45 protein-coding genes and 12 pseudogenes are annotated in these 53,686 nt (G+C 44.6%); 25 read left to right on the top strand and 32 right to left on the bottom strand.

Features of this window, described 5'->3' with window-relative positions:
* Both VTH8203_RS04095 and VTH8203_RS04090 read left to right on the top strand, forming a co-directional pair.
* Positions 1 to 189, top strand: a 189-nt coding sequence (locus VTH8203_RS04095; RefSeq protein ID WP_279627164.1) for a transposase, incomplete at its 5' end; no start/stop codon positions are given.
* A gap of 12 nt (positions 190 to 201) precedes the next feature.
* Positions 202 to 1,071: pseudogene (locus VTH8203_RS04090) on the top strand (CobW family GTP-binding protein); the annotation flags it as partial.
* Positions 1,072 to 1,143: 72 nt separating this feature from the next.
* On the opposite strand, the gene VTH8203_RS04085 reads toward VTH8203_RS04090, so the two are convergent.
* Both VTH8203_RS04085 and VTH8203_RS04080 read right to left on the bottom strand, forming a co-directional pair.
* On the bottom strand, positions 1,144 to 2,838 hold the full coding sequence (locus VTH8203_RS04085) for a phospho-sugar mutase (RefSeq protein ID WP_096992506.1): 1,695 nt from the start codon (positions 2,836 to 2,838) through the stop codon (positions 1,144 to 1,146).
* Positions 2,839 to 3,032: 194 nt separating this feature from the next.
* Positions 3,033 to 3,179, bottom strand: a pseudogene (locus VTH8203_RS04080) (ABC transporter ATP-binding protein); the annotation flags it as partial.
* On the opposite strand from VTH8203_RS04080, the pseudogene VTH8203_RS04075 reads away from it, so the two are divergent.
* From VTH8203_RS04075 to VTH8203_RS04065, 3 genes and pseudogenes are all read left to right on the top strand, one after another.
* Positions 3,177 to 3,308 (top strand): annotated as a pseudogene (locus tag VTH8203_RS04075) (alkene reductase); the annotation flags it as partial. The pseudogenes VTH8203_RS04080 and VTH8203_RS04075 sit on opposite strands and share 3 nt — an antisense overlap.
* Positions 3,309 to 3,503: 195 nt before the next feature.
* Positions 3,504 to 3,785: a D-fructose-6-phosphate amidotransferase gene (locus VTH8203_RS04070; protein ID WP_096992505.1), complete on the top strand. Its 282-nt coding sequence runs from the start codon at positions 3,504 to 3,506 to the stop codon at positions 3,783 to 3,785.
* 673 nt (positions 3,786 to 4,458) lie between these two features.
* A pseudogene (locus tag VTH8203_RS04065) lies at positions 4,459 to 5,177 on the top strand (oxidoreductase); the annotation flags it as partial.
* Between the two features lie 52 nt (positions 5,178 to 5,229).
* Here the strand turns inward: VTH8203_RS04065 and VTH8203_RS04060 are convergent.
* The 3 genes and pseudogenes from VTH8203_RS04060 to VTH8203_RS04050 all read right to left on the bottom strand — a co-directional run.
* A pseudogene (locus VTH8203_RS04060) lies at positions 5,230 to 6,129 on the bottom strand (EamA family transporter).
* Positions 6,130 to 6,194: 65 nt separating this feature from the next.
* Positions 6,195 to 6,899: a phosphonate utilization transcriptional regulator PhnR gene (gene phnR, locus VTH8203_RS04055; protein WP_096992504.1), complete on the bottom strand. Its 705-nt coding sequence runs from the start codon at positions 6,897 to 6,899 to the stop codon at positions 6,195 to 6,197.
* Positions 6,900 to 6,926: 27 nt separating this feature from the next.
* Positions 6,927 to 7,286: pseudogene (locus VTH8203_RS04050) on the bottom strand (putative 2-aminoethylphosphonate ABC transporter permease subunit); the annotation flags it as partial.
* Positions 7,287 to 7,290: 4 nt separating this feature from the next.
* Between VTH8203_RS04050 and VTH8203_RS04045 the strand changes: the two are divergent.
* Positions 7,291 to 7,578: pseudogene (locus tag VTH8203_RS04045) on the top strand (aminotransferase class III-fold pyridoxal phosphate-dependent enzyme); the annotation flags it as partial.
* Positions 7,571 to 8,388 (top strand): annotated as a pseudogene (gene phnX, locus VTH8203_RS04040) (phosphonoacetaldehyde hydrolase). The pseudogenes VTH8203_RS04045 and phnX, both read left to right, overlap by 8 nt.
* A 94-nt stretch (positions 8,389 to 8,482) precedes the next feature.
* On the opposite strand, the pseudogene VTH8203_RS04035 reads toward phnX, so the two are convergent.
* The 4 genes and pseudogenes from VTH8203_RS04035 to VTH8203_RS04020 form a co-directional block, all read right to left on the bottom strand.
* A pseudogene (locus VTH8203_RS04035) lies at positions 8,483 to 8,722 on the bottom strand (UTRA domain-containing protein); the annotation flags it as partial.
* Between the two features lie 466 nt (positions 8,723 to 9,188).
* Positions 9,189 to 9,845, bottom strand: coding sequence for an HAD family hydrolase (locus tag VTH8203_RS04030; protein ID WP_096992503.1), 657 nt, complete (start codon positions 9,843 to 9,845; stop codon positions 9,189 to 9,191).
* A 108-nt stretch (positions 9,846 to 9,953) separates the two neighbouring features.
* Positions 9,954 to 10,628, bottom strand: a pseudogene (locus VTH8203_RS04025) (hypothetical protein).
* 30 nt (positions 10,629 to 10,658) lie between these two features.
* A complete protein-coding gene (locus VTH8203_RS04020; protein ID WP_096992502.1) occupies positions 10,659 to 11,123 on the bottom strand; it encodes a c-type cytochrome in 465 nt (154 codons plus the stop codon).
* 120 nt (positions 11,124 to 11,243) lie between these two features.
* On the opposite strand from VTH8203_RS04020, the gene VTH8203_RS04015 reads away from it, so the two are divergent.
* From VTH8203_RS04015 to VTH8203_RS04005, 3 genes are all read left to right on the top strand, one after another.
* Positions 11,244 to 11,882 (top strand): cytochrome b/b6 domain-containing protein, encoded by a 639-nt coding sequence (locus VTH8203_RS04015; protein ID WP_096992501.1) that lies wholly within the window; start codon positions 11,244 to 11,246, stop codon positions 11,880 to 11,882.
* A gap of 2 nt (positions 11,883 to 11,884) precedes the next feature.
* Positions 11,885 to 12,313 (top strand): MarR family winged helix-turn-helix transcriptional regulator, encoded by a 429-nt coding sequence (locus VTH8203_RS04010; protein ID WP_096992500.1) that lies wholly within the window; start codon positions 11,885 to 11,887, stop codon positions 12,311 to 12,313.
* A 198-nt stretch (positions 12,314 to 12,511) separates the two neighbouring features.
* On the top strand, positions 12,512 to 12,802 hold the full coding sequence (locus VTH8203_RS04005; RefSeq protein WP_096992499.1) for a putative quinol monooxygenase: 291 nt from the start codon (positions 12,512 to 12,514) through the stop codon (positions 12,800 to 12,802).
* Between the two features lie 79 nt (positions 12,803 to 12,881).
* Here the strand turns inward: VTH8203_RS04005 and VTH8203_RS24415 are convergent, their stop codons facing one another.
* Together VTH8203_RS24415 and VTH8203_RS04000 are read right to left on the bottom strand one after the other, a co-directional pair.
* Positions 12,882 to 13,052 carry a hypothetical protein gene (locus VTH8203_RS24415; RefSeq protein WP_158296045.1) on the bottom strand — a complete coding sequence of 57 codons (171 nt, stop codon included), beginning with the start codon at positions 13,050 to 13,052 and terminating at the stop codon, positions 12,882 to 12,884.
* A 204-nt stretch (positions 13,053 to 13,256) separates the two neighbouring features.
* A complete protein-coding gene (locus tag VTH8203_RS04000) occupies positions 13,257 to 13,685 on the bottom strand; it encodes a VOC family protein (RefSeq protein ID WP_096992498.1) in 429 nt (142 codons plus the stop codon).
* Positions 13,686 to 13,904: 219 nt separating this feature from the next.
* Between VTH8203_RS04000 and VTH8203_RS03995 the strand changes: the two genes are divergently transcribed.
* Both VTH8203_RS03995 and VTH8203_RS03990 read left to right on the top strand, forming a co-directional pair.
* On the top strand, positions 13,905 to 14,444 hold the full coding sequence (locus tag VTH8203_RS03995) for a porin family protein (RefSeq protein WP_096992497.1): 540 nt from the start codon (positions 13,905 to 13,907) through the stop codon (positions 14,442 to 14,444).
* Between the two features lie 97 nt (positions 14,445 to 14,541).
* A complete protein-coding gene (locus VTH8203_RS03990; RefSeq protein WP_158296044.1) occupies positions 14,542 to 15,546 on the top strand; it encodes a LysR family transcriptional regulator in 1,005 nt (334 codons plus the stop codon).
* On the opposite strand, the gene VTH8203_RS03985 is transcribed toward VTH8203_RS03990, so the two are convergent.
* Positions 15,521 to 16,120 (bottom strand): TetR/AcrR family transcriptional regulator, encoded by a 600-nt coding sequence (locus tag VTH8203_RS03985; RefSeq protein WP_244181143.1) that lies wholly within the window; start codon positions 16,118 to 16,120, stop codon positions 15,521 to 15,523. The two genes, VTH8203_RS03990 and VTH8203_RS03985, sit on opposite strands and share 26 nt — an antisense overlap.
* A gap of 113 nt (positions 16,121 to 16,233) precedes the next feature.
* On the opposite strand from VTH8203_RS03985, the gene VTH8203_RS03980 reads away from it, so the two are divergent.
* The 3 genes from VTH8203_RS03980 (at position 16,234) to VTH8203_RS03970 (ending at position 22,202) form a co-directional block, all read left to right on the top strand.
* A complete protein-coding gene (locus VTH8203_RS03980; RefSeq protein WP_096992494.1) occupies positions 16,234 to 17,313 on the top strand; it encodes an efflux RND transporter periplasmic adaptor subunit in 1,080 nt (359 codons plus the stop codon).
* An 8-nt stretch (positions 17,314 to 17,321) separates the two neighbouring features.
* Complete coding sequence (locus tag VTH8203_RS03975; protein ID WP_096992493.1) at positions 17,322 to 20,402, top strand: efflux RND transporter permease subunit; 3,081 nt, start codon at positions 17,322 to 17,324, stop codon at positions 20,400 to 20,402.
* 315 nt (positions 20,403 to 20,717) lie between these two features.
* Positions 20,718 to 22,202 carry a peptide MFS transporter gene (locus VTH8203_RS03970; protein WP_096992492.1) on the top strand — a complete coding sequence of 495 codons (1,485 nt, stop codon included), beginning with the start codon at positions 20,718 to 20,720 and terminating at the stop codon, positions 22,200 to 22,202.
* Positions 22,203 to 22,352: 150 nt separating this feature from the next.
* Here the strand turns inward: VTH8203_RS03970 and VTH8203_RS03965 are convergent, their stop codons facing one another.
* The 5 genes from VTH8203_RS03965 to yjjG all read right to left on the bottom strand — a co-directional run bounded on the left by VTH8203_RS03965 (position 22,353) and on the right by yjjG (position 27,839).
* Positions 22,353 to 24,509 carry a c-type cytochrome gene (locus VTH8203_RS03965; protein ID WP_096992491.1) on the bottom strand — a complete coding sequence of 719 codons (2,157 nt, stop codon included), beginning with the start codon at positions 24,507 to 24,509 and terminating at the stop codon, positions 22,353 to 22,355.
* Positions 24,506 to 25,117, bottom strand: coding sequence for a cytochrome-c oxidase, cbb3-type subunit II (gene ccoO, locus VTH8203_RS03960; protein ID WP_096992490.1), 612 nt, complete (start codon positions 25,115 to 25,117; stop codon positions 24,506 to 24,508). Before ccoO ends, VTH8203_RS03965 begins: the two co-directional genes overlap by 4 nt.
* A 1-nt stretch (position 25,118) precedes the next feature.
* Positions 25,119 to 26,528, bottom strand: a complete 1,410-nt coding sequence (ccoN, locus tag VTH8203_RS03955) for a cytochrome-c oxidase, cbb3-type subunit I (RefSeq protein WP_096992489.1) — start codon at positions 26,526 to 26,528, stop codon at positions 25,119 to 25,121.
* An 11-nt stretch (positions 26,529 to 26,539) separates the two neighbouring features.
* On the bottom strand, positions 26,540 to 26,884 hold the full coding sequence (locus tag VTH8203_RS03950) for a c-type cytochrome (protein WP_096992488.1): 345 nt from the start codon (positions 26,882 to 26,884) through the stop codon (positions 26,540 to 26,542).
* A 280-nt stretch (positions 26,885 to 27,164) separates the two neighbouring features.
* Positions 27,165 to 27,839, bottom strand: a complete 675-nt coding sequence (gene yjjG, locus VTH8203_RS03945) for a pyrimidine 5'-nucleotidase (protein ID WP_096992487.1) — start codon at positions 27,837 to 27,839, stop codon at positions 27,165 to 27,167.
* A 190-nt stretch (positions 27,840 to 28,029) separates the two neighbouring features.
* Here yjjG and VTH8203_RS24950 point away from each other — a divergent pair, with 190 nt between their 5' ends.
* The gene (locus tag VTH8203_RS24950; protein WP_096992510.1) at positions 28,030 to 28,209 is read left to right on the top strand and encodes a hypothetical protein; all 180 of its coding nucleotides are present in this window, start codon (positions 28,030 to 28,032) and stop codon (positions 28,207 to 28,209) included.
* A gap of 13 nt (positions 28,210 to 28,222) precedes the next feature.
* Complete coding sequence (locus tag VTH8203_RS03935; RefSeq protein ID WP_096992486.1) at positions 28,223 to 29,431, top strand: MFS transporter; 1,209 nt, start codon at positions 28,223 to 28,225, stop codon at positions 29,429 to 29,431.
* A 139-nt stretch (positions 29,432 to 29,570) separates the two neighbouring features.
* Here the strand turns inward: VTH8203_RS03935 and pstB are convergent, their stop codons facing one another.
* From pstB to VTH8203_RS03910, 5 genes are all read right to left on the bottom strand, one after another.
* Complete coding sequence (pstB, locus tag VTH8203_RS03930) at positions 29,571 to 30,320, bottom strand: phosphate ABC transporter ATP-binding protein PstB (RefSeq protein WP_096992509.1); 750 nt, start codon at positions 30,318 to 30,320, stop codon at positions 29,571 to 29,573.
* A gap of 99 nt (positions 30,321 to 30,419) precedes the next feature.
* Positions 30,420 to 31,283, bottom strand: a complete 864-nt coding sequence (pstA, locus tag VTH8203_RS03925) for a phosphate ABC transporter permease PstA (RefSeq protein ID WP_096992485.1) — start codon at positions 31,281 to 31,283, stop codon at positions 30,420 to 30,422.
* Positions 31,284 to 31,288: 5 nt separating this feature from the next.
* On the bottom strand, positions 31,289 to 32,227 hold the full coding sequence (gene pstC / locus VTH8203_RS03920) for a phosphate ABC transporter permease subunit PstC (RefSeq protein WP_096992484.1): 939 nt from the start codon (positions 32,225 to 32,227) through the stop codon (positions 31,289 to 31,291).
* Positions 32,228 to 32,323: 96 nt separating this feature from the next.
* Positions 32,324 to 33,145 carry a phosphate ABC transporter substrate-binding protein gene (locus VTH8203_RS03915; protein WP_096992483.1) on the bottom strand — a complete coding sequence of 274 codons (822 nt, stop codon included), beginning with the start codon at positions 33,143 to 33,145 and terminating at the stop codon, positions 32,324 to 32,326.
* A gap of 293 nt (positions 33,146 to 33,438) precedes the next feature.
* On the bottom strand, positions 33,439 to 34,767 hold the full coding sequence (locus tag VTH8203_RS03910; protein ID WP_096992508.1) for a DEAD/DEAH box helicase: 1,329 nt from the start codon (positions 34,765 to 34,767) through the stop codon (positions 33,439 to 33,441).
* A 416-nt stretch (positions 34,768 to 35,183) separates the two neighbouring features.
* On the opposite strand from VTH8203_RS03910, the gene VTH8203_RS03905 reads away from it, so the two are divergent.
* A complete protein-coding gene (locus VTH8203_RS03905; RefSeq protein WP_096992482.1) occupies positions 35,184 to 35,432 on the top strand; it encodes an Lpp/OprI family alanine-zipper lipoprotein in 249 nt (82 codons plus the stop codon).
* 68 nt (positions 35,433 to 35,500) lie between these two features.
* Here the strand turns inward: VTH8203_RS03905 and VTH8203_RS03900 are convergent, their stop codons facing one another.
* The 4 genes from VTH8203_RS03900 to VTH8203_RS03885 are packed head-to-tail and all read right to left on the bottom strand — an operon-like array spanning position 35,501 to position 39,558.
* Positions 35,501 to 36,412 carry a L,D-transpeptidase family protein gene (locus VTH8203_RS03900; protein WP_096992481.1) on the bottom strand — a complete coding sequence of 304 codons (912 nt, stop codon included), beginning with the start codon at positions 36,410 to 36,412 and terminating at the stop codon, positions 35,501 to 35,503.
* Positions 36,412 to 37,815, bottom strand: coding sequence for a deoxyribodipyrimidine photo-lyase (gene phrB / locus VTH8203_RS03895; RefSeq protein ID WP_096992480.1), 1,404 nt, complete (start codon positions 37,813 to 37,815; stop codon positions 36,412 to 36,414). Before phrB ends, VTH8203_RS03900 begins: the two co-directional genes overlap by 1 nt.
* Entirely contained in the window at positions 37,812 to 38,618 is an 807-nt protein-coding gene (locus tag VTH8203_RS03890) for a MerR family transcriptional regulator (RefSeq protein WP_158296043.1), read from the bottom strand. The genes phrB and VTH8203_RS03890 overlap by 4 nt, the downstream gene beginning before the upstream one ends.
* The gene (locus VTH8203_RS03885; RefSeq protein WP_096992478.1) at positions 38,608 to 39,558 is read right to left on the bottom strand and encodes a YbgA family protein; all 951 of its coding nucleotides are present in this window, start codon (positions 39,556 to 39,558) and stop codon (positions 38,608 to 38,610) included. The genes VTH8203_RS03890 and VTH8203_RS03885 overlap by 11 nt, the downstream gene beginning before the upstream one ends.
* Positions 39,559 to 39,882: 324 nt before the next feature.
* On the opposite strand from VTH8203_RS03885, the gene deoD reads away from it, so the two are divergent.
* Positions 39,883 to 40,593 carry a purine-nucleoside phosphorylase gene (gene deoD, locus VTH8203_RS03880; RefSeq protein ID WP_096992477.1) on the top strand — a complete coding sequence of 237 codons (711 nt, stop codon included), beginning with the start codon at positions 39,883 to 39,885 and terminating at the stop codon, positions 40,591 to 40,593.
* A 77-nt stretch (positions 40,594 to 40,670) separates the two neighbouring features.
* Positions 40,671 to 42,143, top strand: coding sequence for a lactate dehydrogenase (locus tag VTH8203_RS03875; RefSeq protein ID WP_096992507.1), 1,473 nt, complete (start codon positions 40,671 to 40,673; stop codon positions 42,141 to 42,143).
* A gap of 38 nt (positions 42,144 to 42,181) precedes the next feature.
* On the opposite strand, the gene VTH8203_RS03870 is transcribed toward VTH8203_RS03875, so the two are convergent.
* Positions 42,182 to 43,072 carry a DMT family transporter gene (locus tag VTH8203_RS03870; protein WP_096992476.1) on the bottom strand — a complete coding sequence of 297 codons (891 nt, stop codon included), beginning with the start codon at positions 43,070 to 43,072 and terminating at the stop codon, positions 42,182 to 42,184.
* Between the two features lie 113 nt (positions 43,073 to 43,185).
* Here VTH8203_RS03870 and VTH8203_RS03865 point away from each other — a divergent pair, with 113 nt between their 5' ends.
* The 3 genes and pseudogenes from VTH8203_RS03865 to VTH8203_RS03855 form a co-directional block, all read left to right on the top strand.
* Positions 43,186 to 43,560: a DUF3302 domain-containing protein gene (locus tag VTH8203_RS03865; protein ID WP_096992475.1), complete on the top strand. Its 375-nt coding sequence runs from the start codon at positions 43,186 to 43,188 to the stop codon at positions 43,558 to 43,560.
* Between the two features lie 3 nt (positions 43,561 to 43,563).
* Positions 43,564 to 44,694: an HlyD family secretion protein gene (locus VTH8203_RS03860; protein WP_096992474.1), complete on the top strand. Its 1,131-nt coding sequence runs from the start codon at positions 43,564 to 43,566 to the stop codon at positions 44,692 to 44,694.
* Between the two features lie 146 nt (positions 44,695 to 44,840).
* Positions 44,841 to 45,290, top strand: a pseudogene (locus tag VTH8203_RS03855) (trimethylamine-N-oxide reductase TorA); the annotation flags it as partial.
* A 158-nt stretch (positions 45,291 to 45,448) separates the two neighbouring features.
* On the opposite strand, the gene pdxY reads toward VTH8203_RS03855, so the two are convergent.
* A complete protein-coding gene (gene pdxY / locus VTH8203_RS03850) occupies positions 45,449 to 46,306 on the bottom strand; it encodes a pyridoxal kinase PdxY (protein WP_096992473.1) in 858 nt (285 codons plus the stop codon).
* Positions 46,307 to 46,524: 218 nt separating this feature from the next.
* Between pdxY and VTH8203_RS03845 the strand changes: the two genes are divergently transcribed.
* Together VTH8203_RS03845 and gltS are read left to right on the top strand one after the other, a co-directional pair.
* Positions 46,525 to 47,799, top strand: coding sequence for a mechanosensitive ion channel family protein (locus VTH8203_RS03845; protein ID WP_096992472.1), 1,275 nt, complete (start codon positions 46,525 to 46,527; stop codon positions 47,797 to 47,799).
* A 391-nt stretch (positions 47,800 to 48,190) separates the two neighbouring features.
* A pseudogene (gltS, locus tag VTH8203_RS03840) lies at positions 48,191 to 49,417 on the top strand (sodium/glutamate symporter).
* 68 nt (positions 49,418 to 49,485) lie between these two features.
* Here the strand turns inward: gltS and VTH8203_RS03835 are convergent.
* The 4 genes from VTH8203_RS03835 to VTH8203_RS03820 form a co-directional block, all read right to left on the bottom strand.
* Positions 49,486 to 50,028: a glutathione peroxidase gene (locus VTH8203_RS03835; protein WP_244181140.1), complete on the bottom strand. Its 543-nt coding sequence runs from the start codon at positions 50,026 to 50,028 to the stop codon at positions 49,486 to 49,488.
* 457 nt (positions 50,029 to 50,485) lie between these two features.
* Positions 50,486 to 51,409 (bottom strand): DnaJ C-terminal domain-containing protein, encoded by a 924-nt coding sequence (locus VTH8203_RS03830; protein WP_096992470.1) that lies wholly within the window; start codon positions 51,407 to 51,409, stop codon positions 50,486 to 50,488.
* Positions 51,410 to 51,552: 143 nt separating this feature from the next.
* Entirely contained in the window at positions 51,553 to 53,448 is a 1,896-nt protein-coding gene (gene dnaK / locus VTH8203_RS03825; RefSeq protein ID WP_096992469.1) for a molecular chaperone DnaK, read from the bottom strand.
* Between the two features lie 45 nt (positions 53,449 to 53,493).
* Positions 53,494 to 53,686 (bottom strand): transposase (locus VTH8203_RS03820; RefSeq protein ID WP_167385784.1); only part of this gene is annotated, 193 nt, incomplete at its 5' end.

Raw genomic sequence — 53,686 nt, 5'->3', positions numbered from 1 at the left:
AGGTTCATTATTGAAACGATTAATGACCAATTAAAGAATATATCTCAAATAGAGCACTCAAGGCATCGCAGCTTACATGGTTTTATGTTGAATTTACTTGGCGGACTAATCGCTTACTGTCTGAAACCAGAAAAGCCATCACTCAACATCACAAACACTGAAAAGACAGGATTGATGGCGATGGCTTAAACCGATCTCAGGTTAGTTAACGAGTTCGGAGAAATTGGCGTTGATGGTAGCTTAGTTGGCGGTCAATACGGTGAAAGCCAAAGCGTCTTTATCCGCGAAGTTCCCGGGGGTGTATGTGCTGTGCGGCTGGATTGCCCATGCAAATTGCACTAAATCAACTGCTTTCTGAGGCAAAACCCGATCGCTTACTGATGGAACCCACTGGTCTTGGTCATCCCAAAGAAGTGTTGGAAATACTCTCTACCAAGCACTATCGTCAGGTACTGTCATTACAAAAGAATGTCACCCTAGTCGATGCTCGCCGCTTGGCAGACCGTCGCTATACAGACCACGATACCTTTAACCAACAGATCGCCATCGCCGATACTGTCGTGGGCAATAAGATCGACCTATATGATGAGGGCGATGCCGATAAGCTGTCTGCTTATGTTGCTAAGATAGGTCGTCCGGATACTAAGATTATCTTCGCGGATCATGGTGTTATTCCTTTTAAGGAATTCGAAGGAAACACCACCATTCATCAACAGCCGACTCATCACCATCATCATAGTCATAACAAACCGCTTGTCTCTGAAATCCCCCTCCCAGAGACAGGAATTCTCAGAGCAATCAATGAGGGGGAAGGCTTTCAAAGTGTGGATGGCGGTTCTCTGCCAATAAAGTCTTCGACCGTAAGAAACTGATCATCTTATTGGTCGAACTCGATGTCGAACGAATGAAAGCCGTTTTATCACTCAAGATGGTGTTTTTGGCTACAACCTTACGTCCGATGGCCTATCAGAAATGCCACTCGATGATTGCATTGAAAGCCGTATTGAGCTGATAGCAGATACCATAGACTGCGACTTTGAAGTGCAGATACTCGATTGTCTTCAAGGATGAATCCATTTTTCGAGCTGTCACAACAAAAAAGAGCGGCTTGTAGGCCGCTCTCTACTACTGCATTATTAATAGTTACAGACTTTTCTGATGCGCTTCAATCAGTGCCAACATATTAACTTGTGCAGCTTGATTCGCTTGGGCATAGTCCATCTCTACCGGGAAGTCGCTGATGACCTCATAGTAGCATTTAAGTTTCGGTTCGGTCCCCGATGGACGTACAATGACTCGCGATTGATCTTCAAGCAGATAAATCAACACATCACTAGCGGGCAAGTCGATGGTTTCTGTTGACCCATCGGCGAATTGTCGAATCGATGAATTAAGATCTTCGATCACTTCAATGCGTTTACCAGCTATCTCTGTCGGTGGGTTACGACGAAGCTTCTCACCAATAGGCGGCGATTTAGGATCCAACGCAATACTGCGCTGAGCATTAAAGTAGAAACCATGTTGACGATACAGTTCTTCAAGCTTATCCCATAGCGTTTTACCTTGCGCTTTGAGCTTGCCGGTTAATTGTGCAAACGCCACAAGTGCAGAGAGTCCATCTTTATCCCACACTTTATTGCCAACCGTATACCCTAGTGCTTCCTCATAAGCGAACAGGAATGGATGGGCCGCGCTTTCTTGGGTCATTGCAACATTAGTTAACCATTTAAATCCAGTTAACGTTTGGTAATACTCAGCACCATAAGCCTTGGCAATACTGCTCAGTAGGCGCGATGAAACTATGGTATTCCCCACTAGTGAATTCGGTTGTCCTGCCAACAGGTAGTCCCCAAATAGTGACCCTACTTGGTCTCCCGTCAACATTTGATACTCACCGTCAGGACGTTTAACTGCAACTGCAAAACGATCAGCATCTGGATCGTTGGCACAAGCAATATCTGCACCTACAGACTTGCCGAGTGCCATCACCATATCCATTGCTCCAGCTTCTTCTGGATTTGGGAAGTTAACGGTTGGGAACGTACCGTCCGGTTCTCGCTGCTCAGCTACACTCGCCACTTGGTTAAAGCCTGCATCTGCTAACAGTGTTTCTGCCATATCAGCACCGACACCATGCATCGCAGTATAAACAATGGAAATATCCGTATCGCTATCCGGCGTTAGCAGCTCACTTTGATTGATGGTTTTGCGATAGGTTTGATAGTAGTCCTCTTCTAACCAAACCAATAGACCCTGTTGTTTCGCTTGGTCTAATGGCAACAACGTTAGAGGTTGAGTCGTAGCGTCGTCAATCTTTGCTGCAATGCCAGAATCATGAGGAGGAATGATCTGCGCCCCGTTTTCCCAATAAACTTTAAATCCATTGTATTCTGGTGGATTGTGACTGGCTGTCACTACAACGGCTGCCGCCGCATTCAGTTCACGAACACCAAAGGCAACGATCGGCGTTGCTGCAACTTTATAGGTCAAGTACACCTTAATACCTAGCGCGGTCAGAACGGACGCGGTATCGTGAGCAAACTGCTTGGAATCAGGGCGACCATCATAGCCAATGACGACACCTCGCGATGTGGCATCGTTAATTTGCTGGAGAAGATAATGACCCAATCCGGTCGCGGTTTCTTGAATGACCAAACGATTCATACGATTTGGACCCGCCCCTACTTTGCCGCGTAAGCCTGCGGTTCCAAATGCAAGACGAGATCCAAATCGGTCTTTTAACTCTCGCTCGTCATTCGATTCCACCAGCTGTCGTAGTTCTTGTTGAGTGATTGGATCAGGATCGCGTGCTAACCATTGAGTAATTTGTTCAGTCATAATGATGTTTCCTTAATTGAGGCAACCTGATCAAAGAGGGATATATTTCAGGTTCTCAGTGTCTATTTAAGAATAGTAAATGACTCTCAATACCATTAAAGAGAGGGCAACCGATAAAATGAACTTCAATTTGATAACAAGCTAGAGCGATCATGGCAGGTAAGCCAGCACCTACCTACCAATAGATATGGTGACTATGCCTCTTCAGGCTCTAAATCGAACGATGCATCAATCAGCTTTTGAGTATAGTCGCTCTTTGGATGATGGAAGATCTCATCGGTAGTGCCTTGCTCCATAATTTCGCCTTTTTGCATTACCAGTACACGATCCGATAGGACTTTGGTCGTCCATTTGTGTCTAATCCAGAGTTGGTCTTTCGCTTACCGCACGGCAAGCCTCTGGCAGAATTAGATGGCACAACTCTGTTTGGTGGTGATGAAAAAGGGTACACTGACTACCCTAAAATGTAATACATCTAAGGCTCACCCATAGGGTGGGCCACTCTTTTTTTGTAAGTAAATTCCTACAGTTACGGTAATTTTCTCTTTGCAAATCCGGTATTAGCTCCTTGCAAACCGTTCATTTGCACAAAATATGACCTCGCTCAAAAATATATGCATTGTTAGGAGTATGTTAAAAGCGATCATATTTCAGGAGTGAAAAACATGACTGCTTCAAAAATGTTCATAAGGGATTTTCTGGGATTACTGTTAATCATCTGTACCGTGCTCGCAGGATTGAGCATTCTGCTTTGCCTACTTGCAGTATTTGCTTACGCCAACCATGATACGGGGCTTGCTTCCGATTTCTTCCATGAACCTTTTTATCTCCTTGCTTTCTTTGTCCCACCCTACTTCATTGCAAGGTACATCAATCGTGCAGAGACTGTCGCTGCCGTTGAGCAATACCTATTGATGAAGAGTAAAAGTGAGCAACTACCGCACTGACGTGTTTTAAGGGTAATCCTCAATTTATCGTTGACCATTACCCTTGCTCAACTGCTCTCACTTCATAACATCAAGACCTTTCCTATGGACAATTCACACGTCCCTTTTTGTGCTTTTCTCTGTCCTCTTCGCTTTTTCCTTCACGCTATATCCATCCACAGATACAATATGTGATGATCCCTAACGTAATCTTAGTTTCAGTAAAACACCAAAAACCGCGATATCTTGAGGTTACATTAATGTCACTAACGCCCGCTCATCTTGCATTTATCGCATCCGCGTTAGCGGGTTCTAACCTAAGAAAAGAACACTTACGTTACCTTGAGTCGTTGCATCAACAACCAAGAATAAACATAACCAATTGTTATTAAAAAACTTCCATGATTATAATCTTCGTCTACAAGCCAGAATTAGTTGCTGTTGCCCCAGAAACACTTAATGCAATAAACACATAAACAACTCTTAAACATATGCATTTTATACATAATTAGAATGCAAACCTTTCATTTTACTCATAAAAATTATCCATAGTATTTTTGGGTGTAAATCATCCGGTGATGTTTTTCTTATATGAAACATCCCTTGACAGCAGCCCTTTGTCGTTATGCTTGGTGCGTTCGTCTCTTGAGGAATCTTTCATATAAGAATTAATCAGTATGAGGAATATTAACTAATGACAAAGTTAATCGAAGAAATAACGCTTGGCTGTCTCAGACCACGCTTAAAAACCGCATTGTCATGGCACCAATGACCATTCAATCGGCTTTTTTTGACGGTGGAGTAACACAAGAAATGGTCGATTACTATGCCTCTCGTTCGGGAGATGCAGGGGCCATTATCGTGGAAAGCGCATTTGTCGAAAACTATGGCCGTGCATTCCCTGGAGCTTTGGGTATCAACCACGACAGTAAAATTGCTGGTCTAAAAACATTAGCAACGGCAATCAAAGCAAAAGGTTCAAAGGCTATTTTACAAATTTATCATGCGGGACGCATGGCAAATGGCGAATTTAATGGTGGCCACCAACCGATCTCTGCCAGTCCTGTTGCCGCTTTACGCGATAACGCAGAAACCCCGCTCGAGATGACCGAAGAGCAAATTATTGGCATGATCGACCATTTTGGTGACGCGGTGAATCGTGCCATTCTTGCAGGCTTTGACGGTGTCGAAATCCATGGTGCCAACACTTACCTTATCCAACAGTTCTTCTCTCCACACTCCAACCGACGCACTGATAAATGGGGTGGCGATATTGAAAAATGCACCACATTCCCGCTCGCTATTTTAGACAAGGCGAAACAGGTTGCTAACTCTCACCAAATGCCTGAGTTCATCATCGGCTACCGTTTCTCTCCTGAAGAGATTGAAGAGCCGGGAATCCGTTTTGAGGAGATCAACTTGGGTCTTTCGATAGGACGCCCTATGACCTGACAACTCTACGCCATTAAGTCAAAGCAACCACCAGCCCAATCAGTACAAGCGTCACTCCAATGCCTCGAGTATACAGCCACTTCTCATTGAGGAACCAAATGCCCATTAGTAGCCCAAAAACGATACTCACCTGCCGCATCGCCACCACGTAACTGACGTTATCAACCATAGTCATGGCATACAACACTATCCCATAGGTCAACCCCATCATGACCCCAGCGATAGAGGAGCGGTAACGATGCTACCAAGTTAGCGCTAACTCATTGCGTTTATTGGTCGCCAATAGCCAAGCGATCAAAATTAACGCAATCGCAGCAAACTGCACACCCAGATAGAAAACGGCTAACTGAACTTTAGTTAATCCGCTAGTTTCAAGCTGTAGCCATGTCAGTGCTTGTTTGTCGATGATGGAGTAGATCGTGGTACCTATCGCAGCAATACACGACCAGAGCACACCTAAATTTAGATAGGAGCCAAGTCTTAAGTCTTTGAAGTGACGCATGGGAATCAACAAACAACCCAGTGTTAAGACCACAAAGCCAATCCATGCGTTAATAGACAGAGATTGCCCTATAAATACCGTTCCAATTCCAACCATCAATACGGGTAAGGCGCGCGCGATAGGGTAAATCACCCCAATGTCACCCATATCATAAGCCTTAATTAAGCCAATCAGATAGATGGCCTGGCCGATCCCACTTAGCGTAACCAATAGCCAAAAGTAACCGTCAAGGCTGTTAAAGCCAAGCACCGAAATACACCAGACTAAATAGGGGAACAGTAAGATAAGCGGAGCAATGGACGCGCCTAAAGTAAACGAATAGCCAGAGCCAGTATTCGATTTTCCAAGAATATTCCATCCCGCGTGGAGCAGTGCAGAAAAAATAACGAGAACAGCCGCATAGAGAGTCAAAGTGGGTACCAACAAACATAAAAGTCATCCCTATCGAGAAATCAAAAGGGATGAGTTACTTGCTATTAATCGAGCTGGGCAATAGATTCGATATTGATGGCATCGTGTCGCCAGTATTCAATATCACAGTCAATCAGTTCGCCATGTTGATTGTAGTTGATGCGCTCAACCATCATCGCCGGAGTGCCAGACGTTGCACGTAATGCTTGCGCGATGTCGCCAAGAAGCGAAGTCGTGCTAACTCGGTATTTCACCTTACTGTAGGTGACACCATACTCGTCACGATAGATATCCGTCAAAGAGGAGTTTGCCATGTCGAAATCTAACAAGTTGGCAAATGGTTCCGTCCGAATAAAGTTTGTCACGAACACGACTGGGCGATCTTCTAAATAACGAACGCGATCTACTCGATAAATATCGGAGAACGGCGGCAGATGCAAAAGCTCTGCTGCTTGCTTGGTGGCTAACATCGCTTTGGCTGACAACAGCTCAGTTTTTGGCGTTCGATTTTGACTTTTCGCCATATTGGTAAAGTTCAATGTTTGAGTAGGATCATAACGCAGTGGTTCTGGTGAGATAAACCAGCCACGCCTATCTTCGCGATAAATACGACCTTCCGACTCAAGTAGTGACAACGCTTCACGCAGCGTTACACGAGTCGTGTCAAAAGACTCTGCTAACTTTCTTTCTGCTGGCAGTTTTTGTCTTGGTGTGAGCATTCCTGAGTCTATTTGCTCAACGATAGCGTCTTTAATTTTTACGTATTGCACACCGCATCCTTAATTCAATCATTGTTATTAGCGCTTGCGCCACGCTTGAGTTCGACCTTCAAACAGCTTTCCAACAAACATATGGGTGAGTTTTGCCACCGCTGCCGATAGCATGCTCATCACAGCCATTGCCGCAGCGCTGCCCGTCTGCCCGGCATCGTCCATATTCAGCACCGCTACTGATGCCGGAATGGTGTTGGTTGAATACAAGAATACTACTGCCGATGTGGTTGTTAAAGCATTGATAAATAAATATATCGCTATATCTAATACCGCTGGTAAACAGCAAGGCAGCGAAACTTTGAAAAACAGCTTATATTGTGGGAGTTTAACTGAAGCAGCGGTGGCTTCAATCTCTGCCGGTAACTGCTTCAGAGCAGTCAAAGCTCGCCTAGACACGATGAAGCAACAGTATCCAGTCATTGGTGACGTACGCGGTATTGGTCTACTCTGGGGTGTGGAATTAGTGAAGAGTCATGTCACTAAAGCACGCGCATTCGACGAGGCAGAACAAGTTCTTTACCAATGTTTGAACCACGGACTGAGTTTTAAGGTGTCGCAAGGCAACGTTATTCAGCTTAGTCCCCCCCTCGTTATTACTCGTGAAGAGCTGACGACCGCACTCGATATTTTCGAGCAAGCAATCACTAAAGTATGTAAGGATTTCAACTATGTCTAATTCATCTCCAATTCAAGCCATCGTTTTCGACTGGGCAGGGACTATTGTGGACTTTGGTTCATTTGCACCAACGACTATTTTTGTGGAAGCATTTAAACAGGGTTTCAACTTTGATATTACACTTGCTGAAGCTCGTGAGCCCATGGGCATTGGTAAATGGGACCATATTAAAGCGGTCGGTCAATTACCAGGCGTAAAAACACGTTGGATTGCGCAATTCGGTAAAGAGATGAGTGAATCAGATGTCGACACGATTTACGCCGCCTTATGCCTTTGCAAAAAGCCAAAGTCGCGGATCATGCTGAGCCGATTCTTAATGCCGTTGAGGTGGTGAGTTCGTTTAAAGACAAAGGAATCAAGATTGGCTCGTGCTCTGGTTATCCAAGAGAGGTCATGGATGCACTTATTCCTGTCGCTGCAGACTACGGCTACAAACCGGATTATGTGGTTGCCACAGATGATCTCCCTCAAGGTGGTCGTCCTGCACCATTTATGGCACTGAAAAACGTGATTGAGCTTGGTGTTGGCTGTGTTGGTGCGTGTGTGAAAGTCGATGATGCCGCTCCGGGTATCGAAGAGGGTCATAATGCTGGTATGTGGACTGTTGGCCTACTGCTATCAGGCAACGAGGCAGGCTTAACGCTTGACTAATACCAAGCGGCAGATGATGCCACTCTTAACGCTGCCCGCGACCGCGCTCGCACAAAACTGGGCAAAGCGTCACCACACCACCTCATCGATACCATCGCTGACCTCCCAGACGTCATCGCGGATATCGAAAAACGTCTGGCTGCTGGCGAACGTCCTTAACGGCGACACGTCGACATTACAAGAAGCGCGTTGAGCTCCTTTGGCTTATCGAGCATTTGAACGCAAAACCCGCAGCCTAGCTGCGGGTTTTGCGTTAATGTCGCTTAGCTACCAAGGTAAATTTATATTCGCTAGATTTAAAGTAGTTACGACTATACTCGAACACCGTATCTCCGCGTAAATAACCTCTAGTTCGCTTCTCTATGATGGGCTGAGCTGGGTTAATTTGCAGTAGATCAGCAATATCTTCCGGTGGTAATACAGGAATGATCTCTTGTTCGCTACGATCGATAACCAAACCTTTTTGTTTCTCAATAAAATCATACCTAGAGCCTGTTTAATTGAGACTTCACAGGTTCACTATTGGTAACTTATGGTCCTGATAAGTTCATAATCAAACTCTTTGACCTACCCCGCTGCGAGGCGGGTTTTTTCGTTGTATTGGCTATATCAAGTTAGACGGCGAAGGCAAGTTAAAGCACTTTGGTCCCTGTTAGTGCTTCAAGCCATCTTCAAAATTGCCGTCATTCCCTTGAAAAAGGGAATCTCATTCAGCGCGTCGAAAAGCTAAATTACGTGACTTAGTTGAATGGTTTTAATTTGTTACACGCGGTTGGAGATCCTCACGTTCGAGAGGATGACGGCTATATGAGGTACGTTAGAGGCACTTATCTGACCAAGCGGTAATGTGCACCAACAGTTATCTAAAGAACATAAAGTGATGACAAATATAGAAAAGTAAGAGTTTCTGTGAGTTGCCTCTTAGCAACTCACATTTTTACATCTATTGGCTCGTTTTCTCATGCCACGGCATGATTATCCACCATTGTTATTACATCCTGCACCGACTCCACGACACAATCCGCAATTGAAAACGCAGGGTTATTTTCAAAAGGCATAGCAATGGTGGTTAGCTGCGCCGCAACAGCGGCTTTCACACCTGTTAGGCTGTCTTCTAATGCGAATGCCTGCTCCACTGGAACATCTAATCGCTGACAAACTTCCAAATAAACATCGGGAGCTGGCTTACCATTTGGTACGTCTTCTGCGCTTAACATCAAGTCAAAGCTGTCCTGTATGCCTAGTTTTTCAGTCACCGCATGGATAATTGGATAAGCAGAAGAGCTGGCTAAAGCGAGGCGAAAGTCTCTTTGTTTCAAGTCTGAGATCAGTGTCGGAATACCCTCTATCGCCTCGCCTTCCTGTTCGACAAGTGCAACTACTCTTTGCATTATCTCTGATTCCAGCACCTTAGCATCCACAGTCAAGTTAAACATTTGAATCCATGTTGCCGCGATATCATCAAGTCGTTTTCCCATGGTATGCTCGATGCAGTCTTCGACCGTCGCACTCGTCCCGTAATTCGCTAGTACCTCAATCTGCGCTGTACGCCAAAAAGGCTCTGATTCGATGAGTACGCCATCCATATCAAATAGAAAAAGTGACTTAGTCGTCATGTTTTATCCTACCTCAATCTGAATAAACTCTTTGAATAATATAAGGTTATGAATAACAGTGGAATAGTGACATGCGCCACAACAGACTTAATTGCAGCGCTTTCTGATTTATAACTGACTCATGTCCAACTTGTGACCTAGAGGCTCGACTTGCACATCAGCGTAGCCCATCGTCACTGCTTCAAATTGTTTGCTCATTTCCAAGGCTTGCTCAGCATCTTTGGCAAGTACTGCCACCAAGTATGTAGGTCGTACAACACCATTGTCTAGATCCTGAGTATCGATATACGAGGACGTAACAGTACCAACTTGATTAAGCGCTATCACTCGCTGTAAATCGATGCCCAGTACTCGGTCAATTTCTAAGGGTTCTACCCCTGCCTTCCAGATGAAAGTGAGCCCAAAGTTATTCGCTTGCGGTGTATTGTCTAACCACTTTGAGCCTAACCGCTGAACGTGGTTTATTGTGACCAACTTTTGTTGATACAAAGGTAATTTAGCTAACTGTTCGCGAACCGATTGCTCGTTCTCTGCTTCCATAACGAACTTCAAAAGTTGCGTTTTCTGTCCACCTACTTTGCTGTTTTCAACAAACATATCTTTGATTTTTCCACTCTACACCAGTTTCTTAAATGAGGCTCTTTGTTCCGGCATCGTATTAAGGACTTGTGCGATGTCGTCAGTGCTCCACTTTAGCTCAACGCCATAATCATATGCATAAGCAGAACCAGTACCCAAAAGAAGTGCACCGATAGCGAGTAGATTTTTGATTATTTTTCTCATGACTTTACCTTCGTATTTAACGGATATTTGTTACCAACGTGAACGATAACTGCGGTGACAACTTTTACATGTAGACTCCGCTGCCTTCAGACCCTTCTCGATTTCCACGGTAGATTGTTTTTGCGCACCCAGTGCCACTTGCTGATACCCCTCCTCCATCTGTTGTAGTAGGCGATTGAATTTTTCCGGCTTACCCCACACGCTCTCTCTCGCTTTACTTCCTACTTGAGTCCCTGACACAAATGCACCCTTTAGCGCATCGCTGCTCGCCACAAGCTGGTTGCTTGCTTCCAGTAAATTTGACCAATCGGTTTCATTGCCATTAAGTATTTTCTTTACGACTTTCGTTTGTGACTCAATGTCGCTAAAGGCTTTTTGCCGCGCATCTATGATGTCTTTCGCATTAGAATCCTGAGCACAAAGTGCCAAAGGTGAAGTGCTTGTCGATAATGCGAGCAACAGCACTAACTTGGTCTTCGAATACTGAATAAACATAATTCCTCCGTCTGTTTTGTATGTCTCTATGGATGTCATTTAATTTACACAACAAATATTTCGTACGCAACAGTTGTTGTGTAAATTAATGTCAACCACTCAAGATTAGAGGATCAAATTATGCAAAAGGTTAAAGTATGGGATCTTGCAACCCGACTGTACCACTGGGTTCAAGCCATCGTATTTTCAGGACTTGTCATCACAGGTTTTAACGGTCAAGGGCCTCATATTCAATTGGGATTGATATTATTCACTCTATTGATTTGGCGAGTAATATGGGGGTTTATCGGCAGTGAAAGTAGCCAGTTCCGTGCTTTCCTCAAAAATCCAAAAACGATTGTCCAATATGTATTCGGTAAAACAATTTCCTACGTTGGACACAATCCGTTGGGTGCGCTCATGGTAGTCACAATGCTCGGATTACTCTTTCTTCAATGCGTTACTGGCATGCTTTTAGCGGGAATCTTTGACGGTTTGGAGAGCGTCGGCTTCGTAATACCTGAATCACTTTATGATGTAGCAGGCACCTTTCATATAGTCTTAGCCGATATTCTGCCGATGATTATCGCGCTTCATGTTGGCGCTATTATTGTCTACAAGCTCGGTGGGAAGAGCCTTGTCATGGCGATGTTCACTGGACATCAACGATTGAATCGCGATGCTCATGCCCCCATTTTGTCTAGCAACGTCAAAGCTTTGTTAGTGCTAATTTTCTCAATATTGGTTACGATGGCAATAGTTGCTATTTCAATGGTATGAACATGAACAATGAATTTGATCGTCAATCCAGCTTTGGTTGGTTGCTAAATGTTGCGGCCAATCACGCTGCAAAAGAGTTTGATAAACGATTAAGAGAAAAGGGACTCACGCTCGCGCTCTGGCCCACTCTGATGTGCTTATGGGAAAAAGAGGGGATGACTCAACGAGAAATCGCCCAAATGTCGAAGGTTGAAAGCTCCACGACGACTCGAACGCTCGATAAATTAGAAGCGCTGGACCTGGTTGAGCGACGGGCTGATCCAGAAAGCCGCCGTTCATTTCGCATCTTTTTAACAGAAAAAGGACATGCGTTAAAAGAAGATGTCATTCATCTTCCTGTTGAAATTAATCAGGATTTACTCTCAGGTCTTGAAAAGGAAGAACAGCGTACACTTATAGCTATTTTACAAAAGCTAGTCGCGCCTCTTTAATCCAACGTAACCACTCGCCTGAGTTCATGTGTGCCAATGAACAGGCGAGTGACCTGCAATCGAATAATGGACGCATCAAGATTATCAACCATGATTTGATGATCTTTCAAACCTCTCATTATTTTTGTTTTGTTTCAGCCAAGATAGAATAGCGTTATCCCATCATGACTAGCAGATCCATTTTAACGAGGAATTACCATGGCAAAGCTGACTATCGTCGCTAACATCATCGCAAAGCCTGACCACATTGAACTTGTGAAAACAGAGCTACTCAAACTCATTGAAATCACGCGTAGAGAAGAAGGGTGTATCAACTACGATCTTCACCAAGATAATGAAAATCAAGCGCATTTCATGTTTTATGAGAACTGGGAGTCTCGTGAGTTATTGATGGCACATTTAGCGGCGCAGCATCTGACTCAATATAAATCGGCAACCGAAGATGCGGTTGAAAGCTTCACTCTCAACGAAATGACACAGATTGGCTAGATCATATTACGGCGTTAGCTAAACACTCATGCTCAAATTTCCGCTAAGCCCAAACTAACGTTTGGGCTTATTATTGTCACTATTGCTTTTCAAAAGTTCCCGTACTTTTGATCATCATATCCAGAAATCCGGATGCGTTGCTCTTATCAGACCCTGAGCCTTTCATCTGATTTTGGGCACCTTTCAATCTCGCCATCAATTCTTGACGCTGTTTCTCCACATCACTCGTCGTGTCTTTCTTATCTGTCATAACAGGTTCTCATGTCTCACATTGATAAACGACACGTTAATTCAGGTTGTCACCCTCAGCAAATCACAACTATTCGCCAAGCCCAACGGTAACCACATCATCTATCGTGAATTAATAGATAACTTAATTAAACTTAATGCTATCAACAAGTTAATGAGAAACTACCGTCTTTTAAACTCTATGAAGAAGATTCATAGAACGGAATTAAATGCTATAGTCATTTCGCTCTGAATGATGCGTTGAGAAATATTCCACAAACTCGAACTGCATATTGTGTTCCTCCATATAATAAGCACTACGACGATGTGGGTGATCGCCACCCCAATGATCCAGTTCATAACCTGCTGTTTTTAGACGTTCGACGGTGTTATTCAGATCATCGACGACGATTCCAATGTGTTTTACGCCCGTCCAATGGCAGTTCCAATCCCCTATTCGGCTCTCACCTCCCGACTGAAGGGCAATATACGATTGGTCATCACCAACATGAAACCATTCCACTTCTTTGCCAAACCACTCAGCCATTTTTCCTTGACCTCTGATGCGCCAATTAGGCAACGCTGCTAATAAGAAACCGATGGTTTTTTGGGGATTAACTAGGGTAATGTTGGCGTGTTCGATATATCCATTCATTGTGTTGCTCCTACTGTTAGCGATTGGAGATTAGCCTAGTTCCTCAAGTTAAGTTGAGGTCAACAACTATTTAATTGCCAGGTCATAAGCAGAAATTATCAGAGTATTAATGACTGATGATTAGTGTCTTTTGCACCAATCATTACACTAGCCCTCATCGAAACAGAGCACGGAATGTAAACCATAAGCAGGGTCGCTTTTGACAATAAAGGGTTAGTAATGAAAAAGTTAGTTCTTGCCACCGCTATCGCAGCACTCTCAACCGGTGCATTTGCCAATACCGATTTTAGTGGTCACCGTGTGGGCATCGGTGCTTCAAATTTGAAGTTTAGTGATACAGAAGGAAGCTGGAACTTAGGAACCGGCGTCAAGGTTGAATACGGTTATGACTTCAACCAAATCTTCGGTATTAATGTCTCTTATGCATGGAACCAAGATGATGTTTATATTCCTGATTACAAAGAAAAGTTAGACTACAAAGCACGTACTTTTAAAATTGATACTGATATTGGTTATGCGTTTGACCTCGGCCAAGCATGGATCAAACCTTACGGTGTGCTCGGGCTTGCTTTCCTTGGTGACGAAGTCAACACATCAGACTATGGCAAGATAACTGGTAATGACTCAAGCATCTATCTCGGCGCAGGCGTGCGTGGTGAACTTGACATGGGCCTTTACGCAGACCTTCGCTTTGATTTGCCAATGTACGGTGACCTTGACGCAGACTACCTATCATTCACGATTGGTTACAAATTCTAACCTATTAAATAACAGTTAGTTAAGCCACTTATTTCAGCCAATGTGGTCTCACATTGGCTTTTTACTTACTTCTAACTTGGAGAGTGCTACCATTTCCATGCCATTCACAAAACAGAGTAACCCTGTGGCTAAAAACCGCTTTGCAAACCTCGACCTAAATCTTCTTCGCGTCTTTAAGGTACTCTACGAAGAGAAAAATATGCGCAAAGCGGCGCAAAGACTGTATGTCTCTCAACCGGCCGTCAGTCAGTCCCTGCAAAAACTTCGTCATCAATTCGATGATCCATTATTCGTTAAAGTGAAATCAGGTTTATCTCCAACGCCGTTTTCTGAGCAGCTATCCAACTCGTTGCTGCCGCTACTTTACGATATTGAGAATGTCGTCAATGACACTGATGTTTTTGACCCTACTCAGCTAGACCAAGACATTACGATCGCACTCTCCTCAAGTTTTGTGTTCTCTATTTCCGGTGAGTTATACCGCTATTTTCGTGAACATGCTCCAGGCCTAAAAATCCATATCGCCTCATGGAATGATCAAACCGTAACGGCTATCGAGAAAGGAGACATATTATTGGGTATTAATGCAGAGCTAACCGACCGCTACCCTTTTATGGAAAAAAGGACCATTGGGGATATTGATGCCTGTCTGCTAGTTAGAAAGGAGCACCCAATTACGAGACAAAAGGTCACGGTTGAATCTATGTCAAAGTACCCGTTAGCAAGGCTCATCGTTAGTAACTACAGCAAGTACACCAGTCCGACCGTTGAAATATTTAAACGGTTAGGGTATCCACTTGAAGTAGGATTTAGTTCTGAATACCCAGTTGCTCTTATCGATGTCGTACAGCAATCAGACATGTTTATGGGAACGACAAACTGCTTCCCAATACATAATTACCCCAACTTGGCCATGTTAAGTCCTGACCAAGTGTTACCAGAAGCACAGTACCCTGCACTGTCCTATTTTCACACTCGCCACCAAAATAGTGCATTGGTCAATTGGCTTAATGACTCAATTACCCAGATCTTTCAGCAGCGTAAGACTGAAAATGCCCATCACCACTTAGCATCGGTTAACAATTGGCAAGAAACAAGCTAACGCACTCTTCTATGTATTGTTTGCGCTGTGCTTCGGTTTGCGTGCTATCTTCGCCCAAAAATGCCCAATAGGTGGCTTTGCCGTGAAACATCAACAACAGCTGCATCGCCGCATTTTCCGAATGATTAGGGAGACAAATCGTGCCTTTTTCGTGGTGGCGTTGAAGGTAGTTAGCCAGAACATGTAGCGTCTTTTCGGGCCCAGACTTGAGATAAAGCGCAGAGATTTTAGGATGCGACTGGACCTGACCAACAGCATTTCGAAACGTTTGCAGTACTTGGTCCTCAAGATGCATGTTTTGAAAGCGTACGCCAAATTCCACCAACGTTGATTTAATCGGGCTCTCCAAGCTGAGCGTCGATTCATCGATCGCCCGCTGCTCACATCGATATTGAATGCAGGTTTCGAATAGCTGGTCTTTCGTTTTGAAATGAGAATAGACGGTTTGCTTTGAGACATCGGCCAGTTTGGCGATTTGATCCATACTCACCTTATAGCCGTGCTGACAAAACAGCTGCCCCGCCGCTTTCAATATTTGCAGTCTCTTCTGCTCACTTTTGTGGATCATGCTCACAATACCGTTAGCAACCTTTGGAATAACCAATAATTAACATAATCAAACTAGACAGTCCAGTTTGATTGTGATTATTCTATGACCAATTAAGTGTGTTTTATAGGATGTTAATGATGCAAATAGGGCAATTAATCACAAAAGCATCAGCACTAACTCTTCTGATTTTGCTACAAGGTTGTCAAAAATCAGAACAACAAGAAGTGAAAGCCGTCGAACCTCTGACCGTTTCTACCACGAAAATCAGCTTAAACCCTTCATACAAGGTTCAAAGAGAATATGTTGGTACAGTGAAATCCGGCCAACAAGCGAATCTTGGCTTTGAATTGTCGGGCAAAGTAGAGGCGTTATATGTCGATGTGGGTAATGTGGTAGAAAAAGGCGCACCACTGATTAAGCTTGATACCGACTTATTAGCTACCGAAGCAAACCAACTAAAGGCGCAAAACAATGAAGTACGCGCTCAGCTAAAGCTCGTTAAAGCCAACCTAAAACGTCAACAGTCTCTTAAATCGAAAGGCTTCAGTGCAGAAGCGGAAATCGACGCTCTCACAAGTCAAGAAGGGGTATTGCAAGCCAATCTTGTACGGTTGCAAGCAGCATGGAACGCGAATAAGCTCAAACAAGAAAAGTCGACGATACGTGCTCCCTATTCAGGCGTCATCGCTAAGCGACGTGTCTCTCTTGGCGATGTTGTCAACGTTGGCACCCCCACCTTAGTATTGCTCGCTAGTGCTGGGAAAGAGGCCTTTATCGGTATACCATCTCAACAGCTTGAGCGCATTACTCAATTGGCTTCTCCTCACGTACGAGTTTCCAATACTCATTATGACGTCACACTTCTCAATCCTGGAGCGATGGTCGATACTAAATCACGCAGTGTATCACTTCGTTATCAATTCCCTGAAAATGCGCCGGTTTTAGAGGGAGAGCTCGTCTATCTGGCATTCGAGCAAACGATGGATGAATCTGGCTACTGGGTGCCACTCACTGCTCTGATTGATGGTTTACGGGGAGTGTGGAATGTGTATGTCATTGGGACCGACAATAAGGTGGAACGCCGCAGTGTTAACGTATTATATGCCGATAGCGAGCGCGCCTTTATCAATGGCTCCCTTGCCGATGGCGAGCCCATTATTGCCAGCGGCTTACATCGTGTGGTTCCCGGACAACCTGTACTAACAAGCGCTCAATAGGTGGTGGAATGAAAGCCGTTCAAATCATCACCAACACTCGGTTACTCATTTTAATGACCGCCTTATTGATCGTAAGCGGGCTGGCGGCGTTTTCGTCGTTACCAAGAGCAGAAGATCCCATTATCAGCAATCGTTTTGCCAATGTAACGACAAGTTTTCCGGGCGCAAGTGCTGAGCGGGTCGAAACCTTGGTTACTGAGGTGGTTGAAAACAAACTGAGAGAGCTAAGTGAAGTTAAACTGTTAAGCTCAACATCCAGACCAGGCATCTCCATCGTCACGATTGAGCTAAAGGACGACATCACTGAGCCAGTCTGGTCTAAAGCAAGAGACAAGCTGTCTGACATTATCCCTGTTTTACCAAAAGGTTCAGGTGCTCCTGATTTAGATAGTGACCATACCTACGCCTTTACCATCATTTCCGCTCTGACTTGGGATGGCCCTGGTAACACCGATATTCTGACATTAGGGCGCTATGCTAAAGAATTGGCGAAAAGGCTCCGAACCTTATCAGGTACTGAGTTTGTCGATGAATACGGAATGCCAAAGGAAGAGATACAAGTTAGCCTGCGTACCGCTGACACCGCGGCGTTTGGCCATTCTAGTATCAACATTGGTGATAGCCTAACCGGCGCAGACGCGAAAAACTCCGCAGGACAACTGGTCAGCCATTTTGTCCGCTTTGGTCTAGAAATTGAGTCAGAGCTGGATTCCATCGAACGTATCAAACAAGTGCCATTAATGGTTGACGATAATGGTCATATTATTCGATTGGAAGATATTGCCAGCGTCACTCGCCGCGCTAGGACACCTGAAAATGAAATGGCACTCATTGATGGTGAGCCCGGCGTTATTGTCGCAGCAAGGATGGCGCCTGAGCTAAGAGTTGATCAGTGGACGGCGAGAGCAATGGACGTCATTGATCGCTTCCAGCAAGAGTTGCCAACTAACATCAAGGTTAATGTACTCTTTGATCAGCAAGGCTATACGACGACACGCTTAGTGGACTTAGGGCAAAGCTTGCTTATCGGATTTAGCCTGATACTTATTGTACTGTTTGTAACACTAGGCGTGCGAGCGGCAGTTCTTGTGGCGATTGCTTTACCCTTAACATCAATGTTTACCCTATCATTGATGAAAATGACGGGCATCCCCATTAACCAAATGTCAGTCACCGGACTTATTGTTGCGCTGGGAATCATGGTGGATAACGCAGTGGTCATGGTGGACACTATCCAAAGTTATCGATTGAAAGGGCAAGCTCGCCTCGAGGCAACCATCAATGCACTATCACATCTGTGGGTACCCTTACTAGGCTCGACACTCACCACCATTCTCGCCTTTGCACCTATTATTCTAATGCCCGGCGCTACCGGTGAGTTTGTCGGCGCCATTGCCATCACCGTCTCTTTTTCTCTGGTGGGCTCCTATATCCTCTCGCACACTGTTATTGCGGGATTCGCGACTATGTTATTACCTAGTCACACATCCGGAGACCATTGGTACAACACCGGGCTTCGCATTCCCGCTTTGACGAACGCTTTTGCCCATTCGGTAAAACTGGCGATCAAACACCCTATGATTTCTTTGTTGCTCGTTTTGGCCGTTCCTATCACTGGCTATTGGAGCATGTCTCAGCTGACCGAACAGTTTTTTCCTCCTTCGGACCGTGACATGTTTGAGGTACAAGTATTCTTGCCACCACAAGCCAGTATTTATGCGACTAAAGCATCGACGGCACGTGTCGATGACATTATTCGCTCCTATGACGGTGTAGAGCGCGTTGATTGGTTAGTTGGCGCTAACTTCCCATCGTTTTACTACAATCTGCAAGCAACACAAAATAACGCGCCTTATTTCTCTCAAGCAATGGTTAAAATGGATTCATTCCAAACAGCCAATAAGGTCATTCCAGAGCTTCAGGAGAGGTTAAACAGAGAAATCCCTTCTGCTCAAATTTTAGTGAGAAAACTAGAACAAGGTCCTCCGTTTAAAGCACCAATAGAGTTACGAGTCTATGGTGAGAATCTCGATGTGCTCAAGGCTATCGGAGAAGATATCCGACTCATCCTTGCCAACATACCTCATGTCACGCATACCAGAGAAACCCTGCAACCAGGTACCCCAAAAGTCTGGTTAAAGGTGGATGAAGATACGGCTAAGCTCAATGGCATTACGCTCAACCAGTTTGCTAACATGCTGCAGGCAACGTTAGTCGGGCGAGAAACAGGATCGGTCACTGAGGGCAGCGAATCTATTCCGATTCGTGTCCGAGTTGCTAAGGAAGAGCGTGAAAACCTGTCGCACCTTGGTAACATACGCCTGCCTATCTCTTCCGATATCTATACTACGGGAGTCAGCGTCTCGACACTCGCTGACCTTGAACTCACCACCAGCCGAGGCGCAATTACCAGACGCAATGGTGAGCGGGTTAATACCATAGAGGGCTATATCCAAGCGGGAGTATTGCCACAAACCGTGCTCAATGAATTCCAGCAACGTTTGACTGACTATACCTTACCTACGGGTTATCACCTCGATTTTGGCGGTGAGTCTGCAGAGCGAGACCGCTCTGTCAGTTTACTAATTTCGAATATCTCCGTTGTGGTGGTCTTGATGATTTTAGTCGTCGTTATGTCGTTCAATTCATTTAGGTTGAGCACTATCATCTTTATGGTAGCGGGATTGGCAGGTGGATTAGGACTGCTCTCTGTGTGGATCTTCAACTATCCGTTTGGCTTTACCGTCATCATCGCGATGCTGGGCATCATGGGACTCGCTATTAACGCAGCTATCGTAATATTGGCGGAGCTGAGATTGGATGAGAAAGCATCATCAGGCGATATCGATGCATCCGTCGATGCGGTTATGGCATGTACTCGTCATATTACCTCCACCACTATCACAACCGTTGGTGGATTTATGCCTCTCATTATCGCGGGCGGTGGTTTCTGGCCGCCATTCGCGGTCGCTATTGCAGGTGGTACTGTGCTCACAACGTTGCTCTCTTTTTACTTTGTGCCTGTTGTTTATCGAATGATGGTTAAGCCTCGTCATCAAAAAGGCCTGCAACGTCAAGCACAACCATAATGGCCGAGTGGATATCGGCGTCACTGCTTTTTTGACGACAAGCAGCACGTTGATTAAACGGTCATTGGAGACATTGGTTCGTGAAACGTCTGAACCTGAAATCGTCACAGAATGACAGCTACCATCAAGGGCATCACGTATGCCCTTTTGTTTTGGCAGCAAGCTATTCGATAACAATTTCTCACCCGAGCGATTAGAAAATGTCGTGTGTAAAAGCCACACAATAGGAGTACAGATCAATATGTAACTAATTTTGTCTGTTAACATTTATCTGGATATTTAAACCACTTCCTAATGAATACTAAGGATAAAATTATGTGGAATAAACTAAATAAATCCATGATGTTCTGCCAAATGATGTTTGGCCTTTCGTTCTATGGAGTGGTGGTCATTCTCACGAGGTTTTTTCTAGAAAATCTCGATTACAGTGAAGCGGACACAATGATGGTCGTGGGTGCGTTTTCATCCATCGGCCCCCTATTTGCTATCGCAGGTGGCTTTATTGCCGACAAATTCTTAGGCGCGTACCGCTCATTGACGATTGCTTATTTCGGTTTTACCTGCGGTTACGTGTTGCTCGTCATTGGTGCATCGACTGTTAACATCCCTTTAAGTCTAGCTGGTATTGCTTTAGCAAGTTATGGACGTGGCTTAATGTCCCCTTCTTATCCTAGCCTTTACAAGCGTACGTTCAAAAGCCAAGAAGACTTTGAAAATGGCTACCCTGTTAACTACTCAGTTAACAACATAGGTGCTTTACTAGGCCAATATTTATTCCCAATGTTTGTGCTGGTTATCGGGTTTTACGGCAGCTTCTTGCTCTCTGGTATCCTTGCATTTGCAGCCCTATTCACGTTAATGACGTTCCGCAAGCAGCTTCAAAGCGTAGGCGATGACATCGACCAAGCGTCTGTTTCTAGTGCAAACTGGATTAAATTCGGTATTACATCCATCGCAATGGTTGGAATGGTGTTCTTTATGTTCTCTAATATGGACATCGGTAAGAACATTGTTTATGCCATTGGTTTGGCTGCAATCGGCTATTTTATTTCTCTGATGTTCAAAGCAGAGAAAGCCGATGCACTGCGTATGGGGACCATTCTCATTGTCACGGTTCTGACCACGGCGTTTTTTGTCTACTACGGCCAAATGATGACATCAATGACAATGGTGACTATCAATACAATGCGTGGTGATCTGTTCGGTATCATTCCAATCGCACCAGAAGCCTCAATGTCAATGAACCCACTATGGTGTATCGTTGCGGGCCCGGTGATTGCAGCAACCTTCTCAAGCTTAGAAAAACGCAATATCCACTTCACCACTGCAACCAAAATTGGTTTCTCGTTTATTCTGACTGCGATTGCATTTGGTATTCTGGCTCTAGCCGTTAAAAACATCGGCGAAAGTGTGATTATTCGTCCAGAAATCTTCCTAGTAATCCACTTCTTCCAAGCATTTGCAGAGGTAATTGTTGGTTCACTGGTTGTGGCATTTATTTTGTCTGTCGCACCAAAGCACATTGAGAACTTCTCAGTGAGTCTGTTCTCTGTGGCGATTGCACTCTCTGGAATTGTCGGCGCGGTGTTCTCAACCTCTATCGCAGCGGAAAAAGGTCAAGAGATCACTCAAGAGTTTGTTAAGACGGTTTATGGTGACTACTTCTCACTACTGACCGTACTAGCCGTCGTGATGGTAGCGGTCGCATTTACTGCATCGATTGCTATTCGTAAGATGCTAGCAGCCGCAGAACAACAGCAACCTCAAACTGAGGCAGCACTGCCTGAAGCTGAAAGCTAAATCACCGCAATAGTCCTGCCATTTGGTCAGCGGTTACCGGTTTACTGAACACGTAACCCTGACCATACTTACAGCCGTGTACACGCAAGTACTCTACTTGTTTTTTAATGCTCTAAATCTTCTGCTACGATATCAGTTCAAATGCACATCTCAGTTTACATTGATATTGCCATCACGTTCATCATACATATCTGGCGTTACGTGCAAGCCTCCTGAATATCCCGCTTTCTCTAACATCTCACGGACTTCTTTCACATCGTTGGCCGTAATAACCTCTTCTCGAGCGCCTAAATAAGCCCTTACAAAAGTAATCAGCTCAGCTAACCTCGCATCAGAGAGTACGTCCTCAAAACTTGCCATTGGCATGAAGTTTCTGTCCTTATCAATGTACGTGGGCTGAAGTCCTCGAATTGTGACCGCTATTGTATTGAAAGGGTCACTATGCATGATAATGCCGTTGTTCAACAAAGTAGGCGCTATTGGATCCCGTCCTTTGCCATCTTCACCATGACACGCTCCGCAAGTTTGGTTGTACGTGGCATAGATTTCCTTGCTATATGCGACATCATTAAACCCTGTGGGCTTCAATTGCACTGCAGCTTCATCGAGCAGATTGTGAGTGTCCCCTGTAAGCAGATAGTAAGACATTGACTCGATGTCATCTCTAGTCATTAAGCTAAGGCTATTCTTGATAACATCAGCCATTCCTGCGAAAGCAGTCCCTTTGGATGAGTGCCCCGTATGAAGAAAGTCCGTCAGGCTTTGAATATCCCAACCATCAATATACAGCTCTGTGGCCGTGATATTCGGCGCGTTCCATCCATCGATAAGGTTACCTTGGAAGATGTTGTCGTTCTCAAGGGCTTGGGCAAAGTCTCTAGGAGTATGGCATTCTGAACAATGTCCAAGCCCCGCGACCCAGTACTTGCCCAATTGCCACTTCTCTACGTCATCGACTTTGGCCTTCAATTCTTTTGGAACTTGATAATCAAGAGGAGTGCGATCGGCAAATACGAGATCCCAGCCAAGCAGTCCTAAGCGAATGTTGGCAGGGAACATCATCTTATTGGGGTCGTTTTTACGAGCGACTGGCGTGATGGACTGCATGTACTCCCAGAGGTCTCTCAGGTCTTCCTCATCAACATATTGGTATGAAGTAAATGGCATCGCTGGGTACAAGTAACCCTGTTTGCCTTTACCGTCTACTAATGCTGCGCGGAAGTCCTGGTAATCATAACTTCCGATACCGTCGATAACGTGAGGTGTAATATTGGTTGAATATAAGGTGCCGAAAGGCGTAACAAAAGGTAAGCCTCCTGCAAATGGCTCTCCACCTTCCGCACTATGACAAGCAACACAATCTCCAGCGTGAGCAAGATATTCCCCCCGCTCTACAGAGTCGGCATGAAGGCTGGAAAGTCGAGAATCGTTGTCTACTCGCTCCTTAGTGATGTAGGCACCTATAGCCCTAATTTCATCTTTTGTTAACTGCTGCCCAAAAGCCGGCATCACGTTATTCAGACCCGCTCTTATGGTATGTTGGATTTCTTTAATGCTGCCACCATGCAACCAAATGTCGTCTGTCAAATTAGGGACGCCCTTTTCAATATCAGATATGCTGCCATCTCCATGGCAAGAAGCGCAGTTCTGAATGAAAAGCGCCTTACCTAATTGGACATTGATGTCCGGAACATCGGTGTGCCTCTGGTTTAGGGACGCAAGATAATAAGAAATTTTCGAAATTTCGTCTGGCCTCAGCACATCAACCCAGCCTGGCATCGCACCATTTCTGCCCAACTCTATCGAGTGGATAATCGCCTCATCCGATCCCCCATACAACCATTCGTTGTCAACAAGGTTTGGAAAATGCTTGGCACCTTGCCCATTGTCCATATGACAGGCCGCGCAGTGAGTTTGGAACAATATTCTTCCAGAATTCACAATAGCCGGCTCGGCCGCCAGTGCCAGTAACGAGTCGTCAGTAAGCCCAGTGAATTCCTGCTCAAGTGTTGTAGTTGGACTACTCAATTTATCTTTAGCCTGATCATACCCCACTAAGCCTTTCCAATTGCCGACACCCGGATATAAGATCAGATAGCCGAACGAGATAGCAAAAGCGATAAAGTACGAAACAAATAACAATTTCGGTGGTGGACCATCGTTTTCGTCTATCCCATCAAATGTATCTAAAACTCGATCTTTATCTGCCTTGTAGTTGCTTCGCCAGTATTTAATAACAATTAGCACCATCAAGGCGAAAAAGACGATCGTGCCCACAGTAGCCCAAATACTCCAAAAGTGATTCATTGTCTGACCTCCTCTGCTGTATCTACACCTAAGCTTTGCAGGTAGTGAATCAACGCTTCACCTTTAGTTTTACCTCGCACTTGCAGTCGAGCACTAGCAATTTCATCATCGCTATAAGGCACACCCAAGAATCGTAACGTTATCATCTTCTCGGTAATATCATCACCACTAAGTACTTGCTCAAACAGCCATGGATAGGCAGGCATGATGGAGGTAGGGACAACATCGCGTGGGTTGATTAGATGGATTAAATGCCATTGATCCGAATACTTCCGACCAAGATTAGTAAGGTCAGGCCCAGTACGCTTCGAACCCCACAAAAAGGGAAACTCATAGATATCGTCTGGTTCTTGGCTCGCTCTGCCATAGCGCTTTACTTCAGGCTCAATAGGTCTCACCATTTGCGTATGACAAACATGGCAACCCTCGCTTATATAAACATCGCGACCTGCTACTTGTAGCGCTGTCAATGGTATTGCTTTGCTGCTGTCTATTAGTTCCGGCGTGCGCAGGATATTAGGAAGCACCCACACCAAAACCGAAAATGATGCGACCACGACAGTGGACACAATTAAAATGAACACCGACTTGGTAAAATCTGCACTCATACTACGCCTCCTTTTCAATCAAGGTGCTGGGCATGGTGACGGTTTTATACAGGTTCACCGTCATTAGAACTAAACCAAATACAAACAGTGAACCACCAATGAATCGAAGAAACAGCCAAGGTGCTTTAAAATTCATCGCTTCGACAAAACTATAAACCAACTCGCCATTGTCACTCTGAGCAAGCCACATGTAGCCTTCACCGATACCCGCTACCCAAAGCGCAACTGCGTAAATGACAACGCCAGCGTGAGCCAACCAGAAATGCCATTTTATTAGTCGAGGGGACCAGAGTTCTGTCTTGCCCCACAACCTTGGAATAAAAAAGTAAAACACGGCAATAGCAGACATTCCGACCCAGCCTAGAGCCGCAGAGTGCACATGGCCGATAATCCACTCACTGTTGTGAGCCACCATATTGAACCAACGAATTGCGAGCAATGGCCCCTCAAATGTTGCCAAGCAGTAATAGATAATGGCTGAAAAAAAGAACAACATAATGTAGTCAGATTTGAGTTTTTGCTTATTTTGTAGCAATGTCATCGCACTGTTAAACGCCCCACCCCATGACGGTAGCCAAAGGATCAATGACATTACAATACCGATGTTTTGAACCCATACGGGAACGGAGGAATAGACTAAGTGGTGCGTGCCTGCCCACGTATAGAAGCCGACCAATCCCCAGAAATGGATGATAGACAGGCGATATGAGTAAATGGGACGTTCAGATACCTTAGGAATGAAGTAATAGTTCATCCCAATAATTCCTGCAGTTAGTAAGAATCCCACTGCATTGTGTCCCCACCACCACTGCACGATAGCATCTTGTGAGCCTGCATAGATCGAATACGATTTCATAAAGGAGACCGGCATCTCTAGATTATTGACCACAAAGATCATCGCAATGACGATGATAAATGCCGCAAAAAACCAGTTCGCCACAAATATGTGTGTCACCTTTCTTTTGGCAATGGTTCCGAAAAACAGCACCGCATACAACACCCAAACAATTACAATGAGGATATCAATTGGCCATTCTAGTTCAGCGTATTCTTTCGACGTTGTATAGCCGAGTGGGAGTGAAATTAAGGCTAATAACAAAACGAGTTGCCACCCCCAAAAAACCATCCACGAAAGACTGCTGTTGAAGATTTCGCATTGCCCTGTTCTTTGCACGATATAAAGTGACGTACCCATGAGAATATTGACGACAAAGCCAAAGATGACACCAGAAGTATGAAGTGGTCTAAGTCGCCCAAACTGGAAATATTCGGAGTCCAGATTAAGCGCAGGCCAGTATAATTGAGCCGCTAAGATAACGCCGATCGTCATGCCGGCTAAAGCCCAAATCAATGAGGCGATGATAAAATATCTGACAACTTTAGTGCTGTAGTTAGGAGCTGTTGTGTCCATAAAAGTGCGCCTTATTGTTTCGCGTCATCAGAGCCAAGCTGAGAGTAATAGTAGGAGATATCTGAAATGTCTTGTTCGCTCAAAGCGTCGGCTTGTTGCTGCATCAGTACTGCGAGTCCACCTGAACGATCTCTGGTTTGGTAACTGCGTAGCGCGGTCATGAGATAAGCCATTTTTTGACCGCGTAAGTTGGGATAGGATTCGATGCTAGAGATGCCGTCAGCACCGTGACAGGTCATACAAACCCGGGCTTTCTCTTCACCAACCTGTAAACGTTCATCGGCGTATGTGAATGAGGGAGCACCCATGACTCCGAGAAAAAACAACAAGGGTACGGTAGAGACATATTTACCCATGACACAATTCCTTATGTGATCAGTGTGATAAAGTTACTGCGTTACATCAACTTTATTCGTCTATTCAAAATCTAGCCGATTCAATGCATTGTCAGTGTTGAGTGGCACTCTTTAGTGCCAAAAAAACGTTGCTGTAGTAACTTTTACGCCTGTATGTACAATACAGTGCAATAATTAGGGCAAACTTTGGTTTTACTTTAAAACATAGGAAGAGTAAGACGGGTATTCAAATCCGAAGTGTCATTGTATCGCCTTCGCAGTAAGCGAAGGCGTAAGAGAGTTAGGCAAGTAAGGTGTCTTTAAGCTCTGTCAGAGAGGTCACTTCGTAGTGTGGAGCGATCCCCTCTGGTCTTTGTTGGCCATGCGTATTCAACCAACAGGTTTCAATGCCGAAATTAAGGCCTCCCAAGACATCAGAGTCAGGGTTATCACCCACCATTAATATTCTTGACTTACTAGGTAAACCCATCAATTGATAAGCATACTGGAAAATCTCTTGGTCCGGTTTGGCGACTCCAACTTCTTCCGATATCACAACATGTTCGAAGTAATCCGTTAACCCGGTGCGTTGCAAACGAATAGCTTGTAACTCGGTAAAACCATTTGTGATGATGCCTAGTTTGGCCTTGCCGTTAAGTGCATCAAGCAGTTCTTTCGCACCAGGCAGCAGAGTACAAATATCAGCCATCGCTTCAAGAAAAGCACTATTCATTTCAAGCGGAGTAATACCCAGCTTGTTGGCCCACCCTTCAAAACGAATGCATTTGAGTTGTTCTGCTGTAATTTTTCCATCTTGGTAATCTACCCACAAAGGCTTGTTTACCTGTTGGTATTCCTCGTAATCATCTCGAGAAAAGTTGACGCCAAAGCGCTCAAACATGAGCTTCATGCCACCGAAAGAATCGAAGTGGAATAAGGTTTCATCGGCGTCAAAAAGGATCCAATCGTACTTCATTTGTCGTTTTCCATGCTAGTTACCGCAAGATTATATACCTAACTTTAGGTCACACGCACTCGATATTAGTCACCGATATCTGGACTCATAAACTATGCAAAAAATGCATAAATTAATTCACAAAATGTCATTTGAGTCCGACAAAGGGGATCATTACACTGCGCGCTCTTTTTTAACACCATTGAGCGTCATGTTTTCACAATCCATTTTTGCTCAACTTATGAGAATGTTTTTGCTCTTGGTTGTCACCTTGATAGCAGTGCACCACTCCCCGTTATTGCTAGATCTCATTGCAAAACAAGCGGTACATACTGGTTGCCACCAGCAAAATCCAACAGGTCCTATGGACCATTCTCACCACCATCATTAGAGCGTAATCATTAATGAGTATTTTTCGTTTTCCCCCACTCGTGTGGTTGGGTATCGGTATCTTGATCGTTAGCTTAGGCATCAGACAATCATTCGGCATTTTTATGATGCCTATTTCCGAACACTTTGATACTGGTCGAGAGTTCTTTAGTTTTGCCATTGCGTTGCAAAACCTTTTGTTTGGTATTTTTCAGCCCTTCGTTGGAATGGCCGCCGATAAATGGGGCTCAAAGCGTATTATTTTGGTTGGTGCGATTGCCTATTCGTTAGGTCTATATTTAACGTCAATAACCAATGAAACTGGTGTTCTTTACCTATCACTAGGGGCGCTTGTCGGTTTAGGATTAAGCGCGACAAGCTACGTTATTATTCTTGGGGCTGTGGCGAAAGTAGTCCCTGCCGAACATGCAGCAAAGGCCTTTGGTTTAACGACAGCAGCCGGTTCATTTGGCATGTTTGCCATGATTCCAGTCGCTCAATTAATGCTTGAAGATATGGGTTGGCAAGGTGCATTACAAGGATTTGCAGCGCTATGTACTGTGATGATAGCTTTCGCACTCTTTATGAGGTCGTCACAACAAAACAGTGCAAGTAAAACCGTAGTAGAGGAAAATAACTTGACGCTCAAGCAAGCACTGAATGAAGCGTTTCACCACAAAGGTTATTGGTTAATTCATGCGGGCTTCTTTGTTTGTGGCTTTCATGTCATGTTCATAGCTACTCATTTGCCAAGTTATCTTGCCGGCAAACATTTGCCAGCAAACAGCGCAGCTCTTGCGCTCGCCTACGTTGGTATTTTCAATATTTTTGGCTCCTACTTTTGGGGACTAATGGGTGACAAATTCAGTAAACGCCATGTCATGTCGATGTTGTATCTATTTAGAACCGTAGTGATTGCAGCCTTCGTAACATTTCCCGTCACTGAGTACACGGCAGCTTGGTTTGGTGGTGCTATCGGTTTCTGTTGGCTAGGGACAGTGCCATTAACATCAGGGTTAGTTCGCCAGATTTTTGGGGCCCGCTATCTTTCTACCTTGTACGGACTGGTGTTTTTTACTCACCAAGTGGGCAGCTTTTTAGGTGCATGGGCCGGCGGCCGAATTTATGACTATTATGGCTCTTACGAACCGATTTGGTGGTCGACGGTGGTCCTTGCCTTTATTGCAGCATTGATTCATTTGCCTATCAATGACAAACCATTGCGAGTTGCCGCAAACGCTTAACAAAAAAAGCCCCTCTAACAAGAGGGGCAACAGTACCATCGCTTATAGTTATAGTGATATGCCAGTAAATTTAGGCCGCTCGCTAATTGTTTGATTCAATGGAATCGCCGCGATAACTGGAAATTGTGTTCAAATACGATTAACCGAAGTCACCATTTACATAACCTTGAGTACGGTCATCCGCTGGGTTTGAGAAAATAATCGGTGTGTCATTATGCTCAACCAGCTCTCCCATTAGGAAAAAGGCCGTGCGGTCTGAGATACGACGTGCTTGCTGCATTGAGTGAGTCACGATAACGATGGTGTAGTCTTTCTTAAGCTCTTCCATCAACTCTTCAATTTTATGCGTCGCAATAGGGTCAAGAGCTGACGTCGGTTCGTCCATTAGAATGACATCGGGTTCCATGGCGATAGTACGTGCAATACACAAGCGTTGCTGCTGACCACCGGACAGACCAAACGCATGTGACTTAAGACGGTCTTTCACTTCATCCCAAAGTGCTGCACCACGCAAAGAGCGCTCTACCACCATATCAATGTGTTTCTTGTCTTTGATACCTTGAGCACGCAGACCATACGCCACATTCTCATAAATGCTCATCGGGAAAGGATTAGGTTTTTGGAAAACCATACCGACTTTAATACGTAGGTCAGCCACATCGATATTGCCATATATGTCTGCGCCATCCATCTCGAGCTTACCGGTGATTTTTACCCCTTCAATCAAATCGTTCATACGGTTTAAGCAACGTAGCAATGTTGATTTACCGCAGCCTGAAGGACCAATCAACGCTGTCACTTGACGAGTTGGAATCGGTAAGTTGATCGATTTCAGTGCTTGGTTCTCACCATAGAAAAGGTCAAGGTTTTCAATATTAAATTTGTTCATAGTCTTCATCTCTAAATTCTTTGTCGTGCAATGTGGTCGTATTTAAAGTGGCGAAACTCTTTATGGTCTGGCTCTACCACTCGACACCAATAATCTCTATTAATACGTTGCTGTATTGAAGCGGCTAGCAATAAGCTTGGTCAGCATATTGATAAGTAGTACCACTACAATCAATACCGTTGCTGTGCCATAGGCTTGGTTCCACTCTTCGATTGTGAACAGTTCCGTTGTGAGTTTATAAAGGTGAACCGTTAGTGTACGTCCTGAGTCCATCAATGAATCAGGAATACGTGCCACCATACCAGCGGTTAAAAATACTGGGGCAGACTCACCAATTACACGACCAATACTAAGAATGACCGACGTTAAGATACCTGGCATTGCGCTTGGCAAAATAAGGCGCCAGATAGTATAGATTTTTGAAGAACCAAGCGCGTACGAACCTTCTCGGTAAGTTTGCGGCACCGCCATTAGTGCTTCTTCTGTAGTTCGAATAATAACAGGTAGGATCAAGATACTCAGTGTGAGTGCGCCAGAAAGAATCGAGAAGCCCAAACCAAGAATAACCACGAAGAACGTCATACCGAATAGACCGAAGATAATCGACGGAATACCTGCCAAAGATTCGGTACAAAAACGAATAACCTTCACTAATTTGCTGCCAACTTTCGCATACTCAGTCAAGTAGATAGCGGTCATAATGCCCAGCGGCGCTGCGACTGCAATTGATGCGATAACCATGTAAATGGTCGACACAATCATTGGGAAAATACCGTGCTCATCGCCAGTACGCGTATAGTTATCGGTAATAAAACTCCAACTTACGTGTTGAAGACCATTGGAAAGGATGTACCAAATAATCCAGAACAAGAAACCCACGGTCAGAGCGGCAGCTGCCCACACGAATGCATTCAAAACCGCATCTTTGTTTTGGCGCGCTTTTTTTAATTTAACTGTATCCATAATGATTACTTCGCTTTCTCACGGTTCAAGTAAAGTAGTGCAGCGTTTAGCATCATGATAAACACCAATAACACTACGCCTGTCGCATACAGTGCGTTAGCGTGAACACCACTTGCGTAAGACATTTCAATGGCAATATTTGCGGTTAGAGTACGTGCTGAATCCAGAATACTGCCAGGCATCGCAGGCGCATTGCCCATTACCATGATGATTGCCATGGTCTCACCCAGTGCGCGACCAATACCAAGAATCACGCCAGTCATAATGCCTGAACGAGCCGCCGGTACGAGTAATTTGAAGATGGTATAAATCTTTGAAGCACCAAGTGCTAGCGACCCTTCTTTGTATGTGCGAGGGACCGCGCGAATCGACGTTTCAGAGACGGTAATGACCGTTGGAAGAATCATCACACCTAACACAATGATACCCGCTAGAATCGTGTTACCCGCAGGCACGTTAAAAATCTGCTGAATCAAAGGGACAATGATGACTAGGCCAAAGAAGCCGTAAACTACCGAAGGAATCCCCGCCAATAGTTCAACCGCGGGACGGATAATGTCAGCCAAACGCTTGGGAGCAATTTCTGCGATAAAGATGGCGGTTAGTACACCAACTGGCACACCAACTACAACCGCACCAAGAGTAGAAACCACCGACGCTACAATCATAGTAGCAACACCGTAGAGTGCTGGTGGAAGCCAGTTTTGGCCTAGAACAATGCCAGAAACGCCTACTGCTTGGAAAGCAGGAAGACTTTCTTTGAAGATAAAGTAAGCAATAACCGCTAGCGATACGATACCGATGATTGCACTGGTAAGGAAAAGTCCATGGAAAATTCGTTCTTTCCAATCTATTCGCTTTTGAGCCTTCAGGCCACTATCACGAGCTACGGACTGAGTCGCTTCGTTATTCATAAGCTTCTCACTATTTGTTGCGATGGTCATAATTCGTTTCTACTCGTTGAAAAATCGAGTTAAACATATAAAAGGCTCAGCCCTAAACGGTGGGCTGAGCAAGGTATTCATTATTTACTGCAGAGATTAGTTAACCGAGATGTAACCTTTGTTCTCTACGATTGCTTGAGCTTCGTCAGTCAGCATCCAATCAAGGAATTTCTGAGTTTCAGCAGATGGTTTACCTTGTTGGTAAAGTACTAGGAAAGGACGAGCAACTTTGTATGAGTCGTTCTTAACGTTATCTACCGTTGCTGGCGTGCCATCAATTTCTAGAGCATGTACTGAATTATCAACAGTACCTAGTGAGATGTAGCCAATTGCGTACGGGTTGCTTGCTACCATAGTCTTGAGAGCGCCGTTGCCGTTAGCCACTTGAGCGCGCTGAGAGATAGCGGTTACTTTCATGCCGTTGATCTTTTGCTTCAGGCTCATGATGTCTTCAAATGCACCACGTGTACCAGAAGCCGTATCACGAGTAATAGCAACGATAGGCTTGTCAGCACCACCCACATCTTTCCAGTTGCTGATCTCGCCTTTGTAGATTGCTGTTACCTGTTCAGACGTTAGACCTTTTAGGTCGTTTGCTGGGTTAACAACAACAGCAATGCCATCGCGTGCAACGACTTCTTCTACTAGCGTTGCTTGTTTTTCTTCTTCTTTAAGCGCTCGAGAAGACATACCCATGTCTGCTGAGCCGTCTTTCGCTGCACGTACACCTGCGGAAGAACCTGGTCCTTGTACTTCAATGAAAACATTTGGGTTTGTTTTCATGTATGTTTCAGAGAAAACTTCCATCAGTGGAGTTACGCTGCTAGAACCTACCGCAGAGATAGTTTCTTTAGCTGAAGCTGGAGTCACTGCTAGTGCGCCTAGTAGAGCGATTGCACCGATAACTGTCTTTTTCATCACAATTTCCTTTATTGGCTTAATTGCCGAGTTTCATTTGAACGCTGACAAGGTTAGTGCCCGAATATGACAGTTGTGTTTCACTTAGTTGAAAGGTGTGTGACAAATAACAAAAGCATCGAGCTCAACACTTGGGATAGGATCACATAAAAATCAGCAAGTTAGTGATAAAGTAAAAGATAAGACCAGATATGACCGTCGAATTATTTCAATTCAATGACCGTCATAAAGGCTAGGTTTGAGGGCGAACTGGTAAAAAAAAAGAGCCTGAGAGGCTCTTTTTTTGATTGAACTTACGCGTCTTCAGACGGTTTTGGTTTTTTCTTCGGGATGAATACTGAATCACCCACCGCAACATTTTTGTAGAAGGTTTTATCACGCTGCGCAGGCTTCTTCGCGGTCGCTTTCTTGTTCTGTGGCTTACCTTTACTTGCTGTCGATTGCTTATTAAACGCCGGCTTTTTAGGTCTAAAACCTTTAAATTTGCCTTTCAAGCCTTCTAGCTCTGAGAAAGTAAGATCTTGTTGTAAGAACGTTTCAATGCGCTTAAAGCTGTCCCAATCTTTAGGACCAACAAGAGACACTGCATCCCCTTTGTTCCCAGCACGCCCCGTACGACCCACACGATGGACGTATTCTTCAGTATGCTTTGGCATATCAAAGTTAATTACATGAGTCACGCTCGCAATATCGATACCACGAGAAGCAACATCGGTCGTCACCAAAATCTTAAACACATGACGCTCAAACTGACTCATGATCGCATTACGTTGAGTCTGATTGAGATTGCCACTCAGTGCGACGGCTTTCAGTTGTTTTTCATTCAACCACTTGGTGAGTCGCTCGGTATCCACACGTGTCGCAGTAAAGATCATCACCTGTTTATAATCGGCCTGCTCTAGAATTCGCTCTAAAATTGCCTCTTTATGGTCCAAGTGGTCACAAAGATAAAACTTCTGGGTAATGTCTTTGTGCTCTTCATTAGATACACCGATAGCAATGCGCTTTGGCGCGTCAAGCATTTCTGCAGCAATATCATTCACCTCAGCGTGGTCTAGTGTCGCTGAGAACATCAAAGTCTGACGACGACGGTGTTTAGCCGCATTATGAATACGGCGCAGCTCAGGGGCGAACCCAAGATCGAGCATTCGGTCCGCTTCATCAAGAATGAGCGTATCCAAACCGTCTAAAAACAGAGAGCGGTGTTCCAAGTGGTCAGCTAAACGCCCTGGTGTTGCTACGATAAATTTCGGGTAACGACGTAACGCTTTAACTTGATCGTTAAAGTTTTCACCACCCAAGATCAAGGTTGCGTCGTAAGAGAGACCACCTAGCATCGACTTTAGCTCGCCGTATACTTGTTTCGCCAGCTCACGTGTCGGAGCTAGAATCACAGCACGAGGATCTCTCGCTGAGAACGCTTTAGTCTTCAGCGCCTTATGGAGCATCGGCAGTACAAATGCCAAAGTCTTGCCAGAACCAGTCTTCGAAGAGGCCAGCAGATCTTTCCCAGCAATAGCTACCGGGATAGCTTGCTTTTGAATGTCTGTTGCTTTGGTAAAGTCGTAATGACTTAAGTTCTTCAGTAGTCGGTTATCAAGGCCAAGTTCTTTAAATTGCAATGCGTATTCTCCTAAAAAGATCGTGCGGATGAAAATAAGCGCGCATAATACCTGATAATTGTCATGGTAACCAGCAATGTCAATTCGGCTTAGAATTTGATATCGATCACGGCCTTGTAGGAGATCTCCCACTTAATCAGGTTCAAATTCTGCTTTCATTGGATAAAATCCTACGATACAGTGACTTATCGTGTTCTCGGGTTATAATCTTGACGGAGATCACATTATCTAATGCCAATTTATTCTCATAATTAACTAAAGAGGAAGTTTAACCATAAAATCGCGTAATTTTTTGGTTTTTCTGACTTTTAAATAATTTGCGTTCTTTAAATTAGGCACTAAAATCAAAAATAGCCTTAATGCGATGAATTAAGTAGCAGGGCTGTTTGAAATACTAAATCCTGAAGGAGCTTATAATGAAGAAAGTTTTAATTGCAGCAGCAGCGTCATCAGTTCTACTACTAGCAGGTTGCGCTTCTGGTCCAGACGAAGCAACAACAGCTAAAATGGACGACCTAAGCAACCAAGTAAGCCAACTAAGCGCAGATGTGCAAGCTCTAAGAAGCGAAGTTTTAATTGGCAACAAAAATGCTATGGCTGCTCAAGAAGAAGCTGAGCGCGCAAATGAGCGTATCGACAACATCGCTCAGTCTTATACTAAATAAGACCAAAAATACTATGAAAAACACCCGCTTCGTGCGGGTGTTTTTTTATGCTTAGTGTCAACGGTTCGCTATTCTAGCCCCTTCATTGCTGGCACTACTTCAATAGGTACTCCATTTTGGGCAAGCACCGCTGCTCGAGCAATTCGGTCATTAATGCCGTACTCGTCGAGCCACCAAGTCAGCTCTTGAGGGATGATCATTTCCTTTTTCGTACCATCACTGCGAGTTAATGGTTCATGCGCTTCAATGAACACGCTGCGATCGGGCTCGAGCGCTATCTTGATCGGTTCATCAATGATACGAACTTGCAAACCAACTTTTACTTCATGGAATAACCAGTCGATGTCTTTTGGGTCCATACGAATACAACCAGCACTCACTCGAAGGCCAATACCGAAATCCTTGTTCGTGCCATGTATGAGGTATGACCCCGTACCATAGGCTAACCGCATGGCGTAGTCACCTAGTGGGTTTTCAGGACCAGCGGGCACTACAGGTGGTAGCTCCACACCTTTGGCTAAGTATTCTTTACGTATCGATGCTGGCGGAGTCCAAGTTGGCGCTTCTCTAAGCTGGCTAATTTTAGTGGTCATTTCCGGGGTGTCCTGACCAATTCTACCGATTCCGACGGGGAAAATGTGTACCAAGTTTTTGTCTGGCTCAAAATAGTAGAGTCGTAGCTCAGCTAAGTTAATCACGATGCCTTTGTAGTCTACGTGAGGCAAAATCGCCTGACTGGGGATCGTCAGCACGTACCCTTCTTGAGGTAAAAAGGGATCCACACCTTTATTAGCCGCCATCAGCGAGAGAAAACCAACATCGTATTGCTTGGCAATATCTGACATGGTTTCTCCTGCCACTACACTGTGATATTGCAATGTGCCTACCATATTACTTCCATCTGTTGGCAGCGAGTAAGTGGCTGCACTCAACCAGTGTGAAAAGCCTAAACATGCGGCGATCAGGGTTTTACGAAGCATCAATGTTGGTCCTTTGCATCTTTATACAGTGCTAAGGTTATCTCTCTTTGTGTCTTGTGATCAACCATAGGCTCAGGATAATCAAGATTATCGAACTCGTTCCAAAGCCAAGGTTTATGAATAAACTTGTTAGGAACAGACTTCAATTCTGGGATCCAGCTCCTTATAAACTCACCATTGCTGTCAAACTTTTCCCCCTGACTAATGGGATTAAAAATACGAAAATAGGGTTGCCCGTCACAGCCTGTTGATGCACACCACTGCCACCCTCCGTTGTTAGCAGCAAAGTCTCCATCAATAAGCTGAGACATAAAGTACTGCTCTCCCAGTCGCCAATCTAAGTGCAAATCTTTAGTCAAGAAACTGGCTACCACCATTCTCAACCTATTGTGCATCCACCCAGTGCTGTTGAGCTGTCTCATTGCAGCGTCAACAATAGGGTAACCGGTTCTAGCCTCACACCACTTTTCAAAATGGTCACGTTGGCCAACCCAATTGAGGTGTCTCTCCCAAGCTAAGTATCCACGATGCTTGCAGAGTTTAGGCTCGAAGTAGATCAGGTGCTGGTAAAATTCTCGCCAGATAAGCTCACTCAGCCAAGTCTCGGCTCCCAAAGACAAGGGAGCATTTAGCGAATCGTAATACAGTCTAGCCACGCACTGACGAGCCGAAACAGCGCCAATAGCAAGGTAGGGGCTCATCATACTGGTGCTATCTAGAGCAGGGAAATCTCGTTCAGCTTGGTATCGAGTCGCTTTTTCTGCTGAAAACGCTCTCAGTTGGTGAATGATGTCATCACTACTGACACTCCATTTCGAGCTGTCTCTGGTTGGAAATGAAAATTTTGAGTCCTTCTCGAACAAGAGACCGGATGGTACAGATACTTGCACCGATACCTGAGGTTTGCGCACCGCGACGTTACCCACCATTTTTTGCCACGATCTTTTGAAAGGGGTAAATACTTTGAAATACTCTCCTTTTTGATTAAGGACGGCCCCAGGTCTTAGAATGCATTTATCATCAAAGCTCTCAACACTCCATTTGCCTTCACCCAACTTCGCCAGCTGTTGCAGTCGCCATGCCTCATTTACCTCATAGTCGCGATTTACGAACACTTTGTTAATGCCGAGTTGCTGTGCCACCGTAACTAGCCACTGGTTAGCATCCGCATAATCTCGTGCTTCATGATAAATGAAAGGCACATTTAGCTGCTCTAATTCACCCTTTAATACGTGCAGACGGCGCTGAATCAAATCGGCCTGAATGGGAGAAAGAAAATGACGTTCCCATTGCTTTGGTGTAGCAACAAAAGCGGCTACGACGGGAGTGTGCCCATCTATTGCCTCAACAAGTGCCGTATTATCGATAACCCTCAGATCTCGATTAAAAAGAACTAGCCTCATGAAGCCGCCCCCTGTCTTTCTTCTATCAAATGAGCGATAACCGGCGAGACATAAACGTTACCAGTTTCCATTTCCTTAGCTTCTAAAATCGCATCAAGCTGTTTTTCGGGGAGAGATTTCTGCGCAAAAACATGGATTGCCTTGTAATGACTGGCATCACTAAACAGCGTACTGACTTCTTCTACACCGTCTAACAATACAACTCTTTCACCTCTTTCAATCAATTGTGCGTAGTAGAGCCAAGCATAAAGATTGCCCGTTTCATCCAAATTTACCATGACTCTGTCAGGTCGATGACCGCGTTTACTCTCTGAATTGATTAATATCGTTAGGTGTTTAACGAACATAGTTTTGAATAGAGCAAGCTGCAACGCACGAGGACCAAGCTTCAAAAAATGGATAGCCGCTAAAATAGGAATAACAAATTTCGACTCCACGATCGACAGTGGATATTCCTTGAGAACCATTGATATTAGTCGGTCGGTTTTGTTGCCATCCAAATCCCCTAAAGCATCAATCGTGTCCGACACTTCTTCTAGTTGGTTTGAATCTTCTACTGCGCTAGAAATAACATCCGACTCTAGAAGCGACTTAACTTTACCGATAGAGACGCCTTTATTGAGCCAGCTCTGAATGGTTTTTATCTTCTCCAGATCGTCAGCAGTATAGAGTCGGTGGCCCTTGTCTGTACGTAATGGCTGCACCAGATTATAACGACGCTGCCATGCTCGCAACGTAACAGGCTTAATCCCGGTTAAGTCTGCTATTTCACGGATGGCATAGCGCCTTTCTTTACAGCCCATAACGTAAACGCATCTCTTCTGGATGAGGCTGTAGGAAAATTTGATCCGCCAAATAGTCATCTGGGTAAGCGTTCAAGTAATGCTTGATTAGAGTAAGCGGCGCCAGAATTGGCAGCAAACCTACACGATAATCATCAATGACTTTGGCAAGTTCGGCTTTTTCATCTTTGTTGAGGGCGCGCTTGAAATAACCCTGAATGTGCATAAGCACATTCGAAACATTTTTTCTGCTAGCGCGATTTTTAAGCGCATCCATTAATCCTGTTCGGTACGCTTGATAAAACTCATCTGGATTGTAGTCAATTTGATTGGCTACAAGACGTCCCAACGACTTGTATGCACTAGGGTCGTGAGCCATTAGCGTCAGTTTGTATCGAGAGTGGAAAGCAATAATTTTTCCGGGTGTTGGTTTACCTTCCATAGAGCGATAGAAGTCTTTCAAGCTATATACGCGAGAAATGAAGTTCTCTTTCAAGACAGGATCATTAAGTCGCCCATCCTCTTCCACTGGCAACCAAGGCATTTGCTTCATCAGATGCTTGGTGTACAAGCCAATGCCGTCTGTGGAAGCATGGCCATTACCATACACCTTTACTCGTTCCATTCCGCAGCTTGGCGACTTGGCACAAACGATATAACCGCACATTTCAGTGTCTTTGATTTCAGCTACTTTCTCGCGTGTGAAACGTATCATGCCGTCGGTGTGATCGCGTGTATAGTCTTTGGTATCGACTAGAGCAATACGTTCTTCGTTCGTGATCAATCGTATGGTTGGTCTTGGTACGGGAAGCCCCATTCCAACTTCAGGACAAACTGACACAAAGTCGAAATAGTCCGCCAATTCTTTGTTTACATAGCTGCTCTGCTTATGTCCAGAGTCGAAGCGAACTTTTTCACCTAATAAACAGGAGCTAATTCCTACAACGATTGCGTCTTCCATGTTAAATCCCTCGCTACTTAACATTACATCTTTAGATGGTGGTCACCAATCAGGTGATACAAAATTTTGTCTTGTACAATTATATGTGACGAGCTGCTATTTGGTTCACACCGAACAAAATAAATCTTACACCGATGGATTTTATTGGTAAAAATCGATTGCCTAACCACTTTCAACATATTTAGTTATCATTGTCAGACTTTTATATAATCACCCGCAAGAATGTGACCACAATCTCATAGAACACCAATTTAACGATATAAACTCCCCCTCAACAACGAACAATACGTTCAACAAAATTAGTTAAACCTTAGGAGTGATACAATGGCTACCCCACACATTAATGCTAATCCAGGTGATTTCGCGGAAACTGTACTCATGCCAGGTGACCCACTTCGCGCCCAATATATCGCGGAAACTTTCCTTGAAGACGTGGTAAAGGTGTGTGACGTACGCAACATGTTTGGCTTCACTGGTACTTATAAAGGTAAAAAAGTGTCGGTAATGGGCCACGGTATGGGTATCCCATCGTGCTGCATTTACGTTCACGAACTAATCAAAGATTACGGCGTAAAAAACGTTATCCGCGTTGGTAGTTGCGGTGCGGTACGTGACGACGTTAACCTAATGGACGTCGTTATCGGTATGGGCGCATCAACCGACTCCAAAGTGAACCGTATCCGTTTTAACGATCATGACTTTGCAGCTATCGCCGACTACGGCCTACTCGAAGAAGCAGTGAAACAAGCGCGCTTACAAGAAGTACCAATAAAAGTAGGTAATATTTTCTCTGCGGATCTTTTCTATACTCCAGAAGCAGACATTTTCGATAAAATGAAGCATCTAGGCATTCTTGGCGTCGATATGGAAGCGGCTGGTATCTACGGTGTTGCTGCTGATTTAGGTGCTAAAGCACTGACCGTACTGACAGTATCTGACCATATTATTCGTGGCGAGAAACTCAGCTCAGAAGACCGTCAAAAGTCATTTAATGACATGATGGTGGTAGCACTAGAAACCGCAATCAATATTTAAAGAATAAAGCTAGCTCAATGCCTGAATGAGCTGGCTTTTCTTTGCCAAGGAACTCGACCGAACCATAGGGGGTGAACGTGTCAGAAGGCAGACTGCCGTTAGCCGAAAGTGGATTACAGCTCAATTTTTGTAAAACATTGGCGTGTGACAATTTTGGACGAAGTGATGCAAACCTTTATATCCTGCAGCACAGTAATCCTAAAAGGCCAGCGATGGTATGCCGAGAGTGTGGCGCGTTTCCCCCCCTACTCAATAATCAGGAAGTTCTGCACGAGCTCGCTCGCCTGAGCCAGCATCATCACGAGGGGTTACCTTCTTGCAAAGACGTTCAATGTGACAACTATGGTCTCTCTGTCCATACACACAAAGATCGTTATCACGCTTTTGGATTTAGTGGCGATCGTCAGCGGTACCGTTGCAAATCCTGCCAAGGAACCTTTGTAGACCGATGGTCCGGCAGCAACAAAAAGCGCGTTTTTCAAGAAACGATGCTAGGGCTTCTATTCACCGGTTACTCAGTAAGAGAGATCTGTCGCAAGCTCGAAATCAACCCCAAAACTTTCTATGATCATATTGACCAAATTGCTAGCCGATGCCGACGCAAACTCGCTGATATTGATGCGCGCTGGATCAACCATGCCGAGCAGTATCAGCTGACGTCCAATTACCGGACGCTTCAGCCTCACAGTAACAATGGTGTTTTTTGGTTCGCAACCTGTGACGCTAATTCGGGTTATGTGCTCTGCCAGCATACCAATTATTCTCTCAACGACTCGCCAACAACGCTGACAGATCACAATGCGTTTCAAGCCAATTGTCATATCGTGCCATCCGATTACAGTGCTGAGAATAATAATGAAGTCAACATACCCACAGACGATCTGAAAAGCCGTATCGACGTTAAGTATCAAAATATTCTGGCACGCAGTAATGTTGAAGATCCATTAGGTAACTTCGCTTCATTTAGCTATCCAGCAGTTGGAGCACTAATACGTGCGCCCTACACCTCTTATGCCCATTACCTGCACATTTTACGCTCATTAACCCCTAGTAAACGGGTTTCGATTTATATGCCGCAAGACCCAGTCTTGCGCTCAGCGGCGCTCACCGTCTGCTTGCCTCGAATCCAGACAGGCAACGTGGATCTCATGTACGTTGAGCAAGATGATCATTGGTCTGATTCAGAGGTGTCTGAAACGATAGATGTCGTGCTTATGGGGTGGTGGCGTGATCGCTGGGCAGTGACTCGTCAACCTTCTGGAGCCAGTAAGGGAATATGTTATTTAGCAGGCAGTAATCCAAATGCCTCTCATTGGCTAAAAACCGCCTCAACCGAACAGATCGATTTTTACCAAGAGCGATTTCAGTTGCTGTTTGAAAGTTTTATTAACGAGCCGAGAAGAAAGCTAAGACCAGCGGGAATTCATCCACTATTGGATATTTTTAGAGCGTGGCATAACCTGTGCTATCAAGATAAACACGGTCAAACGGCCGCACAACGTTTAGGTGTGACCGACGTTCCAATGACACTAAAATGCCTACTTAGCTAAGTAGGCATTTAGGTTTATTTCCTGCCCGTCGAATACGCTTAGAGGAAGAACAGTGATATTCCTCCGAGTGCACAAAGGGTGCCCAATACGCTGCGTTTAGTGACTCTTTCTCCACGAATCGCATAAATAATGAGAATAAACAGTGGGCTGGTCGCGATTAATGTTTGTGCAATAGCTGGATTAGCGTGTTTCAAGGCTACTTGTTGCAACCATAACGCTAGGAATGTTCCTACAAATATCGCTGCGAGCAACCAACTCCAGTTGTTACTCGACATATCGCGTCCCAGTGAAAGAATAGTGGCGAATGGCTTTTTCTCAACGAAACATATAATGACCATCACGGCTAAAACACCAATGACGAGCCGAATTAAAGCGCCTAATAATGGTGGAAGATCGCCTTGTACTAAAGCGAAGTGCGAGATGACGACGCCAGATGCCTGACACACACTGGCAACAAGTCCGTAACCAACCCCTTGAAGATTAGTTTGCTCACCATCTATGTCATTGGGTTGAAATATCACCGCAGTGACCGCGATAGTAGTAATGAAAATGCCTAGCCAACTTTGTAGCTGAAGCACTGCCCCCAAAAAAACTAAAGCAAGCACACCTGACAAGGGGGGAGCCAAGGATTCGAGCAGTAGGGTTTTATTGGCACCAATTCTTTTCAAAGCAGCGAAGTACGCACTATCGCCAATAGCAATACCAATAACGCCTGAAATACCTAAAACCCAAAGGTATTTGGCGTCAATGGCGACCTCTGGCATGGGCGTGAAAGGCAAAACAAGCAACATCATTACAGACGCAATGGAGCCTTTGATAATGTTAAGTTGTAACGCAGTAAAGTGATGTGAAAACTGACTGTAAATCCACGTTGCAATTGCCCAAACCATCGCAGCGCCTACCGCAGCTGCCTCTCCAATAAATCCCAACTTTATACCCTTTTAATTACCGAACAGTGTTGTTTAATACATAAATATAACAGATACTTAACTTACCGAATGAACATATCGTTCTCTTCATTACTTGTTAGCAAGGATGCATTATGTTTCTTGATTATTTTGCTTTAGGCCTTCTTGTCTTCGTTGCTCTGGTTATTTTTTATGGAATTATCGTCATTCACGACATTCCGTACGAAATCGCCAAAGAGCGTGACCACCCACATCAGGATGCCATACATGTTGCTGGCTGGGTAAGCTTATTTACGCTTCACACAATATGGCCTTTCCTATGGATCTGGGCAACGTTATGGCGCAGTGAGCGTGGTTGGGGCTTCCATAAGTTGGAGGAAGAACAGCACGATCTCCATCATCGATTGGAGCGCCTTATCGATCAAGTCTCCGAACTTGAACAAGAAGTCACTTATCTTAAAGGCAAGCAATCGACGGCTGCCAGTCAAACACAAGAAGAGGAGAAGTAATCCATGGATTTATTACTGATACTCACTTACGCAGCACTGTGTATTGCTATTTTTAAAATATTCAATATCCCTTTAAACAAGTGGACAGTACCAACAGCGGTTCTCGGTGGCGTGGTTCTCATTGGGACACTGATTTTGCTGATGAACTATAACCACCCATTTAGTCAAATCGGTGGTCAGTTTTATAGCACTACCCCTATCGTTTCTAGTGTGCGCGGCAAAGTTATCGAGGTTGATGTGCAAGCCAACCAACAGCTGGAAAAAGGCGATGTGTTGTTCCGAATTGACCCTATTCCATTTGAAGCCGAAGTTATTCGCGCAAAGGCGGCTTTAGCCGATGCACAGCAAGCCGTGCTGCAATTGGAAAGTGCGTATAAAGCGGCTCAGTCTGACACGATCAAAGCGTTAGCAGAGCGCGATAAAGCAGAGCGAGAATACGATCGTTATCAGACAGGTTTTAAGAAAGGCGCATTTACGGCACAACAAGTAGACACTCGTCTACAAACTTTCAAAGCAAATCAAGCTGCATTAGAGGCATCACAAGCGAAAGAAGAGAGCGCTCGATTAGCGTTTGAGTCTCAAATTTATGGCGAAAACACCACCGTTGCCCAGCTTAAAGCACAGTTAATTCAAGCCGAGTTCAATCTTGAAGAAACCGTCGTTCGTGCACCAACAGACGGCTATGTCACTCAGCTCGCCCTTCGCCCGGGTATGATGGCGGTACCGTTGCCGCTCGCTCCGTTGATGACGTTCGTCCACACTGAAGAAAATTTCTACGTTGGGGCATTTCGTCAAAACTCATTACAGCGTCTTCAACCAGGATTTGAAGCAGAATTCTTGTTCAGAGCGTTACCCGGCAAAGTATTCAAAGGTAAAGTCGTAGAAGTGTTACCAACAATTGCTGAGGGACAAATATCGGCAAGCGGTACATTAAGAACCACGCAAAGTTTTAATACTATGGGCCGAGCCATGGTGAAACTAGTTATTGAAGATGACATGAGTCAGTACGTTCTTCCAACTGGCTCTAACGCAGAAATTGCTATTTATTCAGACAGTTTTACGCATGTCTCTATTATGCGTAAGGTTTTGATACGAATGAAGAGTTGGCAGAATTATCTCTATATTGACCACTAATTAGGCATTTGTATTAAAAAGCAACACAGATCCCCAAGGACACCATATGGTGTCCTTTTTTTGTACTCCTATTCTGACAAAGAAAGTGAGCTGTAGCACAGTTATAAAAGCCCATATATTTAGTGCGCCTATCTATGATTCAAATCAATTCCCAACATCTCGTCCCAATGAAGAAGGTAGTGGAACCTCAAGGAGAAGCTCGTAATGACTTCGACATATTTGCTGATATATCTGAGCAGATTAAAGCAGGTGGCCGTGACGTGTACACCGAAAGCAAATCTGAAATGGATTGGCTGAAAGGTTTCTATGAAACCGCTCAAAAAGGTGGTCGAGCAGCGCGCGTTCGTATGCCAAGCTTTGGTAAGTTATGGGAGACCAATGAACTGATCGAGATAAAGTTCAGCAAGAAAGCCGCTGGATTTGTCCGTCATGCCGATTTTAGAAAAGATCCGGTAATGAATCCACTAAGTACACCAAGTGGCAAAATTGAGATCTATTCGAAAACTATTGAAGGCTATGGTTATGAGGACTGCCCTCCGCATCCAACGTGCATGGAGCCAACCGAGTTCTTTGGTTCTGCTAAAGACGGCGAACTCTTCATTAGTCCGCATTGAGAAATACACAGGCAAAGTGCCTAGACTGATGGCATTTACTCCACCTAAAAATGCTTAAGATAACATCGTAACGAAAATGGGAAACCTCTTCAGGTTTCCCATTTTTTTCGCGTCGTTAAAGCACAAGGGCGTGACAGCGCTTACTTGACCTGAACTACAGTGAATTGTTCTACTGGCGCGACGATTTCTTCCTGAGCTGCGATAGTTTGCAGTTCCCACTCTTGACGCTTCTGCGTTTCCTTTAGAATGGCGTAGCTTGCATTGTTAGCATGTGCAAAAGCTTGCTCTGCGTTCCACCCTTTTAAGAGTCCCGCAGTAAACAGCGCCGAAATCAGGTCACCAACACCAACAGGTTGTTTTGCAAACTTCAAATGAGGACGTTGGGCAATAAAGCAGCCCTCTTGTGTGGCTAACATCATGGTGAATTTGTCATTAGAGATGCTGTGCAGATGCTTCACTAGAACCATTTTTGGACCTAATGTCAGTGCTTTCTGGCAAGCAGCGATAGCATCTTCAAGCGATTCGATCTCCAATTGAATAAACTGACTCAGTTCAAATTGGTTAGGGACAATAACATCAGCCATAGGCATAACGTCATTAACCAAGTACTCAGTTGTCCCTGGAGGTACGATACACCCCTTCTCAGGGTCACCCATCACTGGATCACAAACATAGATAGCGTTAGGGTTTCTTTGCTTGACTTTAGCAACGGCATCTTTCACGGCTAAACATTGTTCAGCGCTGCCTTGATAACCTGACAATACTGCATTACATTCCTTCAACTGCCCGATGTTATCAATACCGGCAATCAGCTCTGAGATATCCTCAGCGGAGAAGGCTTTCCCTGTCCAACCTTGTTGATATTGCGTGTGGTTTGAAAACTGCACGGTATGAATGGGCCATACTTCAAAACCCATTCTTTGAAGTGGAAAAACAGCAGAGCTGTTACCAGCATGACCGTACACCACATGTGATTGAATAGAGATAACACCTTTCATTGGAACTCCTAGTTATTATTGTTCTGATTTCATTATATCTTGTATATGATTGCCACCGTGTCAGCAAACAAGGGCAACGAAATAAATTTATTATTAGATCTTGGTAACTTTCATTAAACTGTATTGGAAACAAAAGCGTACATTCGTTTATTCGGCTACGCTTTGTACATGTATACCCCAAAAACGGTCTACCAATATCAAAAACTAAGGACGTTAGTTTGATTGAACATCATTTTCGCGACGTTGTCGCAGATAAACTGAGCACTTATATGTCTACGGGTAATCTCGATGGCGGAACGATGACAATCGTTTTGATTGTATTAAGTCTTGTAATGGCGCTCATCTGCTTTTTTGTTGCCCACCATGTATTCGTACGCTTCTTTAACCACATTCTGACTAAAACGAATAAGCCATTAGCGGAGTGTGTCACCAACAATCGAGTATTCGAAAAACTCTCCATTTTAACCCCTTTGTTGGTGCTGAACATCTTCATCCCAATTGTGATTGGTCACTACGAAATACTGTCCAGCGTTGTTGACCGAGTATTGGCAATTTTAATACTGCTGGTCATTCTATGGATGGTCTACTGCTTCTTAGATGCCGTCAACGACCTTGCGACCTACAAAGGCATCACGCGCCGTATGCCTATCAAGAGTTTTGTTCAGCTGATAAAACTGTTTACTTTCTTTGTTGGCGTCATTATTACCATCTCTATTTTGGCTAATGAAGCGCCAGTCATCTTGTTCTCAGGACTTGGCGTCGCGACCGGTTTTGTCATGTTGGTTTTCAAAGACACCATTTTAGGCTTTGTCGCAGGGATCCAGCTCTCAGCCAACAGAATGGTAAGCTTGAACGACTGGATTCAGATGGACTCCTATGGCGCGAACGGGACGGTTGAAGAAATCTCTCTCACGACCATTAAAGTGAGGAATTTTGATAATACGATCACCATGTTACCAGCATATGCCTTAGTGCAAAATGCGTTCATTAACTGGCAAGGGATGTCAGAATCCGGTGGTCGACGAATCACCCGCTCAGTCAACATCGACGTGAATTCGATTCGCTTTGTCAGTGATGAAGAAATCGCCGAATTGACAAAACTGCGATTACTCAGACAATATATCTTTGAGAAATCGAAAGAAATAGACGAGTACAACCAAGGCTTAGAACAAGACGATGTCGACGCGAATCAACGCCGATTGACCAACATCGGCCTATTTCGCGCCTATTTGAATGCCTACTTGCATGCCAACAAAGACATTCATCAATACATGTTGATCATGGTAAGACAACTGCAGCCTACACCAGAGGGGGTACCTTTGCAGGTCTATAGCTTTACCAACACTACTGAGTGGGGCAAGTATGAGGGTATTCAATCGGATCTTTTCGATCATATCTTCGCCATTATGCCTCAGTTTGGATTGAGACCATTTCAGCAACTCACTGGTCATGATTTTGCAGCTGGACAACACTCGCTTCCTCGCGACATCTAATCTAAACTCTGGACACTGGGGTGACGCCACCCCAGTTCATAAGGATAATACTTTAATAAATTATCGGTTGTTAGTTTCTTAAACCAATGATTTACAATGTTAAATATATTGATTATAGATTAGTAACAGGCACGTTATTTCAATGTCATTTTCCGCTGTTATGATCTGTTTTTAATCAAGGTAGTGGTTGTAAACACAACCCTTAAAGGGACGCTATTTGCTCTATATACTTTGGGCAAAGTTCTACGTTAAGGCTGCGCAAATGGGTCACCTCTTGGTGTCCACGCTTTCGCATCGTTGTTGCTTAATTACCGAATAAGACGACTCACAGGGATCAAAGCTGTCGTTATACTTTCAGCCTTAAGGACAGAACACATCATCGAAGTTTACTATGCACAGCACTATTACTATTGACCCTTCACCATCGTTTCTTATCGCGATTGTCGTCCTGTTTGTCGGTAACTTTCTTAAAAAGAGAATTGCATTTCTCGACAAATACAACATTCCAGAACCCATTATCGGTGGTTTGATTGCTGCAACCTTAATCACTATCCCTCACTTTAACGGTATTGCGATCGAGTTTTCTCTGCCGTTAAAAGATACCTTCATGATGCTGTTTTTCAGCACTGTAGGGTTAACCGCGAGCTACAAGCAGCTCGCAAAAGGTGGCTTCAAAGTATTCTTGTTTCTCTTTGTCGCAACGGCCTATATTGTGATTCAAAATGGTGTTGGTGTTGCGCTGGCATCGGCACTAGGTCTGAATCCACTAATGGGATTGATTGCGGGCTCCATCACGCTGTCCGTGGGGCATGGTACTGGAGCGGCATGGGCAAGCACATTTAGCGAGCAATACGGTATTCACAACACCCTTGAGCTTGCCATGGCATCGGCGACGTTTGGTCTTATTATCGGTGGCATCATCGGCGGCCCTGTCGGCAACCGATTAGCTGCTAAAAATAACCTCCGTTCAGAGTTTGGCCTCAAGCATGATATTCATGCCTCACATCCTGATTTAATGACATACGACGAGGCACAGGAAGACTAAGTGACCTCTAAAAGTATCGTGGAAGTCGTTGGTTTGCTGATGATTTGTGTCGTCGGCGCACAAACTATCGGCCCGATGATCAAATCGTTAGGGATACGTTGGCTGATGATTCCCGACTTTGTTTACGCTTTGTTCATTGGTGTCATCATCACCAACCTATTTGAAGCCACAGGAATTAAGAAGATCAATATGGAAACCGTCCATATTCTAGGTACGACTTCTCTTAACTTTTTCTTGTCTATGGCCTTAATGAGCCTTCAACTGTGGGAGATTTATAATCTGGCGGTTCCGTTCTTAATTATTCTTACCGTTCAGACAGTCGTTATGGCACTTTTTGCGTACTTTGTTACGTTCAGAGCTATGGGGAAAAACTATGATGCGGCGGTTATTGCTAGCGGACACTGTGGTTTCGGAATGGGAGCAGCACCAACCGCCGTTATGAATATGGGATCAACGGTGAATCGCTTTGGTCCCTCCCCAATGGCATTTATGGTCGTGCCGATTGTCGGCGCTTTCTTTATTGACTTGACCAACCTAATTATTATTCAAGGTTACATATTCTTTATCGGTTAAGATTGCTGTTAACGCTCTCGTAAGGGGCTTGACGACTACGCTCAAGCCCTAATTTCCAACCGTGATCCCTACAATGTCTGTTCGATCATCTGAGTGATTTTGCTGTCTGTGGGAGAAATGCCAGACGAAAAGACGCCGATAACGGACCCGTTCTTATCGATGAGGTATTTGTAGAAATTCCATTTAGGTGTAACACCACTTTGTTTTGCAATTTCATCAAACACAGAGTTGGCTTGCTGACCCTTGACTGAACTACGGGCCATCATCGGGAAGGTAACACCAAAATCAAGATAGCAGACTTTTGCCGTCCTTTCCTCACTGCCTCGGTCTTGGTTGAAGTCATTAGATGGGAAACCCACAACGCTAAAGCCTCGATCTTTAAACTGGTTGTGCAGCTGTTCTAGTTGTTCAAACTGCCCCGTAAAGCCACACTGGCTCGCCGTATTGACCACTAAAAGTACTTTCCCATGGAACGACTCACACAGGTTCACTTCATCAGTGGAATTTAATGCTCGCTGTGTAAAGTCCAGCACTGCTGGGCAGGCAGCTGCTAGCGTTTCCTTCGCTACCAAGCCAAACAATAAACCTAACAACAATGCCTTAAAAACCATTCTCATACTCACCTCCCTCAGACAACACATTGTTTACGGGTAAGATAAAGAATAGTTCATCATTATCGATGCTCAAGAATATAGAATGAGAGCATGATAGATACCAGCGTTGATAACCTATTGCTTTTGTGAATAAAAATGAAATTGATATTACACACTCAAACGTTTTATTCGTCGCATTAATATCTTTTAAGATTCAAGCGCAAAGAAAACTGATTAGCCACCATTTATATTCTGATTCACAAAATCAATTAAATACCGCTGCTGCATTTTCAATTCGCTGATTAACTAAACGATCAATCAAGCCTAAACACAAGCGCCCCACATACCAGCTGAAAACTGCCAACTGGTTGGTGAGGCGCTTACATAGTCGTAACCCATTTGCCTTGTTAGATAACCGACTCCTGATTGATGGCACGGTATTACATGCGAATGTCGGCCAACGTCAGTAAAAGTATTACAACGTCGCTCTAAACTGTTCTAACAACTCACGTTGAGCTTCGGTCAGATTGGTTGGTGTCTCAACTTGAATTTTCACCAACAGATCGCCCGTTTCATCTTTACGGTTTGTTACGCCTTTGCCCGTCATCTTGAACTTGCGTCCCGTTTGCGTACCCGCAGGGATTTTAAGTTTAAAGCGACTATCTAGCACATTGACTTCCACTTCACCGCCCAGTGCTGCCGTTACCATATCAACTTTAGTGTTGCAGATAAGGTCGTTACCATCACGATCCAAAAATGCGTGTGGTCTCGTTGCAATAATAAGTAACAAGTCACCCGCAGGCCCACCGTTGCTACCCAAACCACCTTTACCAGAATAGCGAATCTTTTCGCCATCTTTGATACCAGCAGGGATCTTTACATTGATCTTTTTCTGTTCACCATTGATTGGCAATTCGACCGTTTTTTCAGCCCCTTGAACGGCATCAATGAAATCTACTGTCAGTGTGTACTCATGATCTTGGCCTTTTTGAGCGCGCGGACGTCCTCGTCCACCACGAACTTGGGAGAAGATATCTTCAAAACCACCGAAGCCACCACCTCCGAAACTACCGCCGCCAAAGCCTCCACCACGTTGACGGAAGGCATCACCAAAAATGTCTTCAAACCCGCCACCATGGCCGCTATGACCACCGTGACCACCAAAGCCACCATTCTCAAATGCCGCATGACCGAATCTGTCATACTGACCGCGTTTTTCTTTATCCGTTAGAATTTCATAAGCTTCTTTTACTTCTTTGAAATTCGCTTCTGCTGTCGCATCTCCGGGATTTTTATCGGGGTGATATTTCATCGCCAACTTTTTGTAGGCTTTTTTAATATCTTTCTCTGAGGCTCCCTTGGAGACACCTAGCACGCTGTAATAATCTCGTTTTGACATGCTAAAACCTCACTCAATTTCTCACTCAAACGGAAAAAAAGGGCGTATGAGTTCCCTCGTACGCCCTGAATACCGATAAGTTTATGTATTTATGAACATAACTCAACTTTTAATTGCAGGAATGCAATCCTAAGTCAGCGGCGTTACTTCACTTCTTCGAAGTCAGCTTCAACCACATCGTCATCAGCATTGGATTTAGCCTGAGCTTCACCATTTGCCGCTTGAGCTTTCTGCTGAGCGATTTCTGCTAGCTGTTGAGCCGCTGCGATTAACGCTTGTACTTTCGTATCAATCGCTGCTTTGTCATCACCTTTACGAGCTTCTTCTAGTTCAGTAATCGCCACGTCGATCTTCGCTTTCTCTTCAGTTGGAAGTGCTTCTCCCGCTTCTTCCACTTGCTTACGAGTACTGTGAATCACTTGGTCAGCCTGGTTACGCGCCGTTGCTAGCTCTTCGAACTTCTTGTCCGCTTCTTTGTTAGCTTCAGCTTCTTGAACCATTTTCTCGATGTCTTCATCGCTTAGACCACCAGACGCTTGGATTGTGATCTTCTGCTCTTTGCCTGTCGATTTATCTTTAGCAGAGACATTCAAGATACCATTGGCATCAATGTCGAACGTGACTTCAATCTGCGGCATACCACGAGGTGCAGGCTGAATACCCTCTAGGTTGAATTGGCCTAGAGACTTGTTGTACATCGCTTGCTTACGCTCACCTTGAACAACGTGGATAGTCACCGCACTTTGGTTGTCTTCTGCCGTTGAGAATACTTGATTCGCTTTTGTTGGAATCGTTGTATTTTTTTCAACAAGCTTGGTCATGACTCCACCCATGGTTTCGATACCTAGAGATAAAGGCGTCACATCAAGTAGCAGTACATCTTTCACATCACCCGCTAGTACACCACCTTGAACTGCAGCACCCATTGCTACTGCTTCGTCTGGGTTCACGTCACGGCGCGCTTCTTTACCGAAGAATTCAGCCACTTTCGCTTGAACCATAGGCATACGCGTTTGACCACCAACAAGAATGATATCGTCAATATCACCCACCGTTAGATCGGCGTCCGCAAGTGCGGTTTTTAGTGGCTCAATAGAGCGCATAACAAGATCTTCTACAAGAGACTCGAGTTTTGCACGAGTCACTTTCACGTTCATGTGTTTTGGACCCGTTGCATCCGCCGTTACGTACGGTAGGTTCACATCGGTTTGAGAAGTAGAAGAAAGCTCAATTTTCGCTTTTTCTGCGGCTTCTTTAACACGCTGCATAGCAAGTGGATCGTTTTTAAGATCGATGCCTTGCTCTTTCTTAAATTCGTCGACTAAATAGTTGATCAGACGGTTGTCAAAGTCCTCACCACCAAGGTGTGTATCACCGTTAGTTGCTAGAACTTCAAAGGTTTGCTCGCCTTCAACTTCATCAATTTCAATAATAGAAATATCGAATGTACCACCACCAAGGTCATAAACCGCAACCGTGCGATCGCCACCTTTCTTATCCAAGCCATACGCAAGTGCAGCGGCGGTCGGCTCGTTGATGATACGTTTCACTTCTAGACCTGCAATACGGCCTGCATCTTTCGTTGCTTGACGCTGTGCATCGTTAAAGTAAGCCGGAACTGTGATTACTGCACCGGTGACTTCCTCACCTAGGAAATCTTCCGCCGTTTTCTTCATTTTCTTAAGTACTTCAGCCGATACTTGAGGAGCCGCCATTTTTTGGCCTTTCGCTTCTACCCATGCATCACCGTTGTCTGCCTTAACGATTTTATAAGGCATGATTTCGATGTCACGCTGAACTTCATCATCTTCAAAACGACGACCGATTAAACGCTTGATTGCAAATAGCGTGTTCTCTGGGTTTGTAACTGCTTGACGTTTTGCAGGTTGACCTACCAGTGTCTCGCCATCGGTATAAGCGATAACCGATGCGGTAGTGCGTTCGCCTTCCGCATTTTCGATCACTCTTGGTTTGTCACCATCAAGAACAGCGACACATGAATTTGTTGTACCTAAGTCAATACCGATAATTTTACTCATAATAATACCTCTCCCCTTCGCATTATTTAATCGGCTCTTCTCCGCTTAGATGAGCTTGACAGAAGGGTATAATATTGAACTTACCTCAGGTACTGAAAGCTGTTTAATCTTCAGTTTGAAGTATTCGGTATCTCTTATCCCGCGAGCTCTTCTACGCAACAATCCTATTGATACATTGCCAGCCTCGATTATAGAGCTGGTTAGTCGGTCATACTTTGCAAAGTTACAGATGCCTTCT

The organism is Vibrio thalassae, from assembly GCF_900089835.1.
Classification (GTDB): Bacteria; Pseudomonadota; Gammaproteobacteria; order Enterobacterales; family Vibrionaceae; genus Vibrio; species Vibrio thalassae.
This window is presented reverse-complemented; position numbering and strand designations above follow the sequence as displayed.

Excerpts from the sequence above, each read along its gene's own strand:
- VTH8203_RS03885 (WP_096992478.1), bottom strand. The coding sequence starts at position 39,558 with ATGGAAGACGCAATCGTTGTAGGAATTAGCTCCTGTTTATTAGGTGAA.
- VTH8203_RS03980 (WP_096992494.1), top strand. The coding sequence starts at position 16,234 with ATGCAAATAGGGCAATTAATCACAAAAGCATCAGCACTAACTCTTCTG.
- VTH8203_RS04005 (WP_096992499.1), top strand. The coding sequence starts at position 12,512 with ATGGCAAAGCTGACTATCGTCGCTAACATCATCGCAAAGCCTGACCAC.
- VTH8203_RS03975 (WP_096992493.1), top strand. The coding sequence starts at position 17,322 with ATGAAAGCCGTTCAAATCATCACCAACACTCGGTTACTCATTTTAATG.
- pstB (WP_096992509.1), bottom strand. The coding sequence starts at position 30,320 with ATGAACAAATTTAATATTGAAAACCTTGACCTTTTCTATGGTGAGAAC.
- deoD (WP_096992477.1), top strand. The coding sequence starts at position 39,883 with ATGGCTACCCCACACATTAATGCTAATCCAGGTGATTTCGCGGAAACT.
- VTH8203_RS24415 (WP_158296045.1), bottom strand. The coding sequence starts at position 13,052 with ATGACAGATAAGAAAGACACGACGAGTGATGTGGAGAAACAGCGTCAA.
- VTH8203_RS03865 (WP_096992475.1), top strand. The coding sequence starts at position 43,186 with ATGTTTCTTGATTATTTTGCTTTAGGCCTTCTTGTCTTCGTTGCTCTG.
- VTH8203_RS04015 (WP_096992501.1), top strand. The coding sequence starts at position 11,244 with ATGCAAAAGGTTAAAGTATGGGATCTTGCAACCCGACTGTACCACTGG.
- dnaK (WP_096992469.1), bottom strand. The coding sequence starts at position 53,448 with ATGAGTAAAATTATCGGTATTGACTTAGGTACAACAAATTCATGTGTC.
- VTH8203_RS04085 (WP_096992506.1), bottom strand. The coding sequence starts at position 2,838 with ATGACTGAACAAATTACTCAATGGTTAGCACGCGATCCTGATCCAATC.
- VTH8203_RS03990 (WP_158296044.1), top strand. The coding sequence starts at position 14,542 with ATGCCATTCACAAAACAGAGTAACCCTGTGGCTAAAAACCGCTTTGCA.
- ccoN (WP_096992489.1), bottom strand. The coding sequence starts at position 26,528 with ATGGACACAACAGCTCCTAACTACAGCACTAAAGTTGTCAGATATTTT.
- VTH8203_RS03900 (WP_096992481.1), bottom strand. The coding sequence starts at position 36,412 with ATGCTTCGTAAAACCCTGATCGCCGCATGTTTAGGCTTTTCACACTGG.
- VTH8203_RS04000 (WP_096992498.1), bottom strand. The coding sequence starts at position 13,685 with ATGAATGGATATATCGAACACGCCAACATTACCCTAGTTAATCCCCAA.
- VTH8203_RS03915 (WP_096992483.1), bottom strand. The coding sequence starts at position 33,145 with ATGAAAAAGACAGTTATCGGTGCAATCGCTCTACTAGGCGCACTAGCA.
- pstA (WP_096992485.1), bottom strand. The coding sequence starts at position 31,283 with ATGGATACAGTTAAATTAAAAAAAGCGCGCCAAAACAAAGATGCGGTT.
- VTH8203_RS03965 (WP_096992491.1), bottom strand. The coding sequence starts at position 24,509 with ATGAATCACTTTTGGAGTATTTGGGCTACTGTGGGCACGATCGTCTTT.
- VTH8203_RS03835 (WP_244181140.1), bottom strand. The coding sequence starts at position 50,028 with ATGGTTTTTAAGGCATTGTTGTTAGGTTTATTGTTTGGCTTGGTAGCG.
- VTH8203_RS03950 (WP_096992488.1), bottom strand. The coding sequence starts at position 26,884 with ATGGGTAAATATGTCTCTACCGTACCCTTGTTGTTTTTTCTCGGAGTC.
- VTH8203_RS24950 (WP_096992510.1), top strand. The coding sequence starts at position 28,030 with ATGTTTTCACAATCCATTTTTGCTCAACTTATGAGAATGTTTTTGCTC.
- VTH8203_RS04010 (WP_096992500.1), top strand. The coding sequence starts at position 11,885 with ATGAACAATGAATTTGATCGTCAATCCAGCTTTGGTTGGTTGCTAAAT.
- VTH8203_RS04030 (WP_096992503.1), bottom strand. The coding sequence starts at position 9,845 with ATGACGACTAAGTCACTTTTTCTATTTGATATGGATGGCGTACTCATC.
- VTH8203_RS03860 (WP_096992474.1), top strand. The coding sequence starts at position 43,564 with ATGGATTTATTACTGATACTCACTTACGCAGCACTGTGTATTGCTATT.
- VTH8203_RS04070 (WP_096992505.1), top strand. The coding sequence starts at position 3,504 with ATGACTGCTTCAAAAATGTTCATAAGGGATTTTCTGGGATTACTGTTA.
- VTH8203_RS03905 (WP_096992482.1), top strand. The coding sequence starts at position 35,184 with ATGAAGAAAGTTTTAATTGCAGCAGCAGCGTCATCAGTTCTACTACTA.
- yjjG (WP_096992487.1), bottom strand. The coding sequence starts at position 27,839 with ATGAAGTACGATTGGATCCTTTTTGACGCCGATGAAACCTTATTCCAC.
- pdxY (WP_096992473.1), bottom strand. The coding sequence starts at position 46,306 with ATGAAAGGTGTTATCTCTATTCAATCACATGTGGTGTACGGTCATGCT.
- ccoO (WP_096992490.1), bottom strand. The coding sequence starts at position 25,117 with ATGAGTGCAGATTTTACCAAGTCGGTGTTCATTTTAATTGTGTCCACT.
- pstC (WP_096992484.1), bottom strand. The coding sequence starts at position 32,227 with ATGACCATCGCAACAAATAGTGAGAAGCTTATGAATAACGAAGCGACT.
- VTH8203_RS03890 (WP_158296043.1), bottom strand. The coding sequence starts at position 38,618 with ATGGGCTGTAAAGAAAGGCGCTATGCCATCCGTGAAATAGCAGACTTA.
- VTH8203_RS03995 (WP_096992497.1), top strand. The coding sequence starts at position 13,905 with ATGAAAAAGTTAGTTCTTGCCACCGCTATCGCAGCACTCTCAACCGGT.
- VTH8203_RS03970 (WP_096992492.1), top strand. The coding sequence starts at position 20,718 with ATGTGGAATAAACTAAATAAATCCATGATGTTCTGCCAAATGATGTTT.
- VTH8203_RS03935 (WP_096992486.1), top strand. The coding sequence starts at position 28,223 with ATGAGTATTTTTCGTTTTCCCCCACTCGTGTGGTTGGGTATCGGTATC.
- VTH8203_RS03830 (WP_096992470.1), bottom strand. The coding sequence starts at position 51,409 with ATGTCAAAACGAGATTATTACAGCGTGCTAGGTGTCTCCAAGGGAGCC.
- phrB (WP_096992480.1), bottom strand. The coding sequence starts at position 37,815 with ATGAGGCTAGTTCTTTTTAATCGAGATCTGAGGGTTATCGATAATACG.
- VTH8203_RS04020 (WP_096992502.1), bottom strand. The coding sequence starts at position 11,123 with ATGTTTATTCAGTATTCGAAGACCAAGTTAGTGCTGTTGCTCGCATTA.